41 protein-coding genes and 1 riboswitch (1 of these 42 only partly in view) are annotated in these 57,671 nt (G+C 64.3%); of the genes, 20 read left to right on the top strand and 21 right to left on the bottom strand.

Annotation, left to right across the window (positions count from 1 at the left end; translation table 11 throughout):
- Nucleotides 1-379: the beginning of a bile acid:sodium symporter family protein gene (locus A985_RS0107800; protein ID WP_017232844.1), read on the bottom strand. Its footprint begins 689 nt before the window's first position; the window shows 379 of its 1,068 coding nt (coding positions 1-379); it begins with the start codon at nt 377-379; the stop codon falls past the left edge of the window.
- A gap of 213 nt (nt 380-592) precedes the next feature.
- On the opposite strand from A985_RS0107800, the gene A985_RS0107795 reads away from it, so the two are divergent.
- The 3 genes from A985_RS0107795 (at nt 593) to wrbA (ending at nt 2,842) form a co-directional block, all read left to right on the top strand.
- Nucleotides 593-1,555, top strand: coding sequence for a LysR family transcriptional regulator (locus tag A985_RS0107795; protein ID WP_017232843.1), 963 nt, complete (start codon nt 593-595; stop codon nt 1,553-1,555).
- 239 nt (nt 1,556-1,794) lie between these two features.
- Nucleotides 1,795-2,088, top strand: a complete 294-nt coding sequence (locus tag A985_RS0107790) for a hypothetical protein (protein WP_017232842.1) — start codon at nt 1,795-1,797, stop codon at nt 2,086-2,088.
- Nucleotides 2,089-2,209: 121 nt separating this feature from the next.
- A complete protein-coding gene (gene wrbA, locus A985_RS0107785) occupies nt 2,210-2,842 on the top strand; it encodes an NAD(P)H:quinone oxidoreductase (protein ID WP_017232841.1) in 633 nt (210 codons plus the stop codon).
- A 73-nt stretch (nt 2,843-2,915) separates the two neighbouring features.
- Here the strand turns inward: wrbA and blaOXA are convergent, their stop codons facing one another.
- Nucleotides 2,916-3,788, bottom strand: a complete 873-nt coding sequence (blaOXA, locus tag A985_RS24615; RefSeq protein WP_017232840.1) for a class D beta-lactamase — start codon at nt 3,786-3,788, stop codon at nt 2,916-2,918.
- Nucleotides 3,789-4,021: 233 nt separating this feature from the next.
- On the opposite strand from blaOXA, the gene A985_RS24610 reads away from it, so the two are divergent.
- On the top strand, nt 4,022-5,707 hold the full coding sequence (locus tag A985_RS24610) for a hypothetical protein (protein WP_017232839.1): 1,686 nt from the start codon (nt 4,022-4,024) through the stop codon (nt 5,705-5,707).
- Nucleotides 5,708-5,744: 37 nt separating this feature from the next.
- On the opposite strand, the gene A985_RS24605 is transcribed toward A985_RS24610, so the two are convergent.
- Nucleotides 5,745-6,200, bottom strand: coding sequence for a carboxymuconolactone decarboxylase family protein (locus A985_RS24605; protein WP_017232838.1), 456 nt, complete (start codon nt 6,198-6,200; stop codon nt 5,745-5,747).
- A gap of 392 nt (nt 6,201-6,592) precedes the next feature.
- Nucleotides 6,593-6,691: riboswitch (TPP riboswitch) on the top strand.
- 73 nt (nt 6,692-6,764) lie between these two features.
- Here A985_RS24605 and thiC point away from each other — a divergent pair.
- Complete coding sequence (gene thiC, locus A985_RS0107760) at nt 6,765-8,681, top strand: phosphomethylpyrimidine synthase ThiC (protein ID WP_017232837.1); 1,917 nt, start codon at nt 6,765-6,767, stop codon at nt 8,679-8,681.
- A 139-nt stretch (nt 8,682-8,820) separates the two neighbouring features.
- Here thiC and A985_RS0107755 read toward each other — a convergent pair whose 3' ends face one another.
- Nucleotides 8,821-9,924, bottom strand: coding sequence for a hypothetical protein (locus A985_RS0107755; protein ID WP_017232836.1), 1,104 nt, complete (start codon nt 9,922-9,924; stop codon nt 8,821-8,823).
- Between the two features lie 469 nt (nt 9,925-10,393).
- Here A985_RS0107755 and A985_RS0107750 point away from each other — a divergent pair, with 469 nt between their 5' ends.
- On the top strand, nt 10,394-11,746 hold the full coding sequence (locus A985_RS0107750) for a hemolysin family protein (RefSeq protein WP_017232835.1): 1,353 nt from the start codon (nt 10,394-10,396) through the stop codon (nt 11,744-11,746).
- Here A985_RS0107750 and recD read toward each other — a convergent pair.
- From recD to recC, 3 genes are read right to left on the bottom strand one after another with little or no spacing between them, the layout of a single operon-like run.
- Entirely contained in the window at nt 11,703-13,841 is a 2,139-nt protein-coding gene (gene recD / locus A985_RS24600; RefSeq protein WP_083902228.1) for an exodeoxyribonuclease V subunit alpha, read from the bottom strand. The two genes, A985_RS0107750 and recD, sit on opposite strands and share 44 nt — an antisense overlap.
- Nucleotides 13,838-17,659, bottom strand: coding sequence for an exodeoxyribonuclease V subunit beta (gene recB / locus A985_RS24595; protein ID WP_017232833.1), 3,822 nt, complete (start codon nt 17,657-17,659; stop codon nt 13,838-13,840). The genes recD and recB overlap by 4 nt, the downstream gene beginning before the upstream one ends.
- Nucleotides 17,656-21,072 (bottom strand): exodeoxyribonuclease V subunit gamma, encoded by a 3,417-nt coding sequence (gene recC / locus A985_RS0107735; protein ID WP_017232832.1) that lies wholly within the window; start codon nt 21,070-21,072, stop codon nt 17,656-17,658. The genes recB and recC overlap by 4 nt, the downstream gene beginning before the upstream one ends.
- Before the next feature lie 256 nt (nt 21,073-21,328).
- On the opposite strand from recC, the gene A985_RS0107730 reads away from it, so the two are divergent.
- Complete coding sequence (locus A985_RS0107730) at nt 21,329-23,551, top strand: FUSC family protein (RefSeq protein WP_017232831.1); 2,223 nt, start codon at nt 21,329-21,331, stop codon at nt 23,549-23,551.
- 58 nt (nt 23,552-23,609) lie between these two features.
- On the opposite strand, the gene A985_RS0107725 is transcribed toward A985_RS0107730, so the two are convergent.
- The 5 genes from A985_RS0107725 to A985_RS24590 form a co-directional block, all read right to left on the bottom strand.
- Nucleotides 23,610-24,248: a response regulator gene (locus A985_RS0107725; RefSeq protein WP_017232830.1), complete on the bottom strand. Its 639-nt coding sequence runs from the start codon at nt 24,246-24,248 to the stop codon at nt 23,610-23,612.
- Nucleotides 24,249-24,799: 551 nt separating this feature from the next.
- Nucleotides 24,800-26,299 (bottom strand): efflux transporter outer membrane subunit, encoded by a 1,500-nt coding sequence (locus tag A985_RS0107720; RefSeq protein ID WP_232424555.1) that lies wholly within the window; start codon nt 26,297-26,299, stop codon nt 24,800-24,802.
- A 199-nt stretch (nt 26,300-26,498) separates the two neighbouring features.
- On the bottom strand, nt 26,499-29,639 hold the full coding sequence (locus A985_RS0107715) for a multidrug efflux RND transporter permease subunit (protein ID WP_017232828.1): 3,141 nt from the start codon (nt 29,637-29,639) through the stop codon (nt 26,499-26,501).
- A complete protein-coding gene (locus A985_RS0107710; protein WP_017232827.1) occupies nt 29,636-32,818 on the bottom strand; it encodes an MdtB/MuxB family multidrug efflux RND transporter permease subunit in 3,183 nt (1,060 codons plus the stop codon). The genes A985_RS0107715 and A985_RS0107710 overlap by 4 nt, the downstream gene beginning before the upstream one ends.
- Nucleotides 32,819-32,909: 91 nt before the next feature.
- On the bottom strand, nt 32,910-34,163 hold the full coding sequence (locus A985_RS24590) for an MdtA/MuxA family multidrug efflux RND transporter periplasmic adaptor subunit (protein WP_017232826.1): 1,254 nt from the start codon (nt 34,161-34,163) through the stop codon (nt 32,910-32,912).
- Nucleotides 34,164-34,791: 628 nt separating this feature from the next.
- Between A985_RS24590 and A985_RS0107700 the strand changes: the two genes are divergently transcribed.
- Together A985_RS0107700 and A985_RS0107695 are read left to right on the top strand one after the other, a co-directional pair.
- Nucleotides 34,792-35,511, top strand: a complete 720-nt coding sequence (locus A985_RS0107700; protein WP_017232825.1) for a response regulator — start codon at nt 34,792-34,794, stop codon at nt 35,509-35,511.
- Nucleotides 35,512-35,632: 121 nt separating this feature from the next.
- Nucleotides 35,633-36,907, top strand: a complete 1,275-nt coding sequence (locus A985_RS0107695; RefSeq protein ID WP_017232824.1) for an ATP-binding protein — start codon at nt 35,633-35,635, stop codon at nt 36,905-36,907.
- Between the two features lie 285 nt (nt 36,908-37,192).
- On the opposite strand, the gene A985_RS0107690 is transcribed toward A985_RS0107695, so the two are convergent.
- A complete protein-coding gene (locus A985_RS0107690) occupies nt 37,193-37,483 on the bottom strand; it encodes an H-NS family nucleoid-associated regulatory protein (protein ID WP_017232823.1) in 291 nt (96 codons plus the stop codon).
- 774 nt (nt 37,484-38,257) lie between these two features.
- Between A985_RS0107690 and A985_RS24585 the strand changes: the two genes are divergently transcribed.
- Nucleotides 38,258-38,866 carry a GNAT family N-acetyltransferase gene (locus tag A985_RS24585; protein WP_157211386.1) on the top strand — a complete coding sequence of 203 codons (609 nt, stop codon included), beginning with the start codon at nt 38,258-38,260 and terminating at the stop codon, nt 38,864-38,866.
- Between the two features lie 124 nt (nt 38,867-38,990).
- Nucleotides 38,991-40,325, top strand: coding sequence for an MFS transporter (locus tag A985_RS0107675; protein ID WP_051060097.1), 1,335 nt, complete (start codon nt 38,991-38,993; stop codon nt 40,323-40,325).
- A 10-nt stretch (nt 40,326-40,335) separates the two neighbouring features.
- Here A985_RS0107675 and A985_RS0107670 read toward each other — a convergent pair whose 3' ends face one another.
- Genes A985_RS0107670 through A985_RS24580 form a run of 3 tightly spaced genes read right to left on the bottom strand, consistent with a single transcriptional unit; the run spans nt 40,336 to nt 41,587 of the window.
- Nucleotides 40,336-40,758: a DUF6691 family protein gene (locus A985_RS0107670; RefSeq protein WP_017232819.1), complete on the bottom strand. Its 423-nt coding sequence runs from the start codon at nt 40,756-40,758 to the stop codon at nt 40,336-40,338.
- Complete coding sequence (locus tag A985_RS0107665) at nt 40,755-41,201, bottom strand: YeeE/YedE family protein (protein ID WP_017232818.1); 447 nt, start codon at nt 41,199-41,201, stop codon at nt 40,755-40,757. Before A985_RS0107665 ends, A985_RS0107670 begins: the two co-directional genes overlap by 4 nt.
- A 23-nt stretch (nt 41,202-41,224) precedes the next feature.
- The gene (locus A985_RS24580; RefSeq protein WP_017232817.1) at nt 41,225-41,587 is read right to left on the bottom strand and encodes a helix-turn-helix transcriptional regulator; all 363 of its coding nucleotides are present in this window, start codon (nt 41,585-41,587) and stop codon (nt 41,225-41,227) included.
- Between the two features lie 109 nt (nt 41,588-41,696).
- On the opposite strand from A985_RS24580, the gene A985_RS0107655 reads away from it, so the two are divergent.
- On the top strand, nt 41,697-42,566 hold the full coding sequence (locus A985_RS0107655; RefSeq protein WP_017232816.1) for an MBL fold metallo-hydrolase: 870 nt from the start codon (nt 41,697-41,699) through the stop codon (nt 42,564-42,566).
- Here the strand turns inward: A985_RS0107655 and A985_RS0107650 are convergent.
- Complete coding sequence (locus tag A985_RS0107650; RefSeq protein ID WP_039830025.1) at nt 42,553-43,440, bottom strand: LysR family transcriptional regulator; 888 nt, start codon at nt 43,438-43,440, stop codon at nt 42,553-42,555. The genes A985_RS0107655 and A985_RS0107650 overlap by 14 nt on opposite strands.
- Before the next feature lie 129 nt (nt 43,441-43,569).
- Between A985_RS0107650 and A985_RS0107645 the strand changes: the two genes are divergently transcribed.
- Both A985_RS0107645 and A985_RS0107640 read left to right on the top strand, forming a co-directional pair.
- Nucleotides 43,570-43,971, top strand: a complete 402-nt coding sequence (locus A985_RS0107645) for a 4-oxalocrotonate tautomerase family protein (protein ID WP_017232814.1) — start codon at nt 43,570-43,572, stop codon at nt 43,969-43,971.
- Nucleotides 43,972-44,180: 209 nt separating this feature from the next.
- The gene (locus tag A985_RS0107640; protein WP_017232813.1) at nt 44,181-44,585 is read left to right on the top strand and encodes a YXWGXW repeat-containing protein; all 405 of its coding nucleotides are present in this window, start codon (nt 44,181-44,183) and stop codon (nt 44,583-44,585) included.
- Nucleotides 44,586-44,726: 141 nt separating this feature from the next.
- On the opposite strand, the gene A985_RS0107635 is transcribed toward A985_RS0107640, so the two are convergent.
- Nucleotides 44,727-47,015 (bottom strand): NADP-dependent malic enzyme, encoded by a 2,289-nt coding sequence (locus tag A985_RS0107635; protein ID WP_017232812.1) that lies wholly within the window; start codon nt 47,013-47,015, stop codon nt 44,727-44,729.
- Nucleotides 47,016-47,220: 205 nt separating this feature from the next.
- On the opposite strand from A985_RS0107635, the gene A985_RS0107630 reads away from it, so the two are divergent.
- On the top strand, nt 47,221-48,183 hold the full coding sequence (locus tag A985_RS0107630; RefSeq protein WP_026131747.1) for a LysR family transcriptional regulator: 963 nt from the start codon (nt 47,221-47,223) through the stop codon (nt 48,181-48,183).
- 218 nt (nt 48,184-48,401) lie between these two features.
- Nucleotides 48,402-49,652 (top strand): autotransporter strand-loop-strand O-heptosyltransferase, encoded by a 1,251-nt coding sequence (locus tag A985_RS0107625; protein WP_198288668.1) that lies wholly within the window; start codon nt 48,402-48,404, stop codon nt 49,650-49,652.
- A 42-nt stretch (nt 49,653-49,694) separates the two neighbouring features.
- Here A985_RS0107625 and A985_RS0107620 read toward each other — a convergent pair whose 3' ends face one another.
- Nucleotides 49,695-51,395: a sulfatase-like hydrolase/transferase gene (locus tag A985_RS0107620; protein WP_232424553.1), complete on the bottom strand. Its 1,701-nt coding sequence runs from the start codon at nt 51,393-51,395 to the stop codon at nt 49,695-49,697.
- 359 nt (nt 51,396-51,754) lie between these two features.
- On the opposite strand from A985_RS0107620, the gene A985_RS0107615 reads away from it, so the two are divergent.
- The 3 genes from A985_RS0107615 (at nt 51,755) to A985_RS0107605 (ending at nt 53,916) form a co-directional block, all read left to right on the top strand.
- The gene (locus A985_RS0107615; RefSeq protein ID WP_026131746.1) at nt 51,755-52,828 is read left to right on the top strand and encodes a porin; all 1,074 of its coding nucleotides are present in this window, start codon (nt 51,755-51,757) and stop codon (nt 52,826-52,828) included.
- A gap of 147 nt (nt 52,829-52,975) precedes the next feature.
- Nucleotides 52,976-53,503, top strand: coding sequence for a helix-turn-helix domain-containing protein (locus tag A985_RS0107610; RefSeq protein ID WP_020372910.1), 528 nt, complete (start codon nt 52,976-52,978; stop codon nt 53,501-53,503).
- A complete protein-coding gene (locus A985_RS0107605; RefSeq protein WP_017232806.1) occupies nt 53,500-53,916 on the top strand; it encodes a VOC family protein in 417 nt (138 codons plus the stop codon). Before A985_RS0107610 ends, A985_RS0107605 begins: the two co-directional genes overlap by 4 nt.
- 37 nt (nt 53,917-53,953) lie before the next feature.
- On the opposite strand, the gene A985_RS0107600 is transcribed toward A985_RS0107605, so the two are convergent.
- Nucleotides 53,954-54,970, bottom strand: coding sequence for a transporter (locus A985_RS0107600; RefSeq protein ID WP_017232805.1), 1,017 nt, complete (start codon nt 54,968-54,970; stop codon nt 53,954-53,956).
- Between the two features lie 332 nt (nt 54,971-55,302).
- Between A985_RS0107600 and ppk2 the strand changes: the two genes are divergently transcribed.
- A complete protein-coding gene (gene ppk2, locus A985_RS0107595) occupies nt 55,303-56,223 on the top strand; it encodes a polyphosphate kinase 2 (protein WP_017232804.1) in 921 nt (306 codons plus the stop codon).
- 54 nt (nt 56,224-56,277) lie between these two features.
- On the opposite strand, the gene A985_RS0107590 is transcribed toward ppk2, so the two are convergent.
- Nucleotides 56,278-57,671: ATP-binding protein (locus A985_RS0107590; protein ID WP_017232803.1), on the bottom strand; the 1,394-nt coding region annotated here is incomplete at its 5' end.

Raw genomic sequence — 57,671 nt, 5'->3', positions numbered from 1 at the left:
CATTGCCCCGGGCGATCGAGGTGAATGCGATGGCGGACTGCACCGTTGCCGGCAGCGTACACAGAAAGAGGATGCCCAGATACAGATCCGGCGTCACCATCCACGAGAGCATCGGCTTGAGCGCCAGGCCGACGATCGGGAAGACGGCGAACGTGCTGGCGAACACCAGCAGGTGCAGACGCCAGTGCGTCGCACCGGCGAGCACCGCCTCGCGCGAGAGCTTGGCGCCGTGCAGGAAGAACAGGGCGGCAATCGCCACGTTGGTGAGCAGGTTGAAAGCGACTCGCCCTTCGCCGTGCGCTGGCAGGAAGCTGGCAAGCGCGACAGTCGCCACAAGCATCAGCGTGAAATTGTCGGGAAGGTAACGCGGTCTGGCCATCGTCGATCTCGAATCCGTCGGAAAAGACAAAGCCCGTCCGCCAGCACACAGGACGCGACGGCGCGGCGGCCGCCAGCGATCGTCGGTCAGCCGATCGACAAACGATCGAGGATGACCGGAAGTGTGCGCTCGCGATACGGGTTTTTACGTATTAGAGCGCAAGGGCAGTTAAAATACAAATTCATTTAAAAAAATTATTCATACCAAACACGCATGAATATTTCGCTGCGCCAGCTCAAAGTGTTCCTCGCAGTGGCCAACCACGGGAGTTTCAGCCGTGCCGGCGAGGACATCGGCCTGACCCAGCCTGCCGTCAGCCGATGTATCCGTGAATTGGAGCAAGAACTCGGACTCAAGTTGGTGGACCGGACCACGCGGGAGGTCACCCTGACCGAAGTGGGCGCTAGCCTCTCGGCAACGCTCGCCCGGGTGCTCGACGAGCTGGAGAGTGCCCTGCGCGACACCCATGGTTTGGCCGAAGAGCGGCGAGGCCGGGTACGTGTCGCCAGCGCGCCCACGATTTCCGCCAATCTGATGCCCGAATGCATCTCCGCCTGTGCGGCCCGCTACCCGGACATCACGCTCTTGCTGCGCGATCAGGTGCAGACGCTCGCGAGCGACAGCGTGCGACACGGTGAAGTGGATTTCGGCGTCATCGTCGCGTCGGAAGGAACCGAGGATCTGGTCGGCGAGCCCATCATGGTGGAACCGTTTCTCGTCGTGTGCGACCGCTCACATCGTTTTGCGACACAGACACAGGTGACGTGGGAGGAACTCAACGGCGAAAAGCTCGTACTGCTCGACTACGCGTCGGGTAGCCGACCGCTGATCGACCGGGCGTTGGCCGAACATGGCGCCTATTGCCAGGTGGCGCAGGAAGTCGGGCATGCGATCACGGTCTTCCGAATGATCGAAGCGGGCATCGGCATCAGCATCATGCCGGCTCTGGCACTTCCCGCGATGCCGGGACTACCGGCGCATGGGGACCGCCTTGTCGCCCTGCCGCTCGTGCCGCAACTCGACCGCACCATCATGCTCGTGCGCCGCAAGAACCGCACGCTCTCGCCCGCCGCACAGTCGGTCTGGGCATTGATCCAGGAAATCACGGCCAAGACGTCGCACGCGCTGACTGCCCCGCCGGGAAAACGTGGGGAGGCACACGACAGCCCAACCTGACCCTGACATGATGGGAGATGCGACATGATGTCGAAATTTCGAGCAGAATTGCGCGAACTTCGGTGAAATTTTCTCTTGTCCCACCGCACGCCAGCACCACTATGTAAGTGAGTGCCTGCTACAATTATCGAGCGTCGACTCCTACAAAGCGCATGACTGTGCCATCGGGCGTTTGCCCCGCCATCGTGCCTCGACGACATGCCCGCGCCCTGCGGGCATTATGTTTCCGGTATGGCGTCATGGACTTGTTCATCAAATACTTCAGTCCGCTGTGGCTCTTCCACGCGGCGGCCGATCTGTCATTCTGGCAACGGCATCAACTCGACGCGCGCATGCATGTCATCAGTCGCTTCATGTGGCGATATGTGATGCGTTGGTGTGTCGTGAGCGCCATGTTGCTCGTGCCGGCCGCAGTCATGGCGCATGGCATGGCGGCCACTGGGCTCGCGCTGGCGGGCGGGGTATCGGCGAGCGTGACCGTGCTCATCGCGGCACTCGCGCTCGGTTGCCTCATCGGTGCGCGCCTGCGTTAAGCGCGGCTGGCCCCCAACGAATTCGGTGTTTCGTCCCGAGCGTCGACTATCATGGAACGGCTCGCCTCGCGCGGCGAATTGCCCGTGACGCCGGCCTCTCTCGACCCCTAAGGAGATTCACATGGCCAACGCCAAGATCCTGGTGGTGTTCTACAGCATGTTCGGGCATATCCACACGATGGCCGAAGCTGTCGCCGACGGCGCACGCAGCGTCGCCGGCACCGATGTCACCGTCATGCAAGTCCCTGAGCTGGTACCCGACGAAGTGCTCGAAAAGAGCGGCGCGAAAGCGGCGCGCGCCGCCTTCGCGAACGTGCCCGTCGCCCGCGTCGACCAACTGGCCGACTACGACGCGATCCTGTTCGGCACCCCGACCCGCTTCGGCAACATGACCGCACAGATGCGCAACTTCCTGGATCAGACCGGTGGCCTATGGGCCAAGGGCGCGCTCGTCGGCAAGGTCGGCAGCGTGTTCGCCAGCACAGGCACGCAGCATGGCGGACAGGAAACGACGATCACGAGCTTTCACACCACGCTGCTCCACCACGGCATGGTCATCGTCGGCGTGCCCTACACCGAGCCTGGCCTCACCAACATGGGCGAAATCACCGGCGGCACGCCTTACGGGGCGACCACGCTCGCCGCGGCCGATGGGTCTCGCAAACCCAGCGAGAACGAGTTGAAGATCGCGAGGACGCAAGGCCGTCACGTGGCGGAAATCGCGTCCGCACTTAAGCACGGACGCGCGCTGTAGCCCGCTTTCGTCGAGCGGCGCGCCGCCGGTTGGCTTACGCACCGCGCGAGGCTTACCACGGCGCCCGCCGTCCTCAGATCAGCTTCAGATCCTGCAACACGGCCCGCACGATGCGCGCGCGCTTCGGCGCATCCGCGGCCCCCGCCATATCGATGTGCAGCGCCACGCTCGTGATATTGCCTTCGCGCTCGATCCAGCCGACCCACCAGCCGATATTGGGCGTCTTCTCGTCGAACCAGCCCGTCTTGGCGTGCAGCACATAGTCCGGCGTGGCTTCGACAATCGAGATCTGACGCACGATGTCCTGCGTGTGCGCCGAAAACGGCAGTGTGCCGCGTGCGAGCCGTTGCAAGAAGTCGACCTGTTCGCGGGCCGAGATCCGCAGGCTGTCGTCGACCCAGTAGGCGTCGGCGGCGCGGCCGATGGTGCGATTGCCGTAACCGGTTTCGTCCAGCATTGCCTGCGCGTATTCACGCGCGATCTTGTGCGAGACGACCTGATAGCACGGCAGACACGACACCCGGAACGCACTGCGCAGATCCATCGCGGCATTCCAGGCCTTCACCTGACGCGGCTTGCCATCCCAGGGAATGATCTCGCGCTCGTTCTCGAGCGCGCCCGACTCCAGCGCGAGCAGACTGTTGAAGACCTTGTAAGTTGATGCGGGCGATACCCGTCGCTCGGCACGCGCGGTATCGAACGCCTGATACGTTCGCGTGTGACCGTCGAGCACGATGATCGTGCCCTTCACCCCTTCCGCCGCGAAACGTTCGCCCCAGTCGGCACGCTCGATAATGCGCACCGGTGCCGCCTGCGTCGATGCCTTGGTTTCCTCTGCCTGTGCCGGCGGGGTGAACAAAGTCGCCGAGACGAGTGCGGCAGCCGCAGCCGCAGCCGCCGGTAGGGCAACAACACCGCGTCCCCAGCGAGAGATCTTCATTTTCATTTCGTTATCCTGATTTAAATTCGTGCCATCGGGGTGGCAGGAAGAACGTCGGTGGCGCCGGCCAGGCGCCCGCTTCCGGGAGCGTTTGCAGCATAGTCTGCGTTTCGGCAGGCACAAAGCAACGCTACCGTAACCGTCGTAACCGCCGTATCATCGGTGCACCCCATTCGTAGATTCCGTCGCGTGTGCGGCCGTCGTCCGTGGCCCGACGCCACTCGACTCGCCTCGACGCCATGTCCGACACCCCTCCCTCGCGCAGCACAACGCCCGTCACGTCGGCCTCCGCCACGGGCGCACCTACGCTCGTCGTCCGCCTCGACGCCCCCCAGCACATCGACGGCCAACCGGTGCGATATCAGAGCCTCTGGTTGTTGATGCGGGTCTACTATGCGGCGCATTACGAGATGTCGTCGGTCTCGCTTGCCTCGTTGAAGATCCGGTTCAGTCAAGCCGGCGCGGCGGGCGATCTGCGTATGCTGGTCAGCCGCGCGTTCTCCGACTTTGCACGTTGGGGCGTTGCCGTGGGCTGGGGCGACGATGTACTCGCCGATGCGCGTCTGCTGCCGACGCGCGGACGGGGCAAAGGGCCATTCTGGCTCGCCCGCGATGAGATGTCGCGCATCGCCGTGACGATCGAGGACTCGACGCCCGCCGACCCGCGTCGCGCGATCGCCTCGTTTCTCGGGCTTGCACAGGATGCGGCGTCGGATACCCCATCGCCGGCGCTCGATTACGTCATGCAGGACATTGCGTTCTGGCATCACCTGACGCTGGGCAAGCGCGATATGCAGGATGGCGTGTTCTTCGCGCCGCCCCAAGCGCCATCGCAGAGCGAGGTACGCCGCCAGCCGCGCACCGGCGCGATTCCATCGTTTCATGCAGCGCAGGTGTGTGCCGTGGACGACGTGCAACGCGGCATCGCCCTGCTTGCCGAGACGATCGCCTGGCGTCGCATGGGCGACGCGGCACGCACGAATCGAACGCTGGCAACGCTCGCCGCGACCTTTGGCGCGAACCCGCCGGGCTCGCCCACGTTGCGCGCCATGCACTGGATCGTGCAGGCTTGGCAAGCCTACGGGTCACGCGACGAGGCCGGCGCGTTCGCCCACCTGCAACGCATCGCCGACGATGCCTCGCTCGCCCCCTGTCTCGTCTATAACCCGCGCATTCGCTTCGAGAGCCGCAACCTGCAGGCGTTGCTGCACAAGTCGCACGCCGCGCGCGGCGGCCCGATGCCCGCGCGGGAGCAGTCGGCGGCGAACGCGCTGGCCGCCTTTTCCGACGCCCTGCAAGCCGCGTTCGAAGCCGACTCCATTGAACTCGCGCAGCATGTCGCGGCCAACATCGGGCTGTCGTTGTGGCTGTTTTGGCAAGGCGCGCTCATCGATCCCGGCCGACGGCTCGCCGCCACGGACGTTCAGCGGCAGGCGCTGCGCTGGATCGGACTCTCGGAGTGGATCTGCGACCGGTTCGGTGTCGGTGGCAATTCCGTCTGGAACACAGTCTTCCTGTTACGCATTGCGCGCGGTGCCGTGCCGGCGCGGCGCGACCCCGATCTGGCGACGCTGCGCGCGAGCACGCCGTTGACTGTCGACGCCTTTCTCGACGCCGTGCAGCCATTCGGCGCGCCCTTCTCGCGGGCGAAGGGTTTCCAGCGCTGGACCGATGTCCTGGCGACGACGCTCGCCGACCATGAAGAGGGACGCGTCTGCTTCGAGCCGTTGCAGCTGGCCAACTTGTGGTTCGAGATGTTGTGGTTCGCGCTGCACCAGGACGGCGACTCGCCGCAGGCGGTGCATGCCGCCCAGTCGCTGGGCCGCGTGCTGCCACTCCTGCCCCCGCCCGACCGGCGGTTCTTCCGCGACGCGTTACGGCTGATGCCGCGCGAGTTTCAGCGCGAAGTGCGCCTGGCGCAGTAGCGATGGCGTCAGGACGTACGTGGCGCCGGGCCTGCCCTCACCGCACGCCGTGCGGCGTCTTGGGCAGCGGCGCGCGAAACGCGATCGCCATACGGTTCCACGCATTGATGGTGGCGACGGCGAACGTCAGATCGGCGATCTGCTTGTCGTCGTAATGCGCACGCAGCTCGGCGAACAGGGGGTCCGGCACATGCCCGTCCTGGACGTTGGTGACGGCTTCCGTCCATGCCAGCGCCGCACGCTCGGCCGGCGAGTACAGCTCGGTTTCACGCCAGGCGTCGAGCAAATGCAGACGGCGCGGTTCGATGCCCGTTTTCAGGGCGTCGACCACGTGCATGTCGATGCAGAATGCGCAGCCGTTGAGTTGCGAGGCTCGCAGCCAAACCAGCTCGACCAGGCCGCCCGGCAGGCCGCAGTCATGGAAATACTGGCTCAGCACGCTCATTTGTTCGTAGGGGCGCGGCGCGGCCTTGATGTAGTTCAGTCGTAGCATGAATCGATTCTCCGTTCCGTTCAATTCCGTTCAGAATAGGCTTCACCCACCGGTGGCATGCCGTTGTCACGCTTGCCATGCCTCCACGCCTTCGACGATACGCAGCTCTTGTCGCCCCCGGAAGGGCCAAGACCGGCGAAAATTGTCAGGCCAAAGTGAGCCAAGCCGCACATCCGGGAATGCGGTGCCCAAGGCGCCGGCCGGTGACATCGCACTACGACTGGCGCGCACGCTCGGCGACGTCAGCGCGCGCGCCCTCGCCTGACGCCGCCGCCCAACCAGCGTTTGCGTCCGCCCGCATGTGTTATGCCGCATCGCAGCATTGGCCGTTCACGTTTTTCGGGACGTATCGTGCTTGTGTTTGCCGGGCATGTCAGTGTATTGTTGCCGCAAAGCTAGCGCAGGGGTCCTGCAACGTGAGTTGTGGGTGAGAAATACCCTTAGAACCTGATCTGGATAATGCCAGCGCAGGGAGCGTAGAAATTCCTCGCCCCCGTTCATGCTCCTGAGCCGCTTTTCGCCGAAATTGTCGGCGTCAACACGTGCCCCGCCAGGAGACATTGCATGAACGCCAATCCGAAGTTCCTCTCAGCCAATGCGCGCGTGGATGAAGCCGCGATCGCACCGCTGCCGAATTCCCGCAAGATCTACGTCGAAGGCTCGCGCCCCGACCTCCGTGTCCCGATGCGCGAAATCTCGCAAGCCGACACGCCGACAAGCTTTGGCGGTGAAAAGAATCCGCCGATCTTCGTATACGACACCTCCGGTCCGTACACCGATCCGGACGCCCAAATCGACATCCGCTCCGGCCTGCCCGCCCTGCGCGCGGCATGGATCGAGGAGCGCGGCGACACCGAAGCGCTGCCGGGCATGACGTCCGCCTACGGCCGCGAGCGCGCCGCCGACGACGCCACCGCCGAGCTGCGTTTCCCGGGCCTGCATCGCACGCCTCGCCGCGCCAAGGCCGGCAAGAACGTGACGCAGATGCACTACGCGCGTCAGGGCATCATCACGCCCGAGATGGAATACATCGCCATTCGCGAAAACCTGCGCCGTCAGGAATACATCGAGAGCGTGCGCAACGCCGGCCCGCAGGGCGAGCGTCTGGCCAAGCTGCTCTCGCGCCAGCATCCGGGTCAGCATTTCGGCGCGAGCCTCCCCGCCGAAATCACGCCGGAATTCGTGCGCAGCGAAATCGCACGCGGTCGCGCCATCATCCCGAACAACATCAACCACCCGGAATCGGAGCCGATGATTATCGGCCGCAACTTCCTCGTGAAGATCAACGCGAACATCGGCAACTCGGCCGTGACCTCGTCGATCGGCGAGGAAGTGGACAAGATGACGTGGGCGATCCGCTGGGGCGGCGACACGGTGATGGATCTGTCGACCGGCAAGCACATCCACGAGACGCGTGAATGGATCCTGCGCAACAGCCCGGTACCCATCGGCACGGTGCCGATCTATCAGGCGCTCGAGAAGGTGAATGGCAAGGCCGAAGACCTGACGTGGGAAATGTTCCGCGACACGCTCATCGAGCAGGCCGAGCAAGGCGTCGACTACTTCACGATTCACGCCGGCGTGCGCCTCGCGTACGTACCGATGACCGCCAACCGCATGACTGGCATCGTGAGCCGCGGCGGCTCGATCATGGCCAAGTGGTGCCTCGCGCACCATAAGGAAAGCTTCCTGTACACGCACTTCGAAGAGATCTGCGAAATCATGAAGGCCTATGACGTCGCGTTCTCGCTGGGCGACGGCCTGCGTCCGGGCTCGATCTATGACGCCAACGACGAAGCACAACTCTCGGAGCTGAAGACGCTGGGTGAGTTGACACAGATCGCGTGGAAGCACGACGTGCAGGTGATGATCGAAGGCCCGGGCCACGTGCCGATGCAGCTCATCAAGGAGAACATGGATCTCCAGCTCGAGTACTGCGACGAAGCCCCGTTCTACACGCTCGGACCGCTGACGACGGACATCGCCCCCGGCTACGACCACATTACGTCGGGCATCGGGGCGGCGACCATCGGCTGGTACGGCACCGCCATGCTGTGCTACGTCACGCCGAAGGAACACCTCGGTTTGCCGAACAAGGACGACGTGAAGGAAGGCATCATCACGTACAAGCTCGCCGCGCACGCCGCCGATCTCGCCAAGGGCCACCCCGGCGCGCAGATTCGCGACAATGCGTTGTCGAAGGCGCGTTTCGAGTTCCGTTGGGAAGACCAGTTCAATCTGGGTCTCGATCCGGACAAGGCGCGCGAATTCCACGACGAAACGCTGCCGAAGGACTCCGCCAAGGTTGCCCACTTCTGCTCGATGTGCGGACCGCACTTCTGCTCGATGAAGATCACGCAGGACGTGCGCGATTACGCCGCCAAGCAAGGCATTTCCGACGAAGCGGCGCTCAAGCAGGGCATGGAAGTCAAGGCCGTGGAGTTCGTCAAGAACGGCGCCGAGATCTATCGTCGTACCTGACGATACGCACGCGGCGGCGAGGGTTTCGCCTCGCGCCGTCGCACGGTTGCCCGTCGTCAACGATGGCCGCTAACGCGCCCGGGTCAAACCGGGCGCGTTTTATCATGGATGACGCCTGGCCATCAGGCGGCGAACGCGCTTAGCCGTGCGCAGACGGGTCGATCGTGGTGCTGGCCGGAACCGTCGGCACACCGCGCATCGTCAGTTGATTGCGCAGGCGCTGCGTCGCGATATGCGGCGGCCGCGACGACAGCGTCGTCGCCAGTGCCGTGAAGGCCTTCGTGTTCGTCGCGGGCAGCGCCGCCGCGTTCATCACCTCCGTGTGACGAAGCGCCCAGTGGCGCTCGCCCAGTTGCTCTACCCCGAGGGCGAGTTTGATCCACTCGTCCGTGCCCAGTCCGACGGACGGCGGCAGATCGGCGCGCACCATGGCCTGATGCATCGGCAAGCCGTCGGCGAACCCCACGCGAAGCATCCATTCGGTGCTCTCGCGCGACGGCAGGACCCGCGATCCCTGGTGCAGCCGATCGTTCACTTTCCCGATGAACGTGGCGGGCGACTCCAGTTCCTCGCACGCCTTCGACCACTCCTTTCTCCCTGCCAGCGCCGGCTTGCCCGTCCATCGGCGCGCGGTATCCGCGACGATCGTCGCCACGTTGTCGCGACGGGTATCGAACGCCACCGTTCCGTTGCGACCGCCCGTGCCGAGCAGCGAGCCGCTCACAATCTCCCGGCAGATCTGTGCCCGCTCGCTGCGCCCGTCTGGCATGACCACAGGATGATTGCGACCGTCCGGCGATACGCCTCGTGTGCCGGTGTCCTGCGCACTGGCGCACACATGAAGCGTTTGCACGGCGGAAGCGCTCAGGACCGGTTGCGCGCCACGCGTTGCACCATTCGCGGGAACGTCGAGCGCAAGTGCGGCCAGTTCGCCGCTGTCAATGCCGCCCCCCTCGGGTATGAACCGTCCGGCAGCGACTTCGCCCGACGCCTCGATTTCCGCCGATGCGCCCAGGAAATCGCTGCCGAAGGCCTTGTCCATGCCGCGGGATACTGGCACGGCACGCACCGCGCTCGCGGTCCAAGGGTGCGTCAGGCTGTCGGCGCGAGCGTTGGCGATGCGCACCAGCGGAATGCCGGCGGCGTTGGCGAGCCCTGCTCCTGGCGTCAGCGCAATGGGGGCTGCTGCCGCAACGTTGCCCAACCCCGGCGAATAGTGGAATGCCTGGATGCCGTTCATCATCGTGAGATCCTCAGTAGGGAGATACGTGGCCGGTCGCCACGGCCTCGACAAGGTGTCGCGGCGAAGTTCACGATGCCCGAGGCGGCGTGCGCCCATTGTCGGTTCTGAACACGGTGTCGCGCAGCTCGCGCAAGCCACCGTCCGAAAGTAGACAGCGGCGCCCCAGCGCTCGCCCAATCGTTGGGGCATGGGTGTCGGCAAGCCCCGAACTTATGGCATGCTATCGGACAGCGGCACAGCCTACGCGGCTGACGCGGCCCGCAAAAATGGCGTCGGCGGCATTTTTGGCTCGCAGACGACACCGCACCGGGTACGCGCCTTCCGCGCACCCGCCTGAAGGCATCTCAAAATGACGGCCCGCCGGGCTTGTTTTGAAATGTCTCCCTGCCCACCGGACCCGCTCCCTTGCTCATCGGTCCGGCCAGCGTTGCGGCTGTGTACCCGCCTTCGCATTTACAGGGATGACAACATGAGTGGTTACGGCTTTCTTTTCAGTATCTTCGTGCTGGTTCTGGCCAGCGCATTCTTCTCCGCCGCCGAAATCTCGTTGACCGCCGCCAAGCGCACCAAGCTGCACGTGCTCATGGAAAAGGGAAACCCGCAGGCAATCAAGGTGCTCGCCCTCAAGGGGCAGCCAGGCAATTTCTTCACCGTTGTGCAGATCGGCGTGAACGCGGTCGCCGTGCTCGGCGGCGTGCTTGGCGAGAGTTTCCTGACCGGCTATCTGTTCGCGTGGCTCTCGCCGCTCACCGATCAGGCGCTGGCGTTGCGCCTGGCAGGCATTGGCTCGTTCCTGTTCATCACGATCGCTTTCATTCAGTTCGCCGACCTGATTCCCAAGCGTCTCGCAATGGTCAACCCCGAGCGCGTTGCCATGGGCATCATTGATCCGATGTTGCTGTGCCTGAAGGTGCTTCGGCCCCTCGTCTACCTCTTCAACGGCGTGGCGAACCTGTTTCTGCGTCTGTTCAAGCTGCCGACGCATGCCATCGAGAACATTACGTCCGAAGATGTCGCGGCGATGGTCGGCGCGGGCGCGCAAGCCGGCGTGGTGCGCAAGCAGGAACTCCATTTGATCGAGAACGTTTTCGAGCTGGAATCGCGCACCGTCGGCTCGGTCATGACCTTTCGCGACGACGTGGTGTACTTCACCATCGCCGAGGACGAGCGCAGTATTCGCGAAAAGATCATCCAAAGCCCGCATTCGAAGTATCTCGTGTGCCGGGACGAAATCGACAACGTGCTCGGCTACGTCGACTCGAAGGATTTGCTCCAGCGCATTGCGAGCGAAGACCTGTCGAGCGTGATTCGCAATCTCGACCGCCTGTATGCGAAGAAGCTGCTGGTGATCCCCGACACCCTGAATCTTTCGGAAGCGCTGGCCCGCTTCAAGGAAACCCGCGAAGGCTTTGCCGTCATCATCAACGAATACGGTCTGGTGGTCGGTGTGGTGACGCTCAACGACATTGTGGGCGCGCTCATGGGCAACGTGATTCACCCGGCGGACGAAGATCAGATCGTGCAGCGCGACGAGCACTCATGGCTCGTGGACGGTGTCACGTCCGTCGAAGACGTGAAGAAAGCACTCGATATCGACGAGCTTCCTGGTGAAGGCGAGTTCGAGACCATTGCGGGATTCATGATCTATCAGCTCAAGCGCATTCCGAAGAAATCGGAAGCCACCGAGGCCGCGGGCTACAAGTTCGAAGTGGTCGACATCGACAACTACAAGATCGACCAGTTGCTCGTCACGCGGCTGGGCTCGGTGGCCGAGGCTGCTATCGCGGCAGCGGCGGCGCAGGCACCGAAGGAGGCATCGTAGCCAGCACCTCCATCAACCGGTCGGTCAAGCCGCCGTCGCGCTGCGTGGGCCGCGCGATGGCCGACGCGACGACCTGCCACGGCGCGTAAAGCCATACCTGACGGCGCGCTCGCGTCACCCCCGTATAGATCAGCTCCCTCGACAGCACTCGGCTCGCCTGTTCTGGCAGCACCATCGCCACGCGTTCGAATTCCGATCCCTGCGACTTGTGGATCGTCATGGCAAATGCGGTCTCGTGCGCCGGCAGACTGGCCGGGGAATAAAGGCGGTATCCCCCATCCGGCGTGGCAAACGCGACACGTAGTGTGCCGGACGGCCCGAGCGGCAACGCGATGCCAATGTCGCCGTTGAACAGGTTCAGCGCGTATTCGTTCTGCGTGACCAACACTGGGCGCCCGGCAAACCAGGCGCCCCCGCCAGCCCCGAGCGCCATACCGGCTCGACGCGCGAGTACCGCCGTCAGTTGCGCGCCGAGCAACTCGACGCCGCGTCGCCCGCCACGTGTCGCGCACAGCACGCGAAACTGACCGAACGCCGCAAATACCGGCTGCGCGACCATGGCGACATCGGCGGCGGTTACCGTCGCCGGATCGCCCAGTTGCTCGATCGTCGCGACCGCTTCGGCCAGCGCGGCGAGATAGGCCGAATACCCGTCCGCCAGCGCGTGCAGACTGGCGGGCGACAACTGCACGCCGCCGTCCTCACTGAACATCACGCGGTCGGCGTCGCTTGCCGCTGGTGCTGAAGTCGAACCGATGCCGGCGAACGCCCCGTCGTCCGCAAGGGTGCAGGCCTTGCGCGCCTCAATCACTTTGCCCGACTTGATGGCGGTTGCAAGGCGACCAATCGCAGAATTCTCTCCAAAGCGATAAGTTCGCTCCAACCAGACGACGGTGTCTTCCAGCCCTTGCGACACTCGGGCGCTTCCTGCGGCCGCATCCGGCGCGCCGTTCCCTACGACGGCCGCCAACGGTCCCGACCGGGGCAGCGCATCGACGGGCCATTCGAGCGCGGACAATAATCGCCTACGCATGTCCGGTGAGAACCTGCGGTGCGCGCTCAACTCTCCGAAGACGGCCCCCGCTTCAACCGCCGCCAACTGATCCTTGTCGCCCAACAGGATCAGGCGGGCGCTTTCCGGCACGGCTTCGAGCAATTGTGTCGCCATCGACAGATCGATCATCGACGCCTCGTCCACGACGATCAGATCGTAGGGCAGCGGGTTGGCCGCGTGATGTCGAAAACGCCGCCCCGCTTGCTCGGCCGACTCCGGCAAGACACCCAGCAGGCGATGCAACGTGACCGCCGCCTCGGGCAATGCCCTGCGCACCGTTTCCGGGAGATCCCGACGGGCCGTCAACGCCTCCTGCATGCGCTGCGCCGCCTTCCCCGTGGGCGCGGCCAGCGCCACGCGCAGGTTGGCGTCTCGCTCGAGCAGGCAGGCAAGCAACCCCACCACGGTAGTCGTCTTGCCGGTGCCGGGACCGCCGCTGAGCACAACCAACGAGCGTTGCAGCGCCAGCGCCGCCGCCGCCATCTGCCAGTTCGGTTCCTGCTGCCCGTCGGACGACACAAGCGCGCCTTCGCCAAAGTAACGATGCAGACGAGCGCGATCCGCCGCGGTGACCGGTGTGCGTTCGGTCAGCGACAACTTACGTCCGAGCGCCGTCGCCAACCGCGCCTCATAGCTGTAATAACGTGCGAGATAGAGGCGATCGTGGTCGTCGAGCAAAAGCGGGAAGGCGTCGGCCTGGACGTCGTCGGTGCGCGCCAGCGCCAAGCTGGCGGGGGCACACAAGCCGCTGGCAAAGAGTGCCTCGCGCCAGACGGACAAGGCGGGGGCGTCACCCGGAAACAGTTCGCCGCTGGCTTGCCCGTCGAGCAGGTTATCGAGCGGCACGCAGACGTGCCCCTCGGCCGTGGCGAGGCTCACCGCGAGGGCGGCACGCCACACATAGCGGCACGTCGGCTCGTCCGCCCCGTGACCGCGCGCGAGCAGTGCCATTCGACGCGCGAACCCCTGCGCCAATCGCACCACGCCGCTGTCGGCCAACGGTGCCCCGGCCACGTCCCCCCGATCTCGTCGATCGCTCATGCGCCCTCCCGGTCGGCAGCGCCCGCGTCGTCACCTTGAACGTCCGGCGACAACGCTTGCGCCAGCGCAGCGTTGTCGCCCGAGGCGAAGAGCCGATCGAGCGCGTCGACCATCTCACGCGACGGCTTGTCGAAGAAGACACCCGGCACATCGTCACCGGCCAGATGCGCACGCGCCCAGTCGGGCCGAACGCCCCGGACAAACAAGTAGAGGCTGCCGCCCATATCGCGGTCGTATCGGTAGTCGGGTAATCGGCGTTGCAAGTAGCGATGCAACGCCAATGTGTAGAGGAGGTATTGGAGGTGATAGCCGTGCTCGGCCATCGCTTCGCGCAGGCCGTCGGCGCCGTAGTTTTCCGGGGCAGTGCCGAGGTAGTTCGACTTCCAGTCGAGGATCCACCACTGGCCGCCGTGCCGGAACACCAGATCGATGAACCCCTTGAGGTAGCCGCGCAGCACCGTGGCGTCGAGCGGCAAGTCCGGGTAACCGAACTGGCGCAACACGCCGCGCAGCGCCTCGAGCGACACGGCATCGGCCGGATACGTGAATTCCATTTCGGTGAGCCGTTCGGTCATCGCCACGTCAGCCAGTTGCATACCCGGTCGCAACGGTGTAGCGAGCGTATCGGCCAGCATGCTCATCATCATGGCGCGCCACGTATCGTTGTGCTCGGCTCCGCGCCCGGGCGGTCGTTCGCGCAAGGCTCTAGCGACCGCATGTGGCCATTGCGCGCGCGCCTGAAAATCAGCCAGTTCGAACACACGGTGCAAACTCTCGCCGGCCGCCGGTCCGCGCGGAAAACGAAGAATGTCATCGGCGGGCGGCCAGGCATCGTCCCCCTCCGGCGGCAGGGCGAACGTCGGCCCGGCATTGGCCTGCGCGTCGTAATCGGGACGCGTACGCTCCGGCGCACTGAGTTGACCGCCGCCCAGTTGCGGACCGGCGTGCATCCCCGCCAACAGCCCCGAGAAGCTCCCGATCCGCCAGACTTCGCGCAACGCGCGAGCACTCGCGCGCGGGGTGAGTTGCGGCGCCGCGTCGTGGACGACACGCATGTCGGCATCCAACGCATCGCCCATTGGCAACGGCACCACCGCCAGTGGGCCACCGACCAGCGCCTTCCATGCCGACCGGATCGTGGCCACCCGCTCGTCGGTATCGAGCGTCGACGAAACCCACGTATCGAACGTATTGCCTTGCCCTGCCGCGAGCCAGTTGAGCATGCCGCCGCACGCTTCCTTCACGCTGCGTCGTGACGCATAAATGCCGGCCGCCAGGTAGCAACGGTAGACCGCGCGCGTCAGCGCTACGTACAGCAGTCGTGCCTGCTCTGCCGATTGCTCCTGCCGCAGCGCGGCGGCGGCGGGCGACCCCTTGCCCGCCGCATCGCTGAAGTCGATGACGGCCGTGGAACCATCGTGATACTCGAGTCCGTCGAGACGCCCACCGTCGCGCACTGCGCCGTCCCAAAGAAACGGACAGAACACCACGCCATACTCAAGCCCCTTCGACTTGTGAACGGTCACGATCTGCACCAGATTCTGATCCGACTCGAGACGCAACTGCGCGTCTTCACCGCCGCTCGCATTGCGCTGCGAGGCCAGCCAGCGCAGCAGCGCCGGCATGCCGGGCTGCTCGGCCCAGCGGGCCTGTGCAAGCTCTGCCAAGTGCATGAAGTTCGTCAGACGCCGCTCGCCGCCGGCCTGAGCGACCAGACGTGCCGCGAGGCCCAACTCGCGCATCAACGTGCGCCACATCGCCGAGAAGCCGCGGTCGATCCATAACTGACGATAGCGTTGTAGTCGCTCGATCCACGCGATCGCCTCGGCATCGGAGGCTTCGCTGGTCTGCATGCGATACAACGCCGTGGCATCGAGCCCGAACAGCTCGGTCGCCAGCGCAGCGCGCAGCGCCCGCACGTCGCCGGGAGACTCCACTGCACGCAACACCCGCAACAGCGTTTGTGCCTCGTCACTGGCAAACACCGAGTCCTGCGTCAGCTCCACGCTGCCCACCGCGTGCTCGGCAAGCATCGATTTCATCAGCGCGCCCTGCCGGTGCGTCTGCACGATCACGGCAATATCGCCCGGCGCGAGCGGTCGCTCGCCCACGCGCACGTCACCGCGCGCCGCGCCCGCGAGCAAGCGCGCCACCTCGGCCGCCGTCGCCCGCGCACACGCCTGCTGCGCGTCGTCCTTCGACAGCGGCTCGTCATCGTCCGGAAGCCACCAGACAGTGAAGTCGGCCACTTCGCGAGCGTCGGTGAACGGCGCTCGCTGCCGCGCCCCCGGGCGCACCGGCGGGGACTCGAGCCCGTCGAGCACGAACGCCCGGTCGTTGGCCCCGAACAGGCGATTGCCCGCCTCGATGATGGCCGGTGTCGAGCGTTGATTCACCGCCAGTGTGTACGCCGCGTCGGCGTTCTCGCGCGCGGCCAGATACGTATGCAGATCCGCCGCCCGGAAGCTGTAGATCGCCTGCTTCGGGTCACCCACCATGAACATCGGCCCCCGCCCGACGTTCGATGCGGCCGTCTCCCGCCGACCGTACACGGCGCTGAAAATGTCGAACTGCAGCGGATCGGTGTCCTGGAACTCGTCGATCAGTGCGCAGGGGTATCGCTCGCGCAAGGCCTCGGCCAGATCGGGGTGCTGGTTCAGTGCCCGTGCAATATTGCCAAGCAGGTCGTCGAACGACACCACCCGCAACTCGCGCTTGCGAAGCGCCAACTGGTCCGGGGCTTGCATCAGCCACTCGCGCAGCATCCGCAGCCACTGAATCGCGTAACGCTCGTGCGCGTCGGCGCGCGCTTGCACCAGCGCATCGGCCATGCCGAAAAACCGGTGATCGGGCGGCGTTTCGCCCTTTTTGATGTCCTTGGCGAGGCGCGTGGTGGTCAGCAATTCCGCCTTCGAACTCAACGGCGCCCCGGCATCGCGCGCGCCCAGATAGCGCGCCCAGGCCGATACGGCTTGCGCAAGCGATACCTCGTCGTAAATGTTTTTCTTGTACGACGGCAACGCCGCGCGCATCAGATCGGTAATTGCCACGGCCTCGGCGTCCCAGCACTCGCAGGCCGCTGCGTAGGTCGCGAACCATCCCGGGTCCGACGACGCTTGAGCGTCTGCCTCGACCGCCGACGGCCAGCGCAATTCCGACATGGGTTTCTTCAGCCGACGCGCCAACTGGTCGGTGAGCGTGCCGGGCGAGCGTTTCGCATCGACCAGCCACGCGGCGAAGCCGTCGTCCTGCGCAGCCAGCGGTTCGACCACACGCCGCCAGAATTCGACCGCCAGATCGTGACGCACGCCATTGTCGTCCGGCACCAGCTCGTAGGCGAACGGCAATCCGGCCGCAAACGGCACCTCTGCCAGAGCACGTTGGCAAAACCCGTGAATGGTGTGAATCGAGGCCTGATCGAAGCCGCGCAATGCCGTTTTCAAACAATCGCGAATGGCCTTCGGTGTCATGTCACCGCGCTCGATCAACCCCGCGATCATGACGTTGAACAACGGATCGTCGCTGGCGTCCGGATCGAAGTCGACGATATCGTCGTTCTCGTCCTCCTCCTCGAAGACCGGCGCCATCGCAGCCACCAACGCAGCCAGCCGCGCGCGAATCCGCTCACGCAACTCGGCCGTGGCCGCGTTGGTGAAGGTGACGACAAGAATCTGCTCGACCGTCAATCGCTTCTCGAGCAGCAACCGCACGTACAGCGCGCAGATGTTCCAGGTCTTGCCAGTGCCGGCCGACGCTTCGATCAGGCAAACGCCGTCGAGATCGCAACTGAAGACGTCGAGGTCGATGAGCTGCGTCATGCGCCCTCCGCCACGTCAAGGTGTTGCACCAGAGGGCCGAGCAGTAGATTGGCGAGAGCATCGAACGGCGGCGCCAGCGGATCGTCCACGCCGCGCCAGATCAGTCGCGTGTACGGGTCGTCCGCGTCGCCCCGAGCGAATGCCGAACCGAGCCACGCACCTTGCGCCTCGCCCGGCTTGCCGGTACTCGCCAACTTCCACGCGCTTCGCGTAAAGAATGGCAACGGCCGCGTCTGCCCGAGGCGGTACAGCGCCACCCATTGCCCCAACAGCGTCGCCGCGTCTTCCACCGGCCGCAACGCGAATGTCTCGTCTTCGCCGTACCAGAGCGTTCTGGCGGCTACGTCCAGTCCTGCGTGCTCGGGCTGCTGGAGATGCGCACAAAGCGCCAGATGGGCCAGCCATGCGGCAAGCAGATCGCTCGGACGCTGGCTGCCGAATCGATACATGACCAGTCCATAGCGCGACACCGGGGCCAAGCGTCCCTGCAACAGGCAGGCTGCGCGCAACGTGGCATCGCCATGCCAGGCGGCCTGCGTCGATTCGCGCCATGACGGCGGCAGCGCCGGCGTCAAAGGCAGCGTCACCAGCAGCTCCTGCGTGCCTTCCGCCTGCGCGTCTCGCACCTGCGACGCCAGCGCGCGCAGGCCGCCCAACGCTCTGCGGCGCCAGACGGCACCGGTCGCCCCGCCCGGCAACTCGTGACTGACCTTCGCAATACGCTCAATGGCGTCGGCATGCGCGCGGGCGTCGCGTGCGTCGTGGCGCATCAGGCGCGGCAGCAGACGCGCCGCCAGCGCATCGCGTCCGGCCCAGTCGAGCATGAACGGCTCTTCGTCGTCGACCTCCGTGAGCAGTTCGCCGAGCGAGAGTCCCAGCCGGTCACGCGCCCACGCTCTGCCGGGATGACGCCAGAAACGCAGCAGGTCGTCCAACGTCAAATGGGTTTGTACGACAGCGGGCAACGGTTCACGCACGAATGGCGCGGCGCGGGCATTCGGTGTGGGGGACGCCAGTTGATCCGCGAATTGCTGCGCCGCCTCGGCATTGGCCACGTCGTAGCTGTAGAGCGACGGGTCGTGCCCATCGAAATACGCAGGAGAAAACGGTTGAAGCGGATGCGACACCGCAAGCCGCTCGCGGGCTTCGCGCTGATCGTCGAGGCAGTACCCCTGGGACACCGGTGCGAGCAACTGCCCGGCGAAGTCAAGCAATTCGTCCACAGCCGTCGATGGCGGCAGCGGCGCATTATCGCGCACGCTTCGGCCCGTGTAGGTGATCAGGAACCGGTCCTGCGCACTCAACATCAGATCGAGGAAAAGATTGCGCTCGTCGTCGCGCCGCTGGCGATCGCCACGTTGCGGCAACGCGCGCATGAGGTCGAATTCGTCGGCGCGCACGCGTCCCGGCAGCACCCCGTCGTCCATGCCGATCATGCACACCACGCGGTACGGCAGCAGGCGCAGGCTGGGGATCGCCGCAAACGTCACACGCCCCGATGGCACGCCGCCACGCGTCGGATCGTCGAGGGCATTGGCCAGCACGCGCGCCACCACGTCAACCGGTACCCGCACTTCGGGCGCTCCATCAGCGATAGCCGAGCCGATCTGTTCGATGGCCACGCGCACCTCGGCAACATCGTCGGCAAAACGAGGCTCGTCGGAAAAGAACTGTTCCAGCATCGCCAGCAGCTGATCGCGCCACGCGAGCCCCGTGCGCATCGTTTGCAGCGTGACGGCGGTGGCATCGAGATCGTCGACGAGCCGCGCCAGCTGCCCGAGCCATTCGGCACGGCCGCCCTCGATTCCCCCAACCGGTAGCCAATCGTCGACCGGCAAGGCGTCATCAGGCAAGGCGTAGCCGAGAAACAGCCGCATCATCGCATCGCCCAGGGTGTGCCGCTCCAACGCCGGCGAGACATCGGCCCCGGTCGGCGCGCACGCCTGCGGCGCGTCGAGCCGCAGCAGGGCATCACCGCGCCAGCCGCGTCGTGCACCGGCGGCATGCAACCAGTTTTGAACGGTGTCGAGCGCATTGCCGCCGAGATCGTAGCGTTGTGCGATGGCCTCCGTGCGTGCCAGTTCCACCAGACTCGACACCGCCACCCGCTGCTGCGCCAAGGCCAGGATGGCGGCGAACGCCCGCGCGACGGGGTTGGTCCGCGTCGGCGGCAACCCCGTCACCAGATAAGGAATGCGAGGTGTCGCGGTACCAAACACGGCGTCGATCAGCGGGGCCGCGCGCCCCAGATCCGGCACGGTCACGAGCACATCATCGGGACGCAAATCGGGAATCTCGTCGAAGCACGCCAACAACCGGTCATGCAGCACTTCGATCTGACGCGCCAGGCTGTGGCACACATGCACCTGCACCGACCCGTCGACGCTCACGCCATCGGGCGCGCCGTGACGGCCATCGTCCAACGTGAGAATGCCGTTTTGCAGGGCGGCGAGCAGCGTCGGTGCGGGATTGGGCTGGAACAGCGCCCGGTCCTCCACCGCCTGCGGTGCGAGGTCGGCATACAGCGCATCGATATGCGACTGCGTCTGGCGCCCCCATTCGGCGAGCAACGGATGCCCCACTTCCCGGTGCGCCCCCCCATCGCGCCGCGCCAGATACGACAGTCGTGACGGCGACACGATGTCAAACCAATAGCTCTCACACGGATTCAGGACATACAGGTGCACCTCGATCAGACGAGACATCGCCTTGAGCAGCGCCATCGAAAGCGGCGGCATCGACGACAGCGCGAACACCGACACGCGTGACGGCCATCCGGCAGGCACCGTCTGCGGCGTCAACGCCTCGATCCGGTCGATGGCCCGCAACGTTGGGTGACGCTCGCGAATCTCCAGATGCGCCAACACCTGCCGCCACAAGGCGCTCTGCCACACTTCGTCGGCACGCTGCGTCTCACCCCAGCCCGTGGCGGCGCCCGGCGCGATCGTCTCCCCGGATTGCCACCGCTCAAGCCAGTTCGGCCGATAGGTCAGATATTGGTCGTAGAGATGCGCCAGTCGGTCGGCCAATTCGAAGCGCATGACATCGTCCGCGCCCGTCAGATAACCCGCCAGTCGCGGCGAGGCGTCCCCCCACGGCTGGGCGAGGCACTGATACAGCGGCCAGACAAGCCGGTCCGGCGCAAACGGCGAACTCTCGGGCACCGTGACCAGTTGCCCCGCCATGTCCCACAGCCACTGGGCGAGATAGGTCAGACGAACGTTGGCACACACGCCGAACACATCGGCATAGTCCAGTTCGAGCCGGCGCCGCACGGCCACACTTGGCACGACGATGGTTTCCGTCTCGAACGGATTACCGGCTTTCCCCGTGCTGCTGGGCGCCTGGGCGAGATCGCGCAACAGGGCGGCTTCAAGGGTGGTGAACCGGTTGGAAAAGAATAGGTGGAGCATGCGGGCGTGGCGGCTGAGCGAGTCTGTTCGCAAGCATAACAAAAGCCTCCTCGCGAAGCCCATCGGGCAGATCCGAAAACTTGCCCCGACATGAGTGACGGCAGCGTCAGGCGCCGTTACCGGTCCGTCGGCATGTGGGCCGTCACCGGCGGCATCCCCTCTTCGCGCCACGCGGGGCTTCGGCTAGACTCTGTCTGCACCGCGCCCTCCCCCCGCCGCGCGGCCGGCTTTGCTGCGGAACCCTCGCACCCGACGCATGGACTACCAGACCGATATCAAGAAATTCCTCTTCAGCCATTACTTTTTCACCGGCACCCGTCAGGCGTTGGGGGTCGTGTTGCCGGCGCTCGTGCTGTTCTGGGGGATGGACCAGCACCTGCTCGGCATCGAGGTCGCCTCGGGGGCGCTGTGCGCGAGCGTGGTCGACATCAACGGACCGCTGCGTCACAAGCACGCGGAGCTGCTCAGTTGCACGCTGCTCGGCGCCCTTACGGTACTGATCACCGGCATGGCCACCGCCGCGCAACCGTGGCAGCTCTGGATCACGTCGCTAACCCTGACGTTCGGCCTGTCGATGCTCGTGATCTACGGCTATCGCGCGTCGCTCGTGAGCTTCGCCTGCCTGATGATGATGGTGCTCAACGTCGAGGGCGATCTCACCCGGCATCAGGCCGTGCTCGATGCCGGCGCCGTGCTCGCGGGCGGCCTCTGGTACACCTACTTCAGCCTCGTCGTCTGCCGCGTCTGGTGGTTTCGCATCGAACAGCAGACGCTGGCCGAGTGTTTCTTCGTCACGGCGCAGTATCTCGAAGCCAAGGCGGCGTTCTACGACACGTCGACCGACATCGACGAATGCTACCGGCGACTGATCGCCGCGCAGGTCAACGTGGTGGAAAAGCAGCAGGCGGCGCGCGAGATCATTCTGCGCAACCTGCCCCGCCTGCGCACCGGCACGCTGGAGCCGCGCCGCACGATGCTGTTCAACCTGTTCATCAACATCGTCGACCTGCATGAGGTCGTGGTGTCGGTGCACACCGATTACCCGATGCTGCGCCGGGAGTTCGCCGACCATGACGTGCTCCTGTTCTTCCGCGACATGATCCGAAAGATCGCCAACGAAGTCGATGCCATCGGCTACGCCATCGCCACCAACGAACCATCGCGGGCGCAGCGCAGTTGGCGCGCGGAATTGCGGGCCATCGAGTACGAGATCGAACTGATGCGCAAGCAGTCTTTGCCGCAGCGCGCGCCCGAAGCCTATCAGGCGCTGACGAGCACCTTCCGCCGCGTCTGGAGCAGCACACGTGTCGTGGAACGCATGCACCGCAACACGAATCTCGCCACGGCAGGGTCGGCCACCGAAGTCCAGATCGATCAGGCGCTCGTGCGCTTCACCTCACGACAGAGCTATTCTCCGAAATTGCTCTGGAAGAATCTGACTTTTTCGTCACCGAGCTTTCGCCATGCCTTGCGGGTGACGATCGCCATCACGGCCGGAATGATCATTTGCGAGAACTGGTCGCTGCTCGCCGGGCAGGCCCACAGTTACTGGGTGTTGCTCACGATCATCGTGATTCTGAAGCCCGGTTTCAGCCTGACCAAACAGAAGAACGCGCAACGTCTGACCGGCACGCTGGTGGGATGCGTAAGCGTGCTGATCATTCTGGCCTTCGTGCACAAGGCGTGGGTGCTGCTCGCCCTCATGTTCTTCTGCATGGTCATGGGCAACAGCCTGTCGCTGTTCAATTACGGCCTGTCGGTCGTATTCATGTCGTCCTACGTGCTGTTGCTGTTCCACTTCCTGCTCCCCGGGTCGCTGTCGGTGATCGGGGAGCGCGCGATCGACACGCTGATCGGCTCCGCCGTGGCACTGGTGTGCTCCTATCTTTTCCCGTACTGGGAATACCGCCTGATGGGGCCTCTCATCCGGCAGGCGGTGCAGTCGACGCGCGCGTACCTGGAATCGTGCACCGGCCGCGACGGCAAGCGCGACGAGCTCGCCTATCGCATGGCGCGCAAGGACATGCACATTGCGTTCGGAAATTTCGGCGCGGCCTTCAGGCGCATGATGCTCGAGCCCAAGTCCAAACAGGTCTCGGTCGGGGAGCTCAACGATCTGCTGGTGCAGAACCATGTGATGGCGTCGTACATCACGGGGATGTCGGACGTGCTGCCGCGTCAGATTGCAGCGGACAAGAGCGGCGAGCTGGCGCAGGTCGTCTCCGCGATCAGCGATCTGCTTTCTCAGGCCGTGGCGGCCCCGGCCGCCTCGGTGCCGACGGATGCGCAGGCCGCGAGCGAAGCGATGCGCGACTACACGCGGCGCCTCGACGCGCTGGTCGTCGCCCAGGAGCAGCAATCGGACACGCCGGAGGCCCACGTCCAGGAAATCAAGCAGGTGGTGCATCAGCTCAAACAGATGCTCCGGGCGGGCGAGTTGATCCTGCGCGATATGCGAGCCATTCGCCTGCCGGCCTGACCGCGCGCGGGGCATCGCGGCCCCGCCGCCCCCTTCGCCGGCGGGTTCAACGATTCCGTCAGGCGATGCCCGTGCGCGTGGCGTAGTGATAGAGGTCGACGTCGCGGTCCAGCCCGAGTTTGCGCATGGCGTTGGTCTTCTGTGAGCTGACCGTCTTGACGCTGCGACTGAGCTGGAATGCGATTTCGCTGATGGTGAGCCCGGAAACGAACAGCCGCACCACTTCCACTTCGCGACCCGAGAGCTTCGACGCATCGATCTCGGTGTCGTCGACCACCGAGTCGTGCAGGCGCGTCGCCAGTCCCGCCGGAATATAGCGGCTGCCGTCCGCGACCACGCACACGATATCGGCAATCGAACTCTGCTCGTCGAGCTTGGAGAGAATCGAATGCACACCGAGCTTGAGCATGCCACGAAGAATCGCCAGATTTTCCAGCATCGTGACAACGATGATCTTGATGTTCGGGAAATATCGGCGCACATAGCCGATCAGAAACAGGCCGTCCTTGAAATTTCCCCCTGGCATTGAAAAATCGGTCACGAGAATGTCGCATGGCGCCTTGGCCAGCAAATTCACGAGTTCTGACGAATTGGCCGCCTCGCCGACCAGATGAATCATTTCCCGCTCTTCGAGCAGACGTCGTATTCCATAGCGCACAATCGGATGGTCGTCCGCGACCACGACATTGATCGTCATCGTTGCCCCCTCCCCTTATTCGTCATCTGGCAGCACCGTCATCGCCGCACGACACGTACGGTGCTTCGCGCCTGCCATTGCCGCGAAGCGAGTCCATTCTGGCAAAAAGGGATCCTCTCGACCGGCTGGGAAACGTCACATAGACGATGCGCATGGGCCGCCTTGCCACGCGGTGTGGTCAATGCGCGCGCGGCCCGCATGCTGCCCGATAGAGCGGGTACTGCGGCCTAACTGCTTGACGGGACTCGCCCGGAGGTGAAATTGCTCAGACGTCCGGCAGCACAGTCTGTGCTACTCGCGTTACCGGTATTCGGACGATTCGCGGTGAGCGCTTCCGACATTCCAATCTCGAAGTTCGGAATTACCTTAAACACCAACGCCCGATTTAGTGATCGGCTCGTTGTGCGCGTCGGAATATGCGTAGTTGGCGCAGGGGGACATTCCGAGGGTGTGCCCCGGTCGCGAACACCTCGACCGGGCGCTGACGAGGCGGTTCGGACGGCGCGTTACGCACGTTACGCGCGTTATGCACGTTACGCACATTAGGCGCGTTACTTCTGCCCGTCGCGGCCATCGGCGGAGCTGGCGTTCGTGGACGCCTTCACCGCCTGCGACGCACCAGGGTTCTCGCCCGCGGACGACAAACCATGCCAGCCGCCGCCGAGCGCGGTCACGAGCAGCACGTTGGCCGTGAACTGACGGCCGAGAATCGTCAGCGCCGTACGCTCCGTGGTGTACGCCGTCGTCTGCGCCGTCAACACGTTCTGGAACCCGACAGTGCCCGCCTTGTACTGATTGAGGATGAGTTGCAGCGCCTCGCGCGACGACTGCACCGCCTGGTTCTGCACGGCAGCCTCACGGCCCAGATAGTTCAGCGCGGCGAGGTTGTCTTCGACCGACTGGAATGCCGTGAGCACCGTCTGACGGTAGGTCGCGACCTGTGCGTCGTACGCCGCGATGGCCGCGTCGGTCTGCGCGCGACGCAGGCCGCCGTCGAAGAGCGTGGCCGCCAACGCCGGACCGACCGACCAGAAGCGGCTCGGCAGCGTCAGCCAGTCGGCGAAGCTGCTGCTTTGGAAACCGCCCGTCGCCGAGAGCGTAAGGGTCGGGAAGAAGGCCGCCTTGGCGACGCCGATCTTCGCGTTCGCCGCCGCCACCGAGCGCTCGGCCGCCGCAATATCGGGTCGCCGTTCCAGCAAGGTCGACGGCAGGCTCACCGGCGCCATCGGCAACGCGGCGCGCAGCGGCATCGGCGTAAGCGAGAACGCCGCCGGCGCCTTGCCGACAAGCAGCGCGATCGCATGCTCCAGTTGAGCGCGCGTCACCTCGATATCGAGCGCCGAGGCCTGCGCCGATTGCAATTGCGTCTGCGCCTGAATCACGTCGGAGCGCTGCGCCACACCGACGGCGTATTGATTCTGCGTGAGCTTGAGCGTTTGCTCGTATGCCGCAACCGTACGGTCGAGCAGCGCCCTCTGAGCGTCCGTTACCCGCAGGTCGAAGTAGTTCTGGGCGAGCAGCGCCTGCGCCGACAGACGTGCATTGGCCAGATCCGCCTCGCTCGCCTCGGCGCTCGCGTTGCCGGCCTCGACCGAGCGGCGCACGCTACCCCAGATGTCCGGTTCCCAGCTCGCCGTGCCCGACAGGCTGTAGCTGTTCGAGATCCCGCCCGCCCCCGATCCGCTCACCGCCGAGCTGCTCACGCGCGAGCTGGCGCGTGTGAGACCGGCGTCGGCGCCGATCGTCGGAAAGAAGGCAGAGCGCGCCTGCGAGGCCACGGCCAGCGCTTGCCGATAGTTGGCCTCGGCAACCTTGATGTTCTGATTGTCGACGTTGACCTGCGCCATCAGGTCGGCGAGCACCGGGTCCTGATAGATCGCCCACCACTCGCCCTTGGACGCCGCATCGCTGGGCTCGGCGAGCTTCCAGTCCCCCGTCTCCTTGAACGCGGCCGGCGTGTCGATGGCTGGACGCACATAGTCCGGCCCCACCGCGCAGCCCGCGAGCCACAGTACCGCGCTTGCCGCAAGCCACGTGGCGGCGCGACGCATGCGCGGCGGCGTCCTCGCGCCTCGCCCTTGCAGCGCAACCATGGCGGCTGCAGCGGGCGGATGAGATCCAGCGGTGGCGACTTGACGATTCAGGTTACGGGACATGGCACGCATCGGCCCTTCGGCCAGAACAGAAGTTTCAAAAGACGCCCCGGGACGTGACGCCCACGGACGCGCACGGTGCAGGCAGCGCGCGGCATCAGCCATGCCCCACCTCCCCGACGTCGCCCTGGCCGCGTTGACCACGCGCACGCCATCGCGCCCAGCGCAGCCGCAAGCGATCGAGATAGAGGTACACCACCGGCGTCGTATAAAGCGTGAGCACCTGACTCACGAGCAGGCCGCCCACGATGGAAATTCCCAACGGCTGACGCAGCTCCGCCCCATCACCCGAGCCCAACGCAAGCGGAATCGCACCGAGCATGGCGGCCATCGTCGTCATCATGATCGGGCGAAAGCGCAGCACGCACGCGTGGTAGATGGCCTCGCGCGGCGGCATGTTCTGGCGCCGTTCGGCATCGAGCGCGAAGTCGATCATCATGATCGCGTTCTTTTTCACGATACCGATCAGCAGAATCACCCCGATCAGCGCGATGATGCTGAACTCGGTATTGAAGAGCAGCAACGCGAGCAACGCCCCGACCCCCGCCGACGGCAGCGTCGACAGAATGGTGAGCGGATGGATGTAGCTCTCGTAGAGCACGCCGAGCACGATATATACCGTGAGCAGCGCGGTCAGGATGAGTATCGGCTGCGACGACAAGGCCGACTGGAACGCCTGCGCCGTGCCCTGGAAGCTGCCGTGCACCGACGTCGGCATGCCCAGCCGGCCGACGGCGTCCTGGACCGAGGCTTGCGCCTGCGACAGCGATACCCCCGGCGGGAGGTTGAACGAAATCGTACTCGCCGCGAATTGCCCCTGGTGCGAGACCCCCAGCGCCGTATTGGTCGGCCGATACCGCGCGAATGCCGAGAGCGGCACCTGCGCCCCCGCCGAGGTCACCACATAAATGTCCTTGAGCGACTCGGGGCTTTGCCACCATTGCGGCGCAACTTCCATTACAACCTTGTACTGATTGAGCGGATTGTAGATCGTGGAGACCTGCCGCTGCCCGAACGCATCATTGAGCACGCCATCGATCTGACTCATCGTCAGACCGAGGCGGGACGCCTGATCGCGATCGACGTCGAGCGTCGTCTGCAAGCCTTTGTCCTGCTGGTCCGTGTTGACGTCGACGAGATTCGGCAGATGCGAGAGCGCATTGCGCACCTTCGGCTCCCACTCGCGCAACTGCTGTAGATCATCTGCCTGCAGCGTGTACTGGTACTGCGCGTTACTCGCCCGCCCGCCGACGCGAATGTCCTGCACGGACTGCAGATAAAGCATTGCGCCAGGCTCCTTGGCCAGCTTGCCCCGCAATCGCGCAATCACCTGATCGGCCGAGATTTTGCGCTCGCCCAACGGTTTGAGCGTAACGAACATCAAGCCCCCGTTTCGGTTCGATCCGCCGGTAAAGCCCGTGACGGTCGACACGTCCGGATCGGCCTGCACGATCTTGATGAAGTCGGCCAGCTTCTTTTCCATCGCCTGGAACGAGATCGCCTGATCGGCCTGAATGAAGCCGATCATCCGCCCCGTGTCCTGCTGCGGGAAGAAGCCCTTCGGCACGACGGTATACAGCCAGACGTTCAGGCAGATCGTGGCAAACAGAATCCCCAGCATGAGCGGCCCGTGGCGCAACGCCCACGAGAGCGAGCGCTCATATTCGCGCAGCATGCCGTCGAACATGCGCTCGGTCCATCCGCCGATCCGTGTCCAGACGGATGGTCGCGGCGGCGGCGCGGCGGCGCCCGGCGCAGACTTACCCTTGAGCAGACGCGCGCACATCATCGGCGTCGCTGTGAGCGAGACGACCAACGAGACCAGGATAGCGGCCGAGAGCGTGACGGCGAACTCGCGGAACAGGCGCCCCACGATGCCGCCCATGAGCAGCAGCGGGATGAAAACCGCCACCAGCGAAATGCTCATCGAGAGCACCGTGAAGCCGACTTCGCGCGTGCCCTTGAGCGCGGCGGCGAACGGACTCAGGCCATCTTCGATATGGCGGGCAATGTTCTCGAGCACCACGATGGCGTCGTCGACCACGAAGCCCGTCGCAATGGTGAGCGCCATGAGCGACAAGTTGTCGAGACTGAAGCCGCACAGGTACATCACGCCGAACGTGCCAATCAGCGACACGGGCACCGCGACGCTCGGGATGAGCGTCGCCCGCCAGTTCCGCAGGAAGAGGAACACCACCATGATGACGAGCGCAATCGAAATCAGCAGCGTGCGCTCGACTTCCTTGAGGGATGCCCGGATCGTCGGCGTGCGGTCCATCACCACGTCGAGATTGATGGCCGCCGGGATCGAGGCGCGCAGCACCGGCAGGATCTTGTTGATGCCGTCGACCGTCTTGATGATGTTCGCGCCGGGCTGCGTCGTGATGATGAGCACCACCGACGGCTTGCCATTGGCCGACCCGGCGTTGCGCAAGTCCTGCACCGAATCGACCACGTCGGCGACATCGGACAGGCGCACCGGACGGCCGTCCCGATAGCTGACGACGACCGGCAGATAGTCCTTGGCCGTCTTCGCCTGATCGTTGGCGAGAATCTGCCAGCGCTGATCGCCGTCTTCGAGCGCCCCCTTCGGACGGTTTGCGTTGGCGGCCTGAATCGTCGTGCGCACCGTCTCGAGCGGAATCTGGTACTTGTTGAGTGCCGTCGGGTTGAGTTCGACCCGCACCGCCGGCAGCGAACTGCCGCCCACGGTGACATCGCCCACGCCGTCGAGCTGAGAGATCTTCTGCGCGAGGATGGTCGACGCGGAGTCGTACATCTGCCCGCGCGTCATGCTGTCCGACGTCAGCGCAAGAATCATCACCGGTGCGCTCGCGGGATTCACCTTGCGATAGGTCGGGTTGCTCGGCAGGCCCGACGGCAGCAGACTGCGCGCGGCGTTGATCGCCGCCTGCACGTCGCGCGCCGCGCCGTTGATATCGCGAGAGAGATCGAACTGCAGCGTGATGCGGGTCGAGCCCAGCGTGCTGTTCGACGTCATTTCCGTCACCCCGGCAATCCGGCCGAGCGAGCGCTCCAGCGGCGTGGCCACGCTCGCGGCCATCGTCTCGGGACTCGCGCCGGGTAGCGACGCCGTAACGGAGATCGTCGGAAAATCGACCTGCGGCAGCGGCGAGACTGGCAGCAACCCGAACGCGACGATGCCCGCCAGCGTCACCCCGATGGTGAGCAGAACGGTCGCGACCGAGCGCTTGATGAAGACAGCCGACAGGTTCATCGCGCTGGGCCGCCTGTGGTGGCCGGGCCGTCACTGCCGCCGCCCGGCTTGCCATGATCGCCGTGCCCCGGATCGTCCGGCGGCCCCGAGGTACCGAAACGCCGATCGCGCCAGGCGCGCGCCCGTGCGGCCAAGCGGTCGAACCACAGATAGATCACGGGCGTGGTAAAGAGTGTGAGCACCTGACTGACCATCAGCCCGCCCACCATGGTGATCCCGAGCGGCTGCCGCAACTCGGACCCCACGCCCGAGCCAAGCATGAGCGGCAGCGCCCCCAGCACAGCGGCCATCGTCGTCATCAGGATTGGCCGAAAACGCAGCAGACAGGCCTGATAGATCGCCTCGCGCGGCGCCATGCCGCGTTCACGCTCCGCCTCGAGCGCGAAGTCGATCATCATGATGGCGTTCTTCTTCACGATGCCGATCAGCAGGATGATGCCGATGATCGCGATGATGCTGATGTCGTTGCCCGAGACCATCAGGGCGAGCAGCGCGCCGACACCGGCCGAGGGCAGCGTCGACAGGATCGTGATCGGATGGATGTAGCTCTCGTAGAGCACCCCCAGCACGATATACATCGTCACGACCGCCGCGAGAATCAGCCACAGCGTGTTCGAGAGCGACGCCTGGAACGCCTGCGCCGCGCCCTGGAAGGTCGTCTGCGTGCTCACCGGCAGACCGATGGACACCTCGGCCGCGGTAATCGCCTTCACGGCATCGCCGAGCGACGCGCCCTTGGCGAGATTGAACGAGATCGTGGCGGCCGGGAACTGGGCCTGGTGGTTGATGGCCAGCGGGGTGGGCTTCTCCACGATCTTCGCGAACGATGTCAGCGGCACCTGCACCCCCGAGGTCGACGCAACGTAAATGCCCTTCAGCGCGTCGGGGCCGCGCTGGAAATCGTTACCCACTTCGAGCACCACGCGGTACTGCGACGCCTGCGTGTAGATCGTCGAAATCAGTCGCTGGCCGAACGCGCTGTAGAGCGTCTGGTCGACGGCCGCCGGCGTCACGCCCAGGCGGCTCGCCGTGTCGCGATCGATGTCCACGTAAGCCTGCAAGCCATTGACTTGCAGGTCGCTCGTCACGTCGGCCAGTTGCGGTACGTGTTGCAGCTTGTCGACGAGCTTTGGCACCCAGATGCCGAGCGTATCGAGACTCGGATCCTGCAGCGTGAACTGATATTGCGTTCGGCTGATGCGGTCTTCGATGGTCAGATCCTGCACCGGCTGCATATAGAGCGCGATGCCGGGCACGTTCGCCACCTCGGGCTGGATGCGGCGGATCACTGCCGAGGCGTCGAGTCCGCGCACGGCCTTGTCCTTCAGATTGATGAGCAGCCGCCCGCTGTTGAGCGTGGTGTTCACCCCATCCACGCCGATGAACGACGACACCGATTCGACGGCCGGGTCCTTGAGTACGGCGGCGACCAGCGCCTGCTGGCGCTCGCCCATTGCCGCGAACGAGATCGACTGCGGCGCTTCGGAAATCCCCTGGATCACCCCCGTGTCCTGCACCGGGAAGAAGCCCTTCGGCACCCACAGATACAGCAGCACCGTGAGCACAAGCGTGCCGAGCGCAACGAGCAGCGTGGCCGTTTGACGATCGAGCACCCATGAGAGCCACTCGCCGTACTTCGCGATGATGCGGTCGAATATCTCGCCGGTCTTGCGGTAGAACTTGCCCTGCTTCTCTTCGGGCACGTGACGCAGCAGCTTCGCGCACATCATCGGCGTGAGGGTGAGCGACACCACAGCCGAGATCAGGATCGACACCGCCAGCGTGATCGCGAACTCGCGGAACAGGCGGCCGACAACGTCGCCCATGAACAGCAGCGGAATGAGCACGGCGATCAGCGAGAACGTGAGCGAAATGATGGTGAAGCCGATCTGTTCCGCGCCCTTGAGCGCCGCCTGCAGCGGCTTTTCCCCCTGCTCCATGTAACGCGCGATGTTCTCGATCATCACGATCGCGTCGTCGACCACGAAGCCGGTCGCGATGGTAAGCGCCATGAGCGTGAGGTTGTTGATCGAGAAGCCGGCCAGGTACATCACGCCGAACGTGCCGACGAGCGAGAGCGGGACGGCCACGCTTGGGATGATCGTCGCCGAGACGTTGCGCAGGAACAGGAAAATCACCATGACCACCAGGGCCACCGCGAGCAGGAGTTCGAACTGCACGTCGGAGACCGAGGCGCGGATCGTCGTTGTGCGGTCGGTCAGCAACTTCACGTCGATGCTGCCGGGCAGCGAGGCCTGCAACTGCGGCAGCAACGCCTTGACCCGGTTGACTGTCTCGATCACATTGGCGCCCGGCTGACGCTGCACGTTGAGCACGATGGCCGGCGTGGTATCCGCCCATGCGGCAAGCTTGGTGTTCTCGGCGCCATCGATGACGTCGGCGACATCGGAAAGACGGATCGGGCCACCGTTCTTGTACGCGATGACCAGGTTGCGGTACTCGTCGGCCGACGCGAGCTGGTCGTTGGCGTCGATGGTCGAGGCACGCAGCGGACCGTCGAAACTGCCCTTCGCCTGGTTGACGTTGGCCGCCGCGATGGACGTGCGAACGTCCTCGATACTCAGCCCGTACGACGTAATCGCGCGGGGATTGACCTGAATGCGCACCGCCGGGCGTTGGCCACCCGAGAGGCTCACCAGACCGATGCCGGGCAATTGCGAAATCTTCTGCGCCACACGTGTGTCGACCAGATCTTCGAGCTTGGGCAGCGGCAGGGTCTTCGACATGATCGCCAGCGTCAGGATCGGCGTATCGGCCGGATTGACCTTGCTGTAGATCGGCGGCATCGGCAGATCGGTGGGCAGCAGATTGCTGGCGCTGTTGATCGCGGCCTGCACTTCCTGCTCGGCAACGTCGAGCCCGAGATTGAGCGAGAACTGCAGCGTGATCACCGACGCGCCGCCCGAACTGGTCGACGACATCTGGTTCAGGCCCGGCATCTGGCCGAACTGACGCTCCAGCGGGGCCGTCACCGACGAGGTCATCACATCCGGGCTGGCGCCCGGGTAGAGCGTGACCACCTGAATGGTCGGATAGTCGACTTCCGGCAATGCCGAGAGCGGCAACAGCCGGTACGCGACGAAACCGGCAAGCAGGATCGCCACCATCAGCAACGAGGTGGCGACCGGTCGGAGAATAAACGGGCGGGACGGATTCATTGGCTACGTCGAAGGGCGTTTCTGGGGGCCGTGGGCCGAGCGTGGGCGGGGCGTGGACGCACGATGCCGTGCGGCGTCACGCGAGACCGCCCTATTGCGCCGGACGGCGATGACCGCCGTTGCGCTTGTCCCCCGGCGCGGGCGGCGCAACGGCCGCCGCACGGCTCGCGGCCGTGATCACCTCGACCTTGGCGCCGTCGCGCAGCTTGTCCATGCCGTCGATCACGAGCTTCTCGCCCGGCGCGATGCCAGACTCCACCGCGACGTTGGTGCCGTCGGTCGGTCCGAGCTTCACGGTCTTGAGCTTGACCGTCTGATCCGGCTGTACCGTGTAGACGAAACTGCCCTGCGTGCCGCGCTGTACCGCGGCGCTCGGAATCAGCGTGGCGCCCTTGAGCGTGTCGACGAGCATCTTCACGTTGACGAACTGGTTCGGAAACAACAAGCCGTCGCGATTGGCGAATTCGGCCTTGAGCTTGACGGTGCCGGTTGTCGTGTCGATCTGGTTGTCGATGGAGGCGAGCCTGCCGGTGGCCAGCTTCACCTTGCCGGCGCGGTCGAAGGCTTCCACGGGCAGCGTCTCCCCGTCTCGCGAGCGTTTGAGGACCTTCGACAGGTTGTCCTCGGGAATCGTGTAGACGACGGTAATTGGCGTCACCTCGTTGATGATGACGATGCCGTTGGTGTCCGACGCGTGAATGATGTTGCCCGGATCGACCTGGCGCAGCCCCGCGAGCCCCGACACCGGCGCGATCACGCTGGCATAGTTCAGTTGCAGGCGGGCGTTGCCGAGCTGCCCCTCGTCGGATTTGACGGTTCCTTCGTACTGCTTGACGAGCGCACGTTGAGTGTCCACCGTCTGCGCGGCGATCGAATCCTGCTTGAGCAGTGTCTCGTAACGGGCGAGGTCGAGTTGCGCATTCTTGAGCAACGCCTGGTCGCGGGCGAGTTGGCCCTCCATCTGGGTGACCTGTACCTGGAACGCACGCGGATCGATTTCGGCGAGCAACTGGCCTTCCTTGACGCTGTCGCCTTCCTTGAAGTGCACCTTCATGAGCTGTCCGTCGACACGCGAATGCACGGTCACACTGCGCGTGGGCGTGACGGTGCCCAGCCCGTTGAGGAAGACCGGCAGGTCGCCCGTCTTCGCCTCGACCGCCGTCACCGGCGTGGCGGGCGCACCCGCGCCGGCCACGCCGCCCGGCGCTGCGCCGCGACGCCCGCCCGCTTGAGCCGGACCTTGCGCACTTTGGGAATGCACGCGGTAATAAACACCCCCGGCGATGAGCACAACGATCAGTCCGATCACGCCGGGCACGAGCCAGCGGCGCGTACGCGAAGCCACAGGGGCTGGCCCGGTGTCGCGTTGCGTGCCAGCAGTGGGGGGTGCTGGCCGATCAGAACCGTTCGGTGGTTCGGAACCGTGGGGACCGTGCTCGGTCATGACTTCCTCATTACAGCGCAGTGGTAGGTGGATTCGTCCCGTGTGGACGATGGTCTTGCGATCGAGTGCCGCGGCGCAGCAAAACGTCCGTCAACCCCGGGGGCCTTGCCTCACGCCAGATCCGGCCAATCAGCATAGCAGACCGTTGTCAAAGCCCGATAGGACGGCTGATTACACCCGCTTTCCCCAAGGGGAATCGCGCTTGGCGCGGCAAAGGAAAGACCGGCCGCGCGCGCGATGGTTCGCATGACAGCGTTGGCACCGCGCGTCGCGATGCGCTGCATTGCCTTGTCGCAGCGCTCTCGCAACGCGAGACGTACGACTGGGTGTGCGGAACCGGCCACCGGCAGGGTGGCTTGCCGGTTAGATCGAACCTTATGCGATGGGGGCGAATTTCGTGTATCACCGGCGCTGGCTCTATTATTACGCAACGTTACGGGTGACCAATGCTGTAATGTCTGGAAACAATACCCGCGTCAAGGCGCGCGGGGAGGCCACTATCATGACAACACTCCCTGTCCGAACGAATATGAAGATTCTTGTTGTCGACGACGATCCCGATCTGCGTGATCTGCTGCGCGAATACCTGAGCCGCCACGGCTTCTCGGTGGCGGTGATGCATGACGGCGACGGATTGGCCGCACGCCTGGAGCGTGAGCGTCCGTCGCTGATCGTGCTCGACCTGATGATGCCCAAGGTCGATGGCCTCACCGCCCTGCGGGACCTGCGCGCGCGCAACGACGATGTGCCGGTGATCCTGCTCACCGCGCGCAGCGACGAGATCGACCGCATCGTCGGACTGGAAATCGGTGCCGACGACTATCTCGGCAAGCCGTTCAGTCCGCGCGAGCTGCTCGCCCGGATCAATGCCGTGTTGCGCCGTCGCAAACAGCCCGATGCCGCGGTGCCCGAGCAGCGCGAGAACTATACATTCGGCCCGTTCGTGCTCGACTTCCGCAGCCGCACGCTCACCCGCGATGCGCAGTTGCTCACGCTCTCGGACGGCGAATACGGCTTGTTGCGCCTGCTGGTAAACCACGCAATGCAGGTGCTCTCGCGCGAACGCATCATCGAACTGCTCTACGGCGCGGACAGCGATGTCAACGATCGCGGCATCGATGTGCAGATCTGGCGCCTGCGCCGTCTGCTCGACGAAGACGCGCAGAGCCCGCGCTTCATCCAGACCGTGCGCGGGCGCGGTTACATCTTCGTTCCCGACGGTCAACGCGCCGACATGGCCACCGGTTGATGGCCCGGCGCCGGACACAACGCTGCGTCGTCGCCCTGTTCGACGACGTCACCTCCCCGTCTGACAAGGACGCCGGCATGCTGCCGATACTGCTTACCCCAGCCCACAGGCAGAGCCCTGCATGAAAGGCCGTTTCGACACTTTATTTGGCCGGCTCGCGCTACTCATCATCGCAGCGCTGGTCATCAGCCATTTCTCATATCTCACGATCCTGCGCAGCGATCACGATGAGACGCGTGTGCAAAATGCCGCTGAGCAAATGGCCTTCATCATCAAGGCGGCGGCCGAAGTGCACGACGGCAGCTCGACGCTCACATTGCCGGATCTCGTGCAGGTCGTGCCGGTCTCGTTCGCGCATGGCGACGTCTTCGAGGCCGCCAGCAAGACCGCCCGCCTGACGACCGAACTCGCCCGGCGCCTTCCCGCGGGCACGCAGTTGCGCGTGGAGCGCACGCCACCGCCTCGCATCTGGGCCCGCCTGCCGGGCCGCGACTACTGGATCGCCACGCCGGTGCTGTCCGTGCGTAATCCGCCAGGCACGGCCATGATTTTGCCGGGTCTGGCCGCAGTCCTCGGCATTACCGTCATCTTTGCGTTGTTCGCGGCGTGGCAATTGCAGCGGCCGGTGCGGGACATGGCCGCCGCCGCCGAGCAACTCGCCACCCATCGCATTCGCACCCAGGTCAAGGAGCGCGGCCCGTTGGAGTTGCGTCAACTGACCGAGCGCTTCAATCGCATGAGCCACGACATCGTGCAAACCGACCGGGAGCGCAACACCATGCTTGCCGGCATTGCCCACGATCTGAAAACGCCGCTTGCACGGTTACGTCTGCGTGCCGAAATGCTCGACGACGCCCAGATGAGCGAGGGCATTACACGCGACGCCGAATCGATGACTCGCATCGTCGATCAGTTCCTGCTGTTTGCCCGGGGGATCGAAATGGAAAGTGCAACGTCGCCGGTGGAAGCCCGCATTCCCGCACTGGTCGCCCCGTTCCTCGATCAAGGTTATGCCATCGAACTGGATCTTCAGGCCGGTCCGGGCTTCAAGCTCAGGCAGACCTATCTCGAGCGCATCGTAAACAACCTGCTCGATAACGCGGTGACGTACGGACAGGCGCCGCTCGCGATTCGCACGTCACACGACGCGAGCGGATGGCGTCTCGTGATCGAAGACAGCGGCCCGGGCATTGCCAATGAAGACATCAATCGCATCGTGCGGCCGTTCGTCCGGCTTGACCCGGCTCGCGGCGGCAATGCGCATTGCGGGCTCGGTCTCGCCATTGTCGATAAGCTCACCCAGCAACTGGGCGGACGCGTATCGTTCAGCAATCGGCCTACCGGCGGCTTACAGGTCACGCTGATGTTTCCGCCGGAAAATCCGGGCTCGGAATAAGCGGACTCTGCGTACGACGCGTGCCGGATACACGGCACACACCATAAAAAACCCGCCGTCGGTGTACGAACGGCGGGTTCTGTCCTTTACGGCACGGCATCACATCAAGCCACAGCCAGACGATCCGGGTTGGGGGCAATGCGACGACTGGATGGCTGCGCTAGTGCGCACAGGGACACGGCGGCCAACGCTCGCCGCCGCGGACGTGACCGCGGCGCAGCGATGGTGGCTCCCCGACCACCCTGACATGTGACCGGCAGTACCGGTTCGGATTGGGTCAGCGAATTACTTGATCAGGAATTTCTCTTTGTTCTTGCCGACCCACTTCGGGGCGCGGCCACGACCCGACCACGTTTCGCCCGTGGCCGGATTCATGTACTTCGGCGCAATCTGGGCGCGCGCGGCACGGCGACGGCCATCGGTTGCGACAAGCCCCAGATCCTTGGCGGACAGTTCATATTCCTGAATCTTCTGTTTGACTTCAGCGATGACCTGAGCGACTTCACGGGCCCGAGCCTCTTCGATTTGCTTTTCAATCTTTTCGCGCTGCGCGACGAGTTCTTTATAGCTTGCCATCTGGCCTGTCCTTGGGTTGTTAAAATGGATCGCCACTTAAAATAGCACGAGTTTTAATAATTTGAAAACCGCATTTCCAGAGAATGAGTCTGCAAACGCAAAATTCGCATTGAATCGTCCGATCGATGCTTCCGACAAAGCACAGAATCGGAGCGCGATTCCGGGAATATCATCAGATCGGCCTCGTCGATATCGAGGCATTAGCGTGCCCCATTGCCGGCAATCGCAAAAGCATTCCCGCCATCGTGCGATGTGGACGCGAGGCGGCGTGATAAGTTCACACTTTCTCCTGCAAGTTTTCGTAAGGCTTTTTTGCCGGGCCATGTTTGGCGCCGACGACGCAGATGGCATCATCGCTCGATGCCTCAGACAATAGGTGCTCCCCAAACATTCAATCGCTATCCGATCGTTCCGCGATTCGAAAGACTTCACTCATTCGGATTATTCGCATCCCAGCGCCGTAATTCACGGATAACCCGAGTGGCCCCCGGATCCATGCGATTCGCCGGACGTCGTCTCGGACGTGCCATTGGTGTCACCCTCGATTTTCGAATCGTAGCCACCAAACGCGTGCGTCGATGCCATCTCCCGAGTCGATCGCATTTTCGTACAATAGAACCGTCGGGCCTGACGCTACTGCGCGTCACGGTTCGTATGGCAATATTGACGGGCACGAACACAATGTTCGCGCAGATCGAATTAAGTCAATCCAGAATTGTCACAATCGGCGATTTGCCATTCGGATTCGGGCGAATTCAACGGAATTTTGAGCGCATGAGCACGTCGACGCTGGCTGAGGATTCGCATTCGCCGTTCGGTACCCCCGCGCGCGCGCTCACTACCGAGCGCACGGTCTTGCGTCAGTGGCGACCGGAGGATTTGCCACTTTTCGCCGCGCTCAATGCCGATCGAGATGTCATGCGCCACTTTCCGACGACACTCGACCGGACCCAGAGCGACGCCGTCGCGCACCGGCTGGCCCAACATATCGAGACGCATGGCTATGGTCCCTGGGTGCTGGAAATCCCAGGCGTGACGCCGTTCGCGGGGTTCGTCGGCCTGATGCGCGTGGGTTTCGACGCCCCTTTCGCGCCGGCCGTGGAGATCGGCTGGCGGCTGGCGCGTGCCTGGTGGTCGAAAGGGTACGCGACCGAGGCGGCCTTCGCCGCCGCATATTTCGCGTTCGAAACGCTCGGCCTCGACGCGCTGGTGTCGTTCACCGTTCCCGCGAACGTTCGCTCACGCGCGGTCATGGAGCGCATCGGCATGCGCCATTGCCCCGATGAAGACTTTCTGCATCCGCTGATTCCGGCCGGCCACCGGATGCGCCGTCACGTGCTGTACCGGCTCAACGCCGACGAATTGGCGGCCAACCAGCGCTAGGCGTCGCCTCGGCGATTGAAGCAGTCGCTTAAATCGTGGGACAATCCGAGTCTTTGCGCCAGCCATTCCCCCCATTGTGTCGCGCGCCGTCATCATTCCGCTCATCATCGCTTGCGCCCTGTTCATGGAGAACATCGACGCCACGGTGATCACCACCTCGCTGCCCGCCATGGCGCGAGATCTTCATCAAGACCCGATTTCGCTGAAGATGGCGCTCACCGCCTACGTGGTCGGGCTCGGCATCTTCATTCCGATCTGCGGCTGGGTCTCCGATCGCTTTGGCGCGCGCAACGTCTTCCGCACGGCGATCGGCATCTTCATGGCCGGCTCGATTCTCTGCGCGCTGTCGTTTTCGCTGCCGACGTTCGTGTTCGCGCGCTTTCTGCAGGGCGTGGGCGGCGCGATGATGGTGCCGGTCGGCCGTCTCGTCATCTTTCGTGCGGTGCCCAAGCACGATCTGGTCAAGGCCATCGGCTACCTGACGATGCCAGCGCTGCTCGGCCCGGTCATCGGCCCGCCATTGGGCGGCGCGATCACGGCCTATCTGCACTGGCGCTGGATCTTCTTCGTCAACATTCCGGTGAGCCTGCTCGGCATCTACCTCGCGGGCAAATACATCGACAACGAGCGCGGCGGCGACGCCGGACGCCTCGACACGCTGGGCTTCGTCCTCTCCGCGCTCGGCAGCGGCCTGCTCATGCTCGGGCTGGCCATGATCGGCGAACCCCACATCGACGGCAGCCTCGTCGTCACCCTGTGCGCCGTGGGGGCCCTCTTTGTCTATGCCTACTGGCGCCATGCCAATCGTGTGCAAGCGCCTCTGCTCGACCTCAGGTTGCTGCGCATCCCGACGTTCCACGCCAGTGTCGTCGGCGGATCGCTCTTTCGCATCGGGTTGGGGGCCGTGCCGTTTCTGCTGCCGTTGGCGCTGCAGGAGGGGCTCCACATGGATCCGTTCGAATCCGGCATGATTACCTGCGCGTCGGCGTTCGGGGCGATTTTCATGAAGGCGATTGCACAGCGCGTGCTCGCGCGATTCGGTTTTCGCCGCGTGCTGATCGTCAATGCGGCGTTGGCCGGTCTGGCGCTGTCGTCTTACGGATTCTTCTCGCATGACACGCCGGTGATCGTGATGCTTGCCGTCGTGGCGTTCGGCGGCTTCTTCCCGTCGCTGCAGTTCACTTGCCTCAATTCGATCGTGTACGCCGACATTGCCAGCGCCGACGCCAGCCGAGCCACCAGTCTTGCGAGCGTGGTTCAGCAGTTGTCGCTGGGGCTGGGCGTGACGATTTCGGGAATGGTGCTGCAGGTGAGCAGCCGGCTGGCCGGCCACGAACACCTGACCACCCGCGATTTCCTGCCGGCGTTCCTCGTGATCGGCCTGTTCTCCTGGCTATCGATTCCGGTCACCCGCCAACTGGCTGCCGACGCGGGCACGGAGTTGGCGAGAAAACACTGAGCCGCGCGCGTTACTTCGCGTCGGCCCGTGTCATGACCGCGTGCAGCGCCATGCCGGCGATCATGGCGACGACGAACAGCAGTCCCTTGCCCGAACCAGCGCCGAGCAGCACCAACGCAGGTCCCGGGCAAATCCCGGCAATTCCCCAGCCGACACCGAACGTCAGCGCCCCGAGCACCAACCGTTTGTCCAAACCTTTCGCCCCCGGCCAGGCACGCGGCTCGCCCGTCCAGGCCAGTGCCTGCGAGCGTGCCAGCCGGAACCCGACCAGCCCCACCGCGATGGCCCCGCCCATCACGAACGCCAGCGACGGATCCCACCGGCCGGCCAAATCGAGAAAGCCCAGCACTTTCGCCGGATTCGCCATCCCGGCAAGTATCAGCCCCAGCCCGAAGACGAGCCCGCCAATGAACGCAAAAAGCAGCTTCTTCATGCCGCACCTCCCAGATTGAGTACGTGGCGCACGACGAACACGGTCAGGAAACCCATCGCCATGAAACACAGCGTGGCGACGAGCGAGCGCCACGACAGCCGCGACAAGCCGCACACGCCGTGGCCGCTCGTACAGCCCGACCCGAGTCGCGTGCCGAAGCCGACCAGCACACCCGCCGCCACGAGCATCGCGGCACTGGCGTCGATCTGCGCCGCGGGCACGACGGCCACGGCGCGGTACGCCCAAGGGGCTGCCATCAACCCGACGACGAAGGCGATGCGCCAGCCCACATCGCCGGCGCGAGGACGCAACAGGCCTCCGGCAATGCCGGAGATGCCTGCAATGCGCCCGGTCGCCAGCATCAGCCAGACGGCGGCAACGCCAATGAGCAAACCGCCGGCCAACGCGGTCCATGGGGTGAAGTGAAGGGTATCGAGGGTCATGTGCGGAGCGTCCCGTCAATTAATCAGAATTTCGGACAAAACTGGTCGTAGAGGCATGCCAGTAAGGCAAGCACTGCGCCATCGGCGACCGAATAGTAGATACGTTTGCCGTCACGCCGGGTCGTCACCAGCGACTCGGTACGCAGCACGGCGAGCTGCTGGGAGAGTGTCGGTTGCCGAATGTCGAGCTGCGCCTCCAGTTCCCCCACAGACAGTTCGCCCTGTGTGAGCTGGCACAGGATCAGCAGACGGTCTTCGTTGGCCAGCGCACGCAGCAGCGCGGTGGCATCGCACGCGGCGGCGCGCAACCGTGCGACATCCAGCGGCGCGGTGTCCGCGGAGGCCGTGGCCCGTTCGACAGGGGATAGCGCAGTCACTTTTGGCATGGCAGGATCGAACCATTCAGAGCATTGCGGCGCGGCGAGAGGTCACGTCGCCATAAACATTATACTAGACTATAATATATCAATTAATAAATTAATGCAGGAGCCGATCATGCCAGCCACGCCCGCCAACATCGAAGCCTTCTTCGACACCACCACCTCCACGGTGACCTATGTGGTGTTCGATGCGCCGGGCTCACGCGCGGCCATCATCGATCCGGTGCTCGACTACGACCCCAAGGCCGGCCGAACGCATACGGAATCGGCTGAGCGCGTGCTCGACTTCGTGGCCGCACACAAGCTCACAGTCGACTGGATTCTTGAGACGCATGCGCACGCCGATCACCTGTCCGCAGCGCACTGGCTCAAGGAACGCGTCGGCGGACGCATTGCCATCGGCGCGCACATCCGAGAGGTGCAGCACGTCTTCAAGACGCTGTTCCATCTGGGCGCCGACGTGCCGCCAGACGGCTCGCAATTCGACCATTTGTTCGAAGACGGCGAGACGTTCGCCATTGGCGCGCTGCAGGCCGAAGCGATGTTCGTCCCCGGCCATACGCCGGCGGACATGGCCTATCGCGTGGGCGACGCCGTGTTTGTCGGCGACACCCTCTTCATGCCCGATGTCGGCACGGCACGCTGCGACTTCCCCGGCGGCAATGCCCACCCGCTCTTCCGCTCGATCCGCCGCCTGCTGGCGCTGCCGGCGTCGACGCGTCTGTTCATGTGCCACGACTATCCGCCCGCCGGACGCACGGCGAACTGGCAAACGACCGTGGACGAGCAACGGCGCGCCAACATCCACGTGCACGACGGCATCGAAGAGCACCCCTTCGTCGCCATGCGTGAGGCCCGCGACAAGACGCTCGAGATGCCGACGCTGATTCTGCCCGCCGTACAGGTCAACATCCGTGCAGGCGACATGCCGGCGCCGGAAGCCAACGGCACGCGCTATCTGAAGATCCCCCTCAACGCGCTGTAAGCTGCTCGGCCAACGCATCGCGCGCGTGCGTGACCCACTCAGGCTCGCCACGGCGCGCGGGAAGCAAATGAAATTCGGCGTCCGGCAGTGCGGGCAGGCGCCGCCCGGGCATCAACGTTTCGATACGCGCAAGCGACGGCCCCGACGCCGACGCATTCAGGCACGCCACCCCGAGCCCCGCGCTCAACGCTAATTGCAGCCCCGCCACGCCCGAGGCCACGTGCGCAATCGTGAAGGGCACACGGTGGTCGTCAAGCCATTGCGTGGTGAAGCGATGCAGCGCACAGCTATCGGGCAGCACCAGCAGCGGTAGCGGCGCGCCGGCCGCCAGAACGAGGTCCGGCGATGCCACCCACTCGAGCGACTCGCGCCCCAGCGTGCGCGTGCCGGCCACCGCCTCGCGAGCGAGCGCCTTGCCGAGCACGCGCATCGACAGACCGATGTCGAAGTCGCCCGTGTCATAGCCCGCCTCGATCTCCCCGCTTTTCAGAATCGTGACGTGAATGCGCAGCGACGGATACGCCATGCCGAGATGCCGCAGCATGCGCGCGACTTCGGCCGGACGGAAGTAGTCTGTGATCGCCAGCCGCAATTCGCCGGCGAGGGAGAATCCGCGCACGTCATGCCACGCCCGTTCGGACTGCGCGAGCAACTGCCGCGCGTGTCCGAGCAGCCGCTCGCCCGCCGGCGTCGCGCTTACGCCAAATTTGCCGCGCGTGAACAACGTCACGCCGATGCGCACTTCGAGCTTGCGAATCTGCTCGCTCACTGACGACTGCGACAGGAACACGCGCGGCGCGGCGGCCGACAGACTGCCCGCCTCGGCCACCGCCACGAAGGTGCGCAACTGATCGAAATCGAAACCGGGCGTCATGCATTCATCCATTGACAAAAACGATGGATCAAATCGTAAATTCCAGCTTTTCCGATGTCAATCCTCTCCCTAGACTTAGGGCGTTGTCTTCACATCACTCAGCACCGCTTAATCTTTGGGAGCCGCACCATGCCGCACATCGTTCTGCAACTCTCGGGCACGCCCGACGACGCCCTCACCCGCAACGCCGTTCGCGCGGTCTCGCAACTGACCGTCGACACGCTGCACAAGGCGCCGGAGGTCATCGCCGTGACCGTCGACTATATTCCGCACACGCGCTGGTTCATCGGCGGAGCGCCCCTCTCGGAGCAAGGGAAAAACGCCTTCCATCTGGACATCAGCGTGACCGACGAGACGAATACAAAGGCCGAAAAGGCGCAATTCATTGCTCAGGTGTTCGAAACGTTGTCGGGCCTGCTCGGCAACGTGCACGAGTGCTCGTACATCCACGTGATCGATGCGCGCGGCGCGGCTTATGGTTACGGCGGACGCACGCAGGAATATCGTCATCAGCACGCGTCGAAGTCGTGACGCCTCGGCGCTCACATTGACTGGCGAGGCGCTCCCGAGCGTCTGCCAGGCGATGCAAAGCTCCGGCTTGCGCTACGTCATTTCACGTCACGTTTCGACAAACAAAACGAAACAATTCCAACACTTTTTTACGACTATTCGCTTCGCGGCAGACGCGGCTCCTCGTACGATGAAGACGTACCCAAAAATCGAACTCAAAGGGAGCCATCATGAAAAAACTGACGCTGACCGTTGTCCTCGTTACCGCGACGCTCGGGGGCATTGCCACCGCCCCGGCCCATGCACAGGTGGGCGTGTCCATCAACATCGGCGCGCCGCCGGCGCCGCGCTATGAGCCGATGCCGCCGCCGCGCGTCGGATATGTTTGGGCGCCGGGTTTCTGGGACTGGGACGGCCATCGCCATGAGTGGCGCGGCGGTCACTGGGAACGTGACCGTCCGGGCTACGCGTATCGCGCGCCGGCCTGGCATCAAGGCCCGAACGGCTGGGCACTGAGTCGCGGCGGCTGGGATCGCGGTGATCGCGGCCGGGGACCGGATCGTCGTGACGACCACGATCATGGCCGCGGCCATGGCCACGACGGCCGAGATCACGGCCGCGACCACCGCAACTGATTCGGGCCTCGAGGCTTGAAAACGAAAAAAGCCCCGGCTTGGCCGGCAGCGCATCGGATCGATACGTCTGCCGGACCGGCCGGGGCCGTGACGGGTGTCACACCCAGGAAATTCTCCCCAAGCGTGCCCCCCGTGTAGTCATCAGTCGCGATTGGCTTGAATAACGGTCAGCGCCGTCATGTTGATGATGCGTCGCACGGTGGAGCTCGACGTCAGCACGTTGACGGGTGCTCCGACACCCAACAGGAACGGTCCTACCGCCACGTTGCTGCCCGCGCCCGTCTTGAGCAGGTTGTAGGCAATGTTGCCCGAATCGACGTTCGGGCACACCAGCAGGTTCGCCGCGCCCTTCAGACGCGACTGCGGCAGAATGCGGCTGCGCAGACCTTCATCGAGCGCGCAGTCGCCGTGCATTTCGCCGTCGATCTCCAACTCCGGCGCCTGCGCCTTGACCATCTCCAGTACTCGACGCATCTTCGTCCCCGACGCGGCGCTGCCCGAGCCGAAATTCGAACGCGAGAGCAGCGCGACCTTCGGGTTCAGGTTCAGCCACGACATCTGCTTGGCGGCGGCCATCGTGAACTCGGCGATCTGCTCGGCCGTCGGGTCATCGTTGACGTGCGTGTCCACGAGCGCCACGGTGCGCTTGTCGAGCAGCAGGATGTTCATCGCCGCGTAAGTATTCGCGCCCGGCTGCTTGCCGATGACTTCATCGACGAAGCGCAGGTGGTCGTGATACGCGCCCACGGTGCCGCAAATCATGCCGTCTGCATCGCCCAGGCGCACCATCATCGCGCCGATCAGCGTGAGACGGCGGCGCATCTCGACACGCGCCATTTCCTTCGTGATGCCGTCACGGCAACGCAGCTCCCAGTAGTTGGTCCAGTACTGGTGGAAGCGCTCGTCGTAGTAAGGATTGGTCACCTCGACATCCTCGCCCAGACGCAGGCGCAGACCGAACTTCTCGATGCGCGCGAGCAGCACTTCCGGGCGGCCCACCAGGATCGGACGCGCCAGCTTTTCGTCGACGATCACCTGCACGGCACGCAGCACGCGCTCTTCCTCGCCTTCCGCGAACACGATGCGCGACTTGCCGCCGTCGCGCACGAGTTGCTTGGCCGCCGAAAAGATCGGCTTCATGAACGCGCCCGAGTGATACACGAACTGTTGCAACTGATCGGCATACGCGTCGAAGTCGGCGATCGGGCGCGTGGCCACGCCATCTTCCATGGCGGCGCGCGCCACGGCCGGCGCAATGCGCACGATCAAACGCGAATCGAACGGCTTCGGAATCAGGTACTCCGGCCCGAACGACAGGTCATACGCGCCGTAGGCGGTTGCCACGGAGTCGTTCGGCTCTTCCTGGGCCAGCGCGGCAATCGCGTGCACGGCGGCGATTTCCATGTTGCGCGTAATCGTGGTCGCCCCCACGTCGAGCGCGCCGCGGAAGATATACGGGAAGCACAGCACGTTGTTGACCTGGTTCGGGAAGTCCGAACGGCCGGTGGCGAGCACCACGTCGTCGCGCGCGGCGCGCGCTTCTTCCGGGAAGATTTCCGGCGTCGGGTTGGCGAGCGCCAGAATCAGCGGACGCGCCGCCATCGTCCCCAGCATTGCCGGCTTGAGCACGCCGCCGGCGGACAGCCCGATGAACACGTCGGCGCCCTCGATCACTTCCGCGAGCGTGCGCTTGTCGGTCGGCTGCGCGAAGCGCGCTTTGTCCGGGTCCATGCCCACCGTGCGGCCTTCGTAGACCACGCCGTCGATGTCGGTTGCCCAGACATTCTCGACGGGCAGGCCCAGGTCGACCATCAGGTCCAGACAGGCAAGCGCGGCGGCGCCGGCGCCCGAGGTCACGACCTTGACTTCGCGGATGTCCTTGCCTACGACCTTCAAGCCGTTGATAAACGCGGCGCAAACGGTGATGGCGGTGCCGTGCTGATCGTCGTGGAAGACGGGGATCTTCATCCGTTCACGCAGCTTGCGCTCAACGGTGAAGCACTCCGGGGCCTTGATGTCTTCGAGGTTGATACCCCCGAACGTGGCTTCGAGACTCGCGATGATCTCGACCAGCTTGTCCGGGTCGCTCTCGGTGATTTCGATGTCGAACACATCGATGCCGGCGAATTTCTTGAAGAGGACGGCCTTGCCTTCCATCACCGGCTTGGAGGCCAGTGCGCCGATGTTGCCCAGACCCAGCACGGCGGTGCCGTTCGTGATCACGCCGACCAGATTGCCGCGACCGGTGTACTTGAACGACTGCGCGGGATCGGCGGCAATTTCCTGGCACGGGATGGCGACGCCCGGGGTGTAGGCGAGCGCCAGATCGCGCTGCGTGACGAGCGGCTTGCTGGCCGTCACGGAAATCTTGCCCGGGGTCGGGAACTGGTGATATTCCAGGGCGGCCTGGTGATCGTTACTTTGGCTCATGGGGGTGTCGTCCTCGGTCGATGTCTCGGCTCTGCCTTGCGCCGCGGACCATTCTGGAGACGGTTACCGCCCTGGCGCATCAGAGGTGAGGCCATTCTAGGCAGCCGCCAGCGGGGGACGATTCTGAATTACTATGGGGGCATCATGTTTTCGTTATAAGCCCGGAGCATCGGGGGTTTCAGGGGATTGGGGACAGATGGGGGCGGTGCCTTTCGACACGGGGGAAGTGGTCCGGCGGTTGACCACTCGGCTCAAGATGCGTCATCTCGTGCTGCTGCTGCAAATTCAGCAGCACGGCTCGCTCACGCGAGTGGCCGAACATATGGCGACGAGTCAGCCGGCGGTCACCAGTGCCCTCGCGGAGCTGGAAAGCATGCTCGGTGGCCCGCTGTTCGACCGCACGCCGCGCGGCATGACGCCCACGCCGCTCGGCGACGTCGTTCTCGCCCGTGCGCAAGCGATGGTGCACGACCTGGATCACCTGACCCGCGACATCGAGGCCGTGATGGCCGGACACGCGGCGCGACTGCAGGTGGGCGTGATTCCCTACATCTCCGGCAAGACGCTGGCTGCCGCGATTCAGCAAACGCTCGCCGAGATCCCCCAGCGACTGACCGTCACCCTCCATGAAGGCACCAGCGAATCACTGATGGCGCAACTGCGCGACCACTCGCTCGACGTGGTGATCGGACGCGCGGGCGCCGGCCTCGACCTGACACAGGTGCAATTCGAAGTGCTGCATCACCAGATGCCGCGCGTTGTCGCCAACCGCCGTCTGGCCGCCCGGCTCGGACGAAGCGCCCCGGTGTGGGCGCAGCTCGCCGAACTCGACTGGGTGATGGGCGCGCCCCACACACCGATGCGCGACCAGTTATCCGATCTGTTCCTGCACGCGGGCGTGGTACCGCCGGTGCCGGTGGTCGAGAGCTTCTCGTCGCGGCTGACGGGGGAGTTGCTCGCCAGCAGCGAGCGCGCGGTGTCGCTGTTGCCGGCAGACATTGCCGAGGAGCTGGTGCGTATCGCCGGCGTGGCGATCGTACCCTGGTCGCTCACATGGACGCTGCCGCCGGTGGCGATGTTCACGCGCCGGGAAAATCCGCGCGAGACGCATCGTCTGTTCACGCAGGCGCTGCGCGCGCAGTACCAGGTGGTGGCTGGCGCGGCATGAGCGTTTGCCGCTGCGGCCCCGGTTACGGTTGCGTTCGAGTGGCGCCATGGACCGGGCTTGGCGTCGTCGAATGGGTCTGCGGGCCCGTTGCCGGACGGATTACCGAAAGGGTCTGAAAGGCCTTTGGACGCCAAAACCAGCCAATTTCCAGAAATAGACCCTTTTCCGCTCGTTCGCCGCGCAATCGCTCGCGCTATGTCCGGCGTATGGTGTCGGGCATGACCCATGCCATGCCCGCCCCGCCTCACTCCGATACTGCACCCGCCGACCCTTCGCCGGCAGTCACGCCGTTTGCGCCCTCACCGCACCAGATTTTCCTGTCGCCGGCCCTGCTGCCCACGCAAGTCGGCCCGGCCGGCCTGCGCTTCGATTTCAATGACGGCGCACGCGTGGTCATTCCCGATTTCGGTCAGCCGCTGCCGTGGCGCGTGCGGATCAGCGACCTGCGAGACGACAGCACGCTGGCCGATGTCTCCCTCTCCTCGGGCGTCGTGCGCAGCCCGGCCAAGTATTTTGTGCGCTATGGCATCACGATCTGGCTGAACGACGTGGAGGTCTTTGCGCATCGTTACGATGCACGCGAGCAGGCGGTACTGGTCCAGTTTCCATTGGCCGCCCTGGGCGATGTGCTCGGCTGGCTGCCTTATGCGCTGCGTTTTGCACAAGTGCACGGGTGCCGTCTGGCCTGTGTCGTTACCCCGGCCGTGGCGTCGCTGTTCCGCGACGCGTATCCGGACGTCGATTTCGTCCCGCAGGACAAGGTGGAGCGACGCAAGTATTACGCGACGTACAACATCGGCCTGTTTTTCGACGACGTGGCACGCGTGAAACAACCGCGCGACTTCCGCGCGACAGGGCTACATCGCACCGCGGCGCACATTCTTGGCGTAGACGATGCCGAGGCGCGCGCGAAGACGGTGCTGCCGGACGCGTCGCGGCCGATGGCGGCACCTTACGTCTGCATCGCCGTGCAAAGTACCGCGCAATGCAAATACTGGAATCGGCCGGGGGGATGGGATGCGGTGGTGGCCGGACTGCGAGAACGCGGTATGCAGGTCGTGTGCATCGATCAGAAGGCGCGGCACGGCAAGGGGGATTTCTGGCAGTCGATCCCGGCGGGCGCGATCGATGCCACGGGCGACCTGCCGTTGACCGAACGCGCGCGCTGGCTGATGCACGCGAGTGCCTTTATCGGCTTGTCGAGCGGACTGTCGTGGCTCGCTTGGACGATGGGCACGCCTACGGTGCTGATCTCGGGTTTCACCCTGCCGCACAACGAGTTCGCCACGCCCTACCGGGTGAGTGCGCGCGACGTCTGCACCGGCTGCTGGCACGACCCGGCGCTGCGCTTCAACCACGACGACTTTCACTGGTGCCCACGGCATCGCGACACGCCGCGCGCGTTCGAGTGCACGCGGGAGATTCGACCGGAAGATGTGTTGGCCGCGCTGGATCGCGTGCCGGGGTAAAGGAAGCGCTTGCGCCAAGTCGCCCCCACCGGTAGCGCCTCGCTATGAATGTTTCCGGAAATTGAATTGCAGCCGGTTGTCGATGAACGGCAGACTGCTTAGGGCGTCCTCGCCGACTTCCGCGTCGATAAGGGCATTCAGTTTGCCGTTCATCGCAAGCAGCTCGGTCCCATATCGCCCCGGCTGCGACGCCAGATTATTCATTTCGTCCGGGTCCGATTGAAGATCGTAAAGCTCCAGATCGTTGTGTTGCATCAACGCATCCAATGTCGTCGGACGATTGAAATCCGACAACGCAAAATACCGGCTGAAACGATAACGACCGTCAAATACACTCCGTATCGCCCCCCTGAGCGTTAGATTGGGTTGCAGGGCGCATGCGCGTCGATGCATCTCCTGCGGCGGCACACCGCGTTGCCGCATGGTGTTGAACTCCGCGAGCATCCATTCGCTGTCGTAATACAGCAGCATCGCGTAGTTGAACAGCGCTGCAGGACGAACGGCGTCCACGGGCGCCGTGTCCGGCGCCTTCAACAGATGCGCGAAACTGCGGCCGACCGATGCTTTTCCCGCGATGGCGCGCACCTTTTCCTCCGGCAACCCGGCCAACGCCAGCAACGTGGGCGCTATGTCGACGTGCGATGTGATGGCCGAGCATTGTTTCCCACCTTCGTATGCCGGGTGCGCGACGATGAATGGCACATGGTTTTGTTGGCGGTAGGCGTTCGCCCCCTTGTCAATCATTTGATGGTATCCGCCAAGCTCCCCATGATCTGACGTCAGGATCACGACGGTCTGGTCGGCAATGCCGAGGTTGTCCAATTCTTCCAGAATCCGTGCGACGTGCCGATCGCAATCGCGAATGCAATTCAAGTAATTGTCTTGATAGAGGCCGACACTCCTGTCGCTGAAGTCGAACCTGCCGATCAGCGCTGCGTGCGCCGCGCCGTACATGGCATGGGCTGCCGGTCGCCCCTGACCGTTCAGTGGTTGCTTGCGCGACGGCGGTAGTGGCACATTTCGCCATGGCGTTTCATACAGCTTGTCGTTTGGCGCGCCGCGGGTAGGCAGCAACCCCGCATGCCCTTTGTCGCTCGGTGCAGGGTCGAACCACATCGCGTCGTGCGGATTCACCAGATTGACCGCGAGAAACCAAGGCTTGGCTGACGTTTCGGAGGTGCTCGCGTTCGGTCGGCGATTCCGAAGCCATGTCACCGCCGCCTCGGTCGTCGTGCCATCGTACATATAGCCACCATGAGCGGCCCCGACAAGATCGCCCACGCCAAAGTAATCGTCAAAGCCATATACCCGCATCGTCTTCGCATAATCCGCGACGGGGGCATCGTAAGGGCTGCGCGACTCATGCATGGTCGCGCTGAGATGCCATTTGCCGAAGTACGCTGAGTGATAGCCGGCATCTTTCATCATATGCCCGACCGTGCGGACGTCCTGCCCCAGATCGGGTTGCCATGGCAGTCCCGCATTGTCGAAGATACCGGTGTGCTGCATATGGCGGCCCGTGTAGATGTTCGATCTTGACGGCGAACACACACACGACGCGATCTGGTGATTGACGAACGAAATCCCGCGCCGCTTCAACTTTTCTCGTCCAGGCACCGGCATCGGCCACTCGTCGAAGTAACGTTCCTGGTCGACGAGGATGAACAGAACGTTGTAACCCGTCGGTGGCGAGGCCGGAGGAGATTTTGCAATGTGCTGCGTCGGAGCGGCGGTCGCAGGCACGAGATTGCTGATCGATGTGGACAGAAGTGCGGCTCCCGTCGTCTTCAGGAACGCGCGGCGGCGCTCACCCTCCGGCCGTAAATCGGCATCGGTCTCTGTCGTGCTCCGAGTATCCATTTGCTTCCTTTGTTTTACATACGAAACATTGATTCACGAATGAGAAATTGTAGCCATCACGACCTCCCCTTTCGCTACTGGTGAAATCACTAGCATCTCGGAAATTTTGAGTATGTAACCATCCGCCTCGAAATCTCAAATTTTGTTCTACATGTTCATATTTGAACATTTAACAACACCATCTCGACTAACTAACGAAGTCTCGATTTGTCCGGACTTCCGTTTCGAATCGACGGGGAAATATGAAGGTCTCGATCGCAACTGGATTACTGATGTGCTCACTCGCCGGCAATGTCTCGGCGCAAACTGGTGTCACGATGTACGGGAGCTTGGATGCAGGGGGCGCTTATGTCAGTAACAGCGCGGGCAGTGCCCTGTTCAAATTCAATCAGAGCAATATGCAGCCGGATCGATGGGGGTTCAGAGGCGTTGAAGATCTCGGGGGTGGCCTACATACCGTTTTTCGACTGGAGAACGGTTTTTTCACAGGCACCGGAACTTCCGTCTCAAGCGGAACCATGTGGAATCGCCAGGCATACGTGGGACTCGCCTCGCCGACCACCGGCACCCTTACCGTCGGGCACCAAAGTTCTCTTAACTTCGATTTGCTCACCCCGCTCAGTAACGCCTATCTCGCACAGTCATGGAACGCGTTCCATCCTGGCAATATCGACAATCTCGCAAACTCGGCGACGTCATCGATCGACAATGCGATCAAGTATCGTTCTGCGAACTATCACGGCCTCTCCGCGAGTTCGGTGTTCGGCCTTGGCAATACGGCCAATTTCGGCTTCGGCAACACCTTCAGCATCGGCGTCGATTTCGCGTCCGGGAATCTGAAAACGGCAGCCATTTTCTCCAACCAGCACAATCGCGCCTTTGGCGTGGCGGCAACAGGTCTCACCACATTTCAAGGAAGCGCAGCTTCTGCATACGTTGCAGACCATTCGCAGACATTCGGTTCAGGCCTTCTGTACACATTCGGCAATCTTCGCGTTCACGGGCTTTACACGCGCGTTCGCCTTAAAAAAGGCGTTGCCTCAGACGTGTATCAGAGCTACGAAGCCGGTGCCGAGTACCAGCTAACGCGCTCCAATCAAGTGACTGGAGGCGTTGCGACGACGACGATGTCCGGTCACCGATGGTCGCAGGTCGAGGTGGGATACATCTACTCGCTGTCCAAGTCGACGCAACTGTATCTGCAAGCGCTGTGCGAGCACACCAACGCCGGAACAAAGGCGTATCTGTCGATCGCGGGGGCATCAAGCAATGAAAATCAGGTGCTTGTGCTGAGCGGCATGCACCATACGTTCTGAAGACATCAGGAATTCGGCCTCCGGCGGCGCCCGCCGCCGCCCCTTGCGCACATGGCCATACCCGCCCCCCCTTGTTTCGCCTAAACTAGGCGGATCTCGTCTGTGCCGTTGGAACTCATGGCCCCTCGCGAATGCCGTCGTGACTCGATGCCAGCCCCGTCTTCGGCCCCGTGCGCCGAATCGGCCGACACCGCGCCGTTGGAAGACCCGGCCTTGCTGCGGCGTCTGCTGCGCGCCAAAGACCGCATGGACTCGGCCTCGCACGAGGCCTGGCCCGTCAAGCGCCTGGCCGCGGTCAGCGGCACTTCCGAAGCGCACTTCGCGCGCTCGTTCAAGCGAGCCTTCGGTATTCCTCCGCATCGCTACCTGCTGACACGGCGCATCGAGCAGGCCAACACGCTGTTGCGCGACACCGATCTGAGCATCACCGACATTGCCTTCGCCACCGGCTGGGAGAGCGTAGGCACGTTCGGCCGCATCTTTCGCGACATCAATGGACAAAGCCCGAGCGCTGTCCGACAGTCGGCGCGGACCACCGCGCCCAACTGCCCGGATCGTGTTCCCGCATGCGTCCTGAAAGCGGCGCAGCGGCCCGATCTCAAGATCGCAGTTTTGGAGAAGCGCCGCCGCGCAACCCAAGGTACAGTCCCTCCATCAACCAAGGAGGTCTTATGAAGCCAGGCATTCAAGTGGTCGGTGTGTACGTCGACGATCAGGATGAAGCCCTCGCGTTTTACGTCGAGAAGCTCGGATTCCGTGTTCACACAGACGTGCGCAACGGGCCGTACCGTTGGCTGACAGTCCAGCATCCGGACCAGCCCTCGTTCCAGCTCGGCCTGTTCACCCCTGGCCCGCCCATCCACGACGACGCGACCGCGCAAACGTTGCGGGCGATGGTCGCCAAGGGTGCCATGCCGCCACTGGTACTTCACGTATCGGACTGCCAGGAAAGCTACGCCAGACTGAAAGCCGGCGGCGTCGAGTTCACGCAGGCGCCGGTCGAGCGCTACGGCAGTGTCGACGCGGGCTTTCGCGACCCGGCCGGCAACGGATGGAAGATGATTCAAGCCGCGCCGGACGGTCAATGAGCCGCCCGTGTTGGCGTCGCGGTTCGACGTGACACCATCAATCCGGCCGCCGCCGAAACGCCCATCCGCCAGCGGCGGCGGTCCCCGTGGCGACAATCGCGACCAGAACCCAGAAGCCGTGCGGGTGATCCGCCAGCGGTATACCGCCCACGTTCATGCCGAAGAAACCCGCCACGATGTTGATGGGCAAGGCGAGCACGGTCACGACGGTGAGCGTGTAGATCGTGCGCTCGGTGCGCTCGCTGACCATTGCCGCAATCTCTTCCTGCAGCAGCTTGATTCGCTCCAGCAAGGCCGACAAGTCATTGAGCACGACGGCAAATTCTTCGGTTGCCTGACGAAACTCCTGCACGTCCTCGACATGCCCCCAGGGCGGAGGACGGCTCAGCAGACGAAAAAGCGCCGCCGGCTCCGGTGCCAGCAATCGCTGCAAGCGAACGAGCACCCGGCGCAACGACCCCAGATCGGCGCGATTGCTCTCGATACGCTGCTGCAATAGCCGGTCTTCCACCATATCCACGCGCCCGCTCGTCTCGCGCACGATGCGTTCGAGCACATCCGCCTGATCGCGCAGCAAATGCACCAGCAACGCCAGCGGCGAACGGAAGGCTTCGCCACGTTTGACCGATGCGCGCAACTTATCGATGGATCGCAGCGGCTTCACCCGGCCCGTGACCAGCAGCCGGGCATTGGCCGCGACACGCAGCGTTGAAATCTCCGACTGCGCAATGTCGAACGCGAAAATCACATCGTTGATGACGGCCAGCAGCCAGTCGTCGGAATGTTCGATGCGAGTCGAGCGCGAACCTTCGCTCAGATGCTCGTAGAATTCGTCCGGCAAGCGCAGATGCTGCTGCAGCCACCGCTCGCACGCGGCATGCGCGAAGTTGAAATGCAGCCACAGGAAGCCGGGCGCACGCTCGCCCTGCGCCAGCCACGCGAGGGCCTCGCCCGAATCGATGGGCTCAGGCGAGGTGCCGTCGGTGAATCGATAGCCATAGATCAGACCCGCCTGATCGCAGCCATAAGCGTTGTGAACCAAGTCGGCGAACATGCGCGCGGTGTGTAGGCGAAAGTGGGGGCGGCGTGACCCGTACCTCAGCGCGGGCCGACCTGACATCATGGCCCCGTCACATGGCTTTTTTGTGACAACGCACACACCTCGCACACCGCCTGTCAACGCCGCTTTCGCCCACCGGGCGAGGCGGAACGCAAACGCCTTGGCGCGGCGTTCGTCCGCGCCATGCTAATGTCATAAAATCGTCGCAGACTTTGGCTCACTCTCGGGTGCGCCCTGCACGCGGGACTGCGCCGTGTGCCGGCCTGTCTTCACCCACGCTGGACGGGTGCCTTCCGTATTTTTTTGGTCCGTAAGAGTCCGTCGCCATGACCCAATTCGATTCCGATGCCGACCGCGACGCCTCGCTTGCGCGCCGCCTCCAGGATGACCTGATCGACAGCTACGATGAAGAGATCGAGATGGAGATCGACGATCTTCGTCTGCCCGGGCTGAATGACCTGAGCGCCGAGGCCCGCAGCGACCGCCTGCACTATTTCAGCGAACTGTTTCGTCTGCAGGGCGAACTCGTCAAATTGCAGGATTGGGTGATCCGCAGCCGCCACCGGCTCGTGGTGATCTTCGAAGGCCGCGATGCGGCCGGCAAGGGCGGCGCGATCAAGCGCATCACCCAACGGCTGAACCCTCGCGTGTGCCGCGTGGCCGCCCTGCCCGCCCCGAACGACCGCGAACGCACGCAGTGGTATTTCCAGCGCTACGTTCAGCATCTGCCCGCCGCCGGCGAAATCGTGCTGTTCGACCGCAGCTGGTATAACCGCGCCGGCGTGGAGCACGTGATGGGGTTCTGCACCGAGAGCGAATACGAAGAATTCTTCCGCTCGGTGCCCGAGTTCGAGAAGATGCTCGTTCGCAGCGGTATCCAGATCGTGAAGTACTGGTTCTCGATCTCGGACGATGAACAGGAGGCGCGCTTCCTCGCACGGATTCAGGACCCGCTGAAGCAATGGAAGCTCAGTCCGATGGACTTGGAAAGCCGCCGTCGCTGGGAAAGTTACACGCGCGCCAAGGAAGTGATGCTCGAGCGCACGCACATTCCGGAAGCCCCCTGGTGGGTCGTGCAGGCCGACGACAAGAAGCGCGCGCGCCTGAATTGCATGCATCACTTGCTCGCGCAAGTGCCGTATCACGACGTGGAGCGCTCGTCGGTGATATTGCCCGAACGCGCCCGCAGCGAAGACTATATGCGTCACCCGGTGCCGGATGAAATGATCGTGCCGGAGGTCTACTGACGCGCCTGGCGCGATGGCGGCTCAGCGCGGCAGCACGCCGCCTGAGGCATCATCTCAGCCGCCGGTAAGCCCAGGTGCGGGCGTCACGGGCAAGCGCAGCGTGACACGAAGGCCGCCGTCCGGCGACCTCGCCAGACGCACGGCGCCGCCCAGCCCCTCGACCAACCGCGCCACCAGCGACAGACCGAGTCCGCAATGGCCCTCGCCACCACGCGAGGCGTCGAGCCGCACGAACGGACGCATCGCCAGCGCCACCTGATCGTCCGGAATCCCCTCCCCGCAGTCGCTCACCTCGATACAGCCCACCGCGCCCTCGCACCACGTCGCCAGACGCACGGGCGGCGCGCCGTGCTCGAGGGCGTTGTCGACGAGATTCATCATGACGCGGTCGAGCAACGTGCGCGGCAACTGGAACGCCGGGCCCGCGCGCAAATGGCTGGCGAACAGCGGCGCGCTCTCGGCCAACTCGGTCGCCGTGGCCGAGGATGCCGTGGCTTCGTCGCCCCCCTGCGCCGGAAACTGTTCGCGCAAGAACGCATCGACGCCCACAAGCGGACTCGTATCGGGTTCGTCGCGAGCGTAGGCGAGGAACTGCTGGACGATGTGATCGATGGACGCGATGTCGCGCACAAACCCGTCGCGCGAGCTGTCGCTGTCGATCAAATCGGCGCGAAGACGCAAACGCGTGAGCGGCGATTTCAAGTCATGGGCAATGCCCGCCAGCATGATCGCCTGATTGTCCTCCGCTTCGGCCAGGCGCTTGGCCATGTCGTTGAAGGCGTGCGTGAGGTCGCGCAACTCATGCGGCCCTTGCTCGGGCAACAAGGCGGGACGACGTCCACGCGCGATCACGCGCGCGGCGTGGGCGACGCGCGCAATCGGGCGCTGCATCTGCCAGGCCACCAGCAACGCCAGCAATACCGCGCCGATCAGAATACCGACCGTCTCGCGCACGAAGGGTGGCATCGGCGGCAAATCTAATCCGATGACGATCCACTCGCTGCGTTGGGGCAGCAAGACCCACAAACTACCCTGCTTGCGCTCGTCGACCAGATGCAGCTGCGTGCCGGCCGGCAAGCGCGCGAGCAATTCGCTGCGCAGGCGCGCGGTGCGTGTGTCGTCTGCGCGATCGGCGAACGCCGGCGCCCGCGTCAGCGGCACGCGACGCAGGCCATGCGGCGGCGCGAGGCTGCCGGGGTCCACTGCGCGTTGATCCACGCTCTGGATGGCAATGAGCAGGCCGCGCGCAAATCCGTCCACCTGCTGACGCGGACGCTGATAGAAAACCAACGCACTCCACACGAGATGCATCACCAGCAGGACGGCAATGCCTAGCCCTGCCATGCGCGCGAAGAGCGAGTCGCGCAGCCGCCAACGCATTGTCACGCCGCCGACTCCCGCCAGCCGCGCACCGTACGCTTGACCACTGGCGCGGGCGAAGCGAGCGC

Source organism: Pandoraea sp. B-6 (assembly GCF_000282835.1).
Lineage (GTDB): Bacteria > Pseudomonadota > Gammaproteobacteria > Burkholderiales > Burkholderiaceae > Pandoraea > Pandoraea cepalis.
The sequence above is the reverse complement of the archived record's forward strand: the minus strand, read 5'-3'. Positions and strand labels throughout refer to the sequence as shown.

What these genes read in the sequence shown, in the direction of transcription:
- ppk2 (WP_017232804.1), top strand. Translation starts at nt 55,303, where the DNA reads ATGACCCAATTCGATTCCGATGCCGACCGCGACGCCTCGCTTGCGCGC.
- A985_RS0107635 (WP_017232812.1), bottom strand. Translation starts at nt 47,015, where the DNA reads ATGAGCCAAAGTAACGATCACCAGGCCGCCCTGGAATATCACCAGTTC.
- thiC (WP_017232837.1), top strand. Translation starts at nt 6,765, where the DNA reads ATGAACGCCAATCCGAAGTTCCTCTCAGCCAATGCGCGCGTGGATGAA.
- recC (WP_017232832.1), bottom strand. Translation starts at nt 21,072, where the DNA reads ATGCTCCACCTATTCTTTTCCAACCGGTTCACCACCCTTGAAGCCGCC.
- A985_RS0107715 (WP_017232828.1), bottom strand. Translation starts at nt 29,639, where the DNA reads ATGAACCTGTCGGCTGTCTTCATCAAGCGCTCGGTCGCGACCGTTCTG.
- A985_RS0107640 (WP_017232813.1), top strand. Translation starts at nt 44,181, where the DNA reads ATGAAAAAACTGACGCTGACCGTTGTCCTCGTTACCGCGACGCTCGGG.
- A985_RS0107650 (WP_039830025.1), bottom strand. Translation starts at nt 43,440, where the DNA reads ATGACGCCCGGTTTCGATTTCGATCAGTTGCGCACCTTCGTGGCGGTG.
- A985_RS0107625 (WP_198288668.1), top strand. Translation starts at nt 48,402, where the DNA reads ATGACCCATGCCATGCCCGCCCCGCCTCACTCCGATACTGCACCCGCC.
- A985_RS0107605 (WP_017232806.1), top strand. Translation starts at nt 53,500, where the DNA reads ATGAAGCCAGGCATTCAAGTGGTCGGTGTGTACGTCGACGATCAGGAT.
- A985_RS0107610 (WP_020372910.1), top strand. Translation starts at nt 52,976, where the DNA reads ATGCCAGCCCCGTCTTCGGCCCCGTGCGCCGAATCGGCCGACACCGCG.
- A985_RS0107730 (WP_017232831.1), top strand. Translation starts at nt 21,329, where the DNA reads ATGGACTACCAGACCGATATCAAGAAATTCCTCTTCAGCCATTACTTT.
- A985_RS0107675 (WP_051060097.1), top strand. Translation starts at nt 38,991, where the DNA reads ATGGAGAACATCGACGCCACGGTGATCACCACCTCGCTGCCCGCCATG.
- A985_RS0107665 (WP_017232818.1), bottom strand. Translation starts at nt 41,201, where the DNA reads ATGACCCTCGATACCCTTCACTTCACCCCATGGACCGCGTTGGCCGGC.
- A985_RS0107600 (WP_017232805.1), bottom strand. Translation starts at nt 54,970, where the DNA reads ATGTTCGCCGACTTGGTTCACAACGCTTATGGCTGCGATCAGGCGGGT.
- A985_RS0107750 (WP_017232835.1), top strand. Translation starts at nt 10,394, where the DNA reads ATGAGTGGTTACGGCTTTCTTTTCAGTATCTTCGTGCTGGTTCTGGCC.
- A985_RS0107725 (WP_017232830.1), bottom strand. Translation starts at nt 24,248, where the DNA reads ATGACGATCAATGTCGTGGTCGCGGACGACCATCCGATTGTGCGCTAT.
- A985_RS0107690 (WP_017232823.1), bottom strand. Translation starts at nt 37,483, where the DNA reads ATGGCAAGCTATAAAGAACTCGTCGCGCAGCGCGAAAAGATTGAAAAG.
- A985_RS0107795 (WP_017232843.1), top strand. Translation starts at nt 593, where the DNA reads ATGAATATTTCGCTGCGCCAGCTCAAAGTGTTCCTCGCAGTGGCCAAC.
- A985_RS0107615 (WP_026131746.1), top strand. Translation starts at nt 51,755, where the DNA reads ATGAAGGTCTCGATCGCAACTGGATTACTGATGTGCTCACTCGCCGGC.
- recD (WP_083902228.1), bottom strand. Translation starts at nt 13,841, where the DNA reads ATGAGCGATCGACGAGATCGGGGGGACGTGGCCGGGGCACCGTTGGCC.
- wrbA (WP_017232841.1), top strand. Translation starts at nt 2,210, where the DNA reads ATGGCCAACGCCAAGATCCTGGTGGTGTTCTACAGCATGTTCGGGCAT.
- A985_RS24610 (WP_017232839.1), top strand. Translation starts at nt 4,022, where the DNA reads ATGTCCGACACCCCTCCCTCGCGCAGCACAACGCCCGTCACGTCGGCC.
- A985_RS24580 (WP_017232817.1), bottom strand. Translation starts at nt 41,587, where the DNA reads ATGCCAAAAGTGACTGCGCTATCCCCTGTCGAACGGGCCACGGCCTCC.
- A985_RS0107790 (WP_017232842.1), top strand. Translation starts at nt 1,795, where the DNA reads ATGGACTTGTTCATCAAATACTTCAGTCCGCTGTGGCTCTTCCACGCG.
- A985_RS0107755 (WP_017232836.1), bottom strand. Translation starts at nt 9,924, where the DNA reads ATGATGAACGGCATCCAGGCATTCCACTATTCGCCGGGGTTGGGCAAC.
- A985_RS0107710 (WP_017232827.1), bottom strand. Translation starts at nt 32,818, where the DNA reads ATGAATCCGTCCCGCCCGTTTATTCTCCGACCGGTCGCCACCTCGTTG.
- A985_RS0107645 (WP_017232814.1), top strand. Translation starts at nt 43,570, where the DNA reads ATGCCGCACATCGTTCTGCAACTCTCGGGCACGCCCGACGACGCCCTC.
- A985_RS24585 (WP_157211386.1), top strand. Translation starts at nt 38,258, where the DNA reads ATGAGCACGTCGACGCTGGCTGAGGATTCGCATTCGCCGTTCGGTACC.
- A985_RS0107655 (WP_017232816.1), top strand. Translation starts at nt 41,697, where the DNA reads ATGCCAGCCACGCCCGCCAACATCGAAGCCTTCTTCGACACCACCACC.
- A985_RS24605 (WP_017232838.1), bottom strand. Translation starts at nt 6,200, where the DNA reads ATGCTACGACTGAACTACATCAAGGCCGCGCCGCGCCCCTACGAACAA.
- recB (WP_017232833.1), bottom strand. Translation starts at nt 17,659, where the DNA reads ATGACGCAGCTCATCGACCTCGACGTCTTCAGTTGCGATCTCGACGGC.
- A985_RS0107700 (WP_017232825.1), top strand. Translation starts at nt 34,792, where the DNA reads ATGAAGATTCTTGTTGTCGACGACGATCCCGATCTGCGTGATCTGCTG.
- A985_RS0107695 (WP_017232824.1), top strand. Translation starts at nt 35,633, where the DNA reads ATGAAAGGCCGTTTCGACACTTTATTTGGCCGGCTCGCGCTACTCATC.
- A985_RS0107720 (WP_232424555.1), bottom strand. Translation starts at nt 26,299, where the DNA reads ATGCGTCGCGCCGCCACGTGGCTTGCGGCAAGCGCGGTACTGTGGCTC.
- A985_RS0107670 (WP_017232819.1), bottom strand. Translation starts at nt 40,758, where the DNA reads ATGAAGAAGCTGCTTTTTGCGTTCATTGGCGGGCTCGTCTTCGGGCTG.
- blaOXA (WP_017232840.1), bottom strand. Translation starts at nt 3,788, where the DNA reads ATGAAAATGAAGATCTCTCGCTGGGGACGCGGTGTTGTTGCCCTACCG.